The organism is Pseudomonas congelans (assembly GCF_900103225.1).
Classification (GTDB): domain Bacteria; phylum Pseudomonadota; class Gammaproteobacteria; order Pseudomonadales; family Pseudomonadaceae; genus Aquipseudomonas; species Aquipseudomonas congelans.
In genome coordinates, this window is sequence record NZ_FNJH01000003.1 from 1 (window position 1) to 57,671 (window position 57,671).

At 60.3% G+C, this 57,671-nt stretch carries 46 protein-coding genes and 1 pseudogene (1 of these 47 running past the window's edge); 20 read left to right on the forward strand and 27 right to left on the reverse strand.

Annotated elements, in window-relative coordinates; genetic code table 11:
- Nucleotides 1–129 precede the first annotated feature (129 nt).
- From BLR20_RS11210 to BLR20_RS11260, 10 genes are all read right to left on the reverse strand, one after another.
- Nucleotides 130–894 (reverse strand): ABC transporter ATP-binding protein, encoded by a 765-nt coding sequence (locus BLR20_RS11210; protein WP_010436853.1) that lies wholly within the window; start codon nucleotides 892–894, stop codon nucleotides 130–132.
- Between the two features lie 9 nt (nucleotides 895–903).
- Entirely contained in the window at nucleotides 904–2,022 is a 1,119-nt protein-coding gene (locus BLR20_RS11215) for a succinylglutamate desuccinylase/aspartoacylase family protein (protein ID WP_054993415.1), read from the reverse strand.
- 12 nt (nucleotides 2,023–2,034) lie between these two features.
- Nucleotides 2,035–2,745: an ABC transporter permease gene (locus BLR20_RS11220; RefSeq protein WP_054993414.1), complete on the reverse strand. Its 711-nt coding sequence runs from the start codon at nucleotides 2,743–2,745 to the stop codon at nucleotides 2,035–2,037.
- Complete coding sequence (locus tag BLR20_RS11225) at nucleotides 2,742–3,470, reverse strand: ABC transporter permease (RefSeq protein WP_003363567.1); 729 nt, start codon at nucleotides 3,468–3,470, stop codon at nucleotides 2,742–2,744. The genes BLR20_RS11220 and BLR20_RS11225 overlap by 4 nt, the downstream gene beginning before the upstream one ends.
- 77 nt (nucleotides 3,471–3,547) lie before the next feature.
- Nucleotides 3,548–4,330 (reverse strand): transporter substrate-binding domain-containing protein, encoded by a 783-nt coding sequence (locus tag BLR20_RS11230; RefSeq protein WP_010436860.1) that lies wholly within the window; start codon nucleotides 4,328–4,330, stop codon nucleotides 3,548–3,550.
- A 343-nt stretch (nucleotides 4,331–4,673) separates the two neighbouring features.
- A complete protein-coding gene (locus BLR20_RS11235) occupies nucleotides 4,674–6,377 on the reverse strand; it encodes an ATP-dependent DNA ligase (protein WP_054993413.1) in 1,704 nt (567 codons plus the stop codon).
- Nucleotides 6,374–7,420: a ligase-associated DNA damage response exonuclease gene (locus BLR20_RS11240; RefSeq protein WP_054993412.1), complete on the reverse strand. Its 1,047-nt coding sequence runs from the start codon at nucleotides 7,418–7,420 to the stop codon at nucleotides 6,374–6,376. The genes BLR20_RS11235 and BLR20_RS11240 overlap by 4 nt, the downstream gene beginning before the upstream one ends.
- 672 nt (nucleotides 7,421–8,092) lie before the next feature.
- The gene (locus BLR20_RS11250) at nucleotides 8,093–10,567 is read right to left on the reverse strand and encodes a penicillin acylase family protein (protein ID WP_054993411.1); all 2,475 of its coding nucleotides are present in this window, start codon (nucleotides 10,565–10,567) and stop codon (nucleotides 8,093–8,095) included.
- A 169-nt stretch (nucleotides 10,568–10,736) separates the two neighbouring features.
- Nucleotides 10,737–11,381 carry a glutathione binding-like protein gene (locus BLR20_RS11255; protein WP_032614908.1) on the reverse strand — a complete coding sequence of 215 codons (645 nt, stop codon included), beginning with the start codon at nucleotides 11,379–11,381 and terminating at the stop codon, nucleotides 10,737–10,739.
- Nucleotides 11,382–11,488: 107 nt separating this feature from the next.
- Nucleotides 11,489–11,689 (reverse strand): SEC-C metal-binding domain-containing protein, encoded by a 201-nt coding sequence (locus BLR20_RS11260; protein WP_003402305.1) that lies wholly within the window; start codon nucleotides 11,687–11,689, stop codon nucleotides 11,489–11,491.
- Nucleotides 11,690–11,847: 158 nt separating this feature from the next.
- On the opposite strand from BLR20_RS11260, the gene BLR20_RS11265 reads away from it, so the two are divergent.
- The 3 genes from BLR20_RS11265 (at nucleotide 11,848) to BLR20_RS11275 (ending at nucleotide 13,401) form a co-directional block, all read left to right on the forward strand.
- Nucleotides 11,848–12,504: a LexA family protein gene (locus BLR20_RS11265; RefSeq protein WP_032614910.1), complete on the forward strand. Its 657-nt coding sequence runs from the start codon at nucleotides 11,848–11,850 to the stop codon at nucleotides 12,502–12,504.
- 128 nt (nucleotides 12,505–12,632) lie between these two features.
- Complete coding sequence (locus BLR20_RS11270) at nucleotides 12,633–12,881, forward strand: DUF1654 domain-containing protein (protein WP_032614912.1); 249 nt, start codon at nucleotides 12,633–12,635, stop codon at nucleotides 12,879–12,881.
- A gap of 190 nt (nucleotides 12,882–13,071) precedes the next feature.
- Nucleotides 13,072–13,401 carry a hypothetical protein gene (locus BLR20_RS11275; RefSeq protein WP_010428713.1) on the forward strand — a complete coding sequence of 110 codons (330 nt, stop codon included), beginning with the start codon at nucleotides 13,072–13,074 and terminating at the stop codon, nucleotides 13,399–13,401.
- Between the two features lie 10 nt (nucleotides 13,402–13,411).
- Here BLR20_RS11275 and BLR20_RS11280 read toward each other — a convergent pair whose 3' ends face one another.
- The gene (locus BLR20_RS11280; protein WP_010428710.1) at nucleotides 13,412–13,903 is read right to left on the reverse strand and encodes an LEA/WHy family protein; all 492 of its coding nucleotides are present in this window, start codon (nucleotides 13,901–13,903) and stop codon (nucleotides 13,412–13,414) included.
- Between the two features lie 117 nt (nucleotides 13,904–14,020).
- Here BLR20_RS11280 and BLR20_RS11285 point away from each other — a divergent pair, with 117 nt between their 5' ends.
- Entirely contained in the window at nucleotides 14,021–14,572 is a 552-nt protein-coding gene (locus tag BLR20_RS11285) for a hypothetical protein (RefSeq protein WP_054993410.1), read from the forward strand.
- Between the two features lie 111 nt (nucleotides 14,573–14,683).
- Entirely contained in the window at nucleotides 14,684–17,119 is a 2,436-nt protein-coding gene (locus tag BLR20_RS11290) for a TonB-dependent receptor (RefSeq protein WP_054993409.1), read from the forward strand.
- 427 nt (nucleotides 17,120–17,546) lie between these two features.
- Here the strand turns inward: BLR20_RS11290 and BLR20_RS11300 are convergent, their stop codons facing one another.
- Together BLR20_RS11300 and BLR20_RS11305 are read right to left on the reverse strand one after the other, a co-directional pair.
- Entirely contained in the window at nucleotides 17,547–18,020 is a 474-nt protein-coding gene (locus BLR20_RS11300; protein ID WP_003314410.1) for a YchJ family protein, read from the reverse strand.
- A gap of 3 nt (nucleotides 18,021–18,023) precedes the next feature.
- Nucleotides 18,024–18,521, reverse strand: coding sequence for a DUF6231 family protein (locus BLR20_RS11305; RefSeq protein ID WP_003314411.1), 498 nt, complete (start codon nucleotides 18,519–18,521; stop codon nucleotides 18,024–18,026).
- Between the two features lie 220 nt (nucleotides 18,522–18,741).
- Between BLR20_RS11305 and BLR20_RS11310 the strand changes: the two genes are divergently transcribed.
- Nucleotides 18,742–19,017: a DUF1145 domain-containing protein gene (locus BLR20_RS11310; protein ID WP_010432432.1), complete on the forward strand. Its 276-nt coding sequence runs from the start codon at nucleotides 18,742–18,744 to the stop codon at nucleotides 19,015–19,017.
- Nucleotides 19,010–19,768 (forward strand): hypothetical protein, encoded by a 759-nt coding sequence (locus BLR20_RS11315; RefSeq protein WP_054994057.1) that lies wholly within the window; start codon nucleotides 19,010–19,012, stop codon nucleotides 19,766–19,768. The genes BLR20_RS11310 and BLR20_RS11315 overlap by 8 nt, the downstream gene beginning before the upstream one ends.
- A gap of 69 nt (nucleotides 19,769–19,837) precedes the next feature.
- Here BLR20_RS11315 and BLR20_RS11320 read toward each other — a convergent pair whose 3' ends face one another.
- The 3 genes from BLR20_RS11320 to BLR20_RS11330 all read right to left on the reverse strand — a co-directional run bounded on the left by BLR20_RS11320 (nucleotide 19,838) and on the right by BLR20_RS11330 (nucleotide 22,500).
- The gene (locus tag BLR20_RS11320; protein ID WP_032614919.1) at nucleotides 19,838–20,869 is read right to left on the reverse strand and encodes a purine-nucleoside phosphorylase; all 1,032 of its coding nucleotides are present in this window, start codon (nucleotides 20,867–20,869) and stop codon (nucleotides 19,838–19,840) included.
- Between the two features lie 26 nt (nucleotides 20,870–20,895).
- Complete coding sequence (locus tag BLR20_RS11325; RefSeq protein ID WP_025990976.1) at nucleotides 20,896–21,855, reverse strand: nucleoside-specific channel-forming protein Tsx; 960 nt, start codon at nucleotides 21,853–21,855, stop codon at nucleotides 20,896–20,898.
- 180 nt (nucleotides 21,856–22,035) lie between these two features.
- Entirely contained in the window at nucleotides 22,036–22,500 is a 465-nt protein-coding gene (locus BLR20_RS11330) for a CopD family protein (RefSeq protein WP_032614921.1), read from the reverse strand.
- 107 nt (nucleotides 22,501–22,607) lie between these two features.
- On the opposite strand from BLR20_RS11330, the gene dinG reads away from it, so the two are divergent.
- The 5 genes from dinG to BLR20_RS11355 all read left to right on the forward strand — a co-directional run bounded on the left by dinG (nucleotide 22,608) and on the right by BLR20_RS11355 (nucleotide 28,659).
- Nucleotides 22,608–24,752 carry an ATP-dependent DNA helicase DinG gene (gene dinG / locus BLR20_RS11335; RefSeq protein WP_003402334.1) on the forward strand — a complete coding sequence of 715 codons (2,145 nt, stop codon included), beginning with the start codon at nucleotides 22,608–22,610 and terminating at the stop codon, nucleotides 24,750–24,752.
- 110 nt (nucleotides 24,753–24,862) lie between these two features.
- Complete coding sequence (locus BLR20_RS11340) at nucleotides 24,863–26,011, forward strand: serine hydrolase domain-containing protein (protein ID WP_054994056.1); 1,149 nt, start codon at nucleotides 24,863–24,865, stop codon at nucleotides 26,009–26,011.
- Between the two features lie 153 nt (nucleotides 26,012–26,164).
- On the forward strand, nucleotides 26,165–27,325 hold the full coding sequence (locus BLR20_RS11345) for an OmpA family protein (RefSeq protein WP_032614925.1): 1,161 nt from the start codon (nucleotides 26,165–26,167) through the stop codon (nucleotides 27,323–27,325).
- Nucleotides 27,326–27,399: 74 nt separating this feature from the next.
- Nucleotides 27,400–28,047, forward strand: coding sequence for a pyridoxamine 5'-phosphate oxidase (pdxH, locus tag BLR20_RS11350; RefSeq protein ID WP_010432456.1), 648 nt, complete (start codon nucleotides 27,400–27,402; stop codon nucleotides 28,045–28,047).
- A gap of 147 nt (nucleotides 28,048–28,194) precedes the next feature.
- Entirely contained in the window at nucleotides 28,195–28,659 is a 465-nt protein-coding gene (locus BLR20_RS11355) for an outer membrane lipoprotein (protein WP_003314430.1), read from the forward strand.
- Nucleotides 28,660–28,871: 212 nt separating this feature from the next.
- Here BLR20_RS11355 and BLR20_RS11360 read toward each other — a convergent pair whose 3' ends face one another.
- The 8 genes and pseudogenes from BLR20_RS11360 to BLR20_RS11395 form a co-directional block, all read right to left on the reverse strand.
- Nucleotides 28,872–30,485: an NAD(P)/FAD-dependent oxidoreductase gene (locus BLR20_RS11360; RefSeq protein WP_054994055.1), complete on the reverse strand. Its 1,614-nt coding sequence runs from the start codon at nucleotides 30,483–30,485 to the stop codon at nucleotides 28,872–28,874.
- Between the two features lie 97 nt (nucleotides 30,486–30,582).
- Nucleotides 30,583–31,263 carry a COG3650 family protein gene (locus BLR20_RS11365; RefSeq protein WP_003412840.1) on the reverse strand — a complete coding sequence of 227 codons (681 nt, stop codon included), beginning with the start codon at nucleotides 31,261–31,263 and terminating at the stop codon, nucleotides 30,583–30,585.
- Nucleotides 31,264–31,475: 212 nt separating this feature from the next.
- Nucleotides 31,476–32,177, reverse strand: a complete 702-nt coding sequence (locus BLR20_RS11370; RefSeq protein WP_010432462.1) for an ABC transporter ATP-binding protein — start codon at nucleotides 32,175–32,177, stop codon at nucleotides 31,476–31,478.
- Nucleotides 32,178–32,945 (reverse strand): high-affinity branched-chain amino acid ABC transporter ATP-binding protein LivG, encoded by a 768-nt coding sequence (gene livG, locus BLR20_RS11375; RefSeq protein ID WP_003314434.1) that lies wholly within the window; start codon nucleotides 32,943–32,945, stop codon nucleotides 32,178–32,180. It lies immediately after the preceding gene.
- Complete coding sequence (locus BLR20_RS11380; RefSeq protein WP_010432465.1) at nucleotides 32,942–34,207, reverse strand: high-affinity branched-chain amino acid ABC transporter permease LivM; 1,266 nt, start codon at nucleotides 34,205–34,207, stop codon at nucleotides 32,942–32,944. Before BLR20_RS11380 ends, livG begins: the two co-directional genes overlap by 4 nt.
- Entirely contained in the window at nucleotides 34,204–35,127 is a 924-nt protein-coding gene (livH, locus tag BLR20_RS11385) for a high-affinity branched-chain amino acid ABC transporter permease LivH (protein ID WP_010432468.1), read from the reverse strand. Before livH ends, BLR20_RS11380 begins: the two co-directional genes overlap by 4 nt.
- A 227-nt stretch (nucleotides 35,128–35,354) precedes the next feature.
- Nucleotides 35,355–36,479, reverse strand: a complete 1,125-nt coding sequence (locus BLR20_RS11390) for a branched-chain amino acid ABC transporter substrate-binding protein (protein WP_003425596.1) — start codon at nucleotides 36,477–36,479, stop codon at nucleotides 35,355–35,357.
- A gap of 76 nt (nucleotides 36,480–36,555) precedes the next feature.
- Nucleotides 36,556–36,806: pseudogene (locus BLR20_RS11395) on the reverse strand (hypothetical protein); the annotation flags it as partial.
- Here BLR20_RS11395 and BLR20_RS11400 point away from each other — a divergent pair.
- Nucleotides 36,805–37,110 (forward strand): DUF2288 domain-containing protein, encoded by a 306-nt coding sequence (locus BLR20_RS11400; RefSeq protein ID WP_010432472.1) that lies wholly within the window; start codon nucleotides 36,805–36,807, stop codon nucleotides 37,108–37,110. The pseudogene BLR20_RS11395 and the gene BLR20_RS11400 sit on opposite strands and share 2 nt — an antisense overlap.
- Nucleotides 37,111–37,261: 151 nt before the next feature.
- Here the strand turns inward: BLR20_RS11400 and BLR20_RS11405 are convergent, their stop codons facing one another.
- Nucleotides 37,262–39,553, reverse strand: a complete 2,292-nt coding sequence (locus BLR20_RS11405) for a putative bifunctional diguanylate cyclase/phosphodiesterase (protein WP_054994054.1) — start codon at nucleotides 39,551–39,553, stop codon at nucleotides 37,262–37,264.
- 840 nt (nucleotides 39,554–40,393) lie between these two features.
- Nucleotides 40,394–43,240: an RNA polymerase-associated protein RapA gene (gene rapA / locus BLR20_RS11410; RefSeq protein WP_054994058.1), complete on the reverse strand. Its 2,847-nt coding sequence runs from the start codon at nucleotides 43,238–43,240 to the stop codon at nucleotides 40,394–40,396.
- Between the two features lie 233 nt (nucleotides 43,241–43,473).
- On the opposite strand from rapA, the gene BLR20_RS11415 reads away from it, so the two are divergent.
- Together BLR20_RS11415 and BLR20_RS11420 are read left to right on the forward strand one after the other, a co-directional pair.
- Nucleotides 43,474–43,821 (forward strand): hypothetical protein, encoded by a 348-nt coding sequence (locus tag BLR20_RS11415; RefSeq protein WP_010433360.1) that lies wholly within the window; start codon nucleotides 43,474–43,476, stop codon nucleotides 43,819–43,821.
- A 100-nt stretch (nucleotides 43,822–43,921) separates the two neighbouring features.
- Entirely contained in the window at nucleotides 43,922–44,077 is a 156-nt protein-coding gene (locus BLR20_RS11420) for a hypothetical protein (protein ID WP_010433362.1), read from the forward strand.
- Between the two features lie 246 nt (nucleotides 44,078–44,323).
- Here BLR20_RS11420 and BLR20_RS11425 read toward each other — a convergent pair whose 3' ends face one another.
- Entirely contained in the window at nucleotides 44,324–44,794 is a 471-nt protein-coding gene (locus BLR20_RS11425; RefSeq protein ID WP_010433364.1) for a MaoC family dehydratase, read from the reverse strand.
- A gap of 368 nt (nucleotides 44,795–45,162) precedes the next feature.
- Between BLR20_RS11425 and fadD2 the strand changes: the two genes are divergently transcribed.
- From fadD2 to BLR20_RS11455, 5 genes are all read left to right on the forward strand, one after another.
- The gene (fadD2, locus tag BLR20_RS11435) at nucleotides 45,163–46,851 is read left to right on the forward strand and encodes a long-chain-fatty-acid--CoA ligase FadD2 (protein WP_054994052.1); all 1,689 of its coding nucleotides are present in this window, start codon (nucleotides 45,163–45,165) and stop codon (nucleotides 46,849–46,851) included.
- Nucleotides 46,852–47,203: 352 nt separating this feature from the next.
- Nucleotides 47,204–48,895 (forward strand): long-chain-fatty-acid--CoA ligase FadD1, encoded by a 1,692-nt coding sequence (gene fadD1 / locus BLR20_RS11440; RefSeq protein ID WP_054994051.1) that lies wholly within the window; start codon nucleotides 47,204–47,206, stop codon nucleotides 48,893–48,895.
- Between the two features lie 406 nt (nucleotides 48,896–49,301).
- Nucleotides 49,302–53,213, forward strand: a complete 3,912-nt coding sequence (gene hrpA, locus BLR20_RS11445) for an ATP-dependent RNA helicase HrpA (RefSeq protein ID WP_054994050.1) — start codon at nucleotides 49,302–49,304, stop codon at nucleotides 53,211–53,213.
- A gap of 241 nt (nucleotides 53,214–53,454) precedes the next feature.
- Nucleotides 53,455–54,576 carry a beta-ketoacyl-ACP synthase III gene (locus BLR20_RS11450; RefSeq protein WP_054994049.1) on the forward strand — a complete coding sequence of 374 codons (1,122 nt, stop codon included), beginning with the start codon at nucleotides 53,455–53,457 and terminating at the stop codon, nucleotides 54,574–54,576.
- A gap of 120 nt (nucleotides 54,577–54,696) precedes the next feature.
- On the forward strand, nucleotides 54,697–57,671 hold the 5' portion of the coding sequence (locus BLR20_RS11455; protein WP_054994048.1) for an NEL-type E3 ubiquitin ligase domain-containing protein. The gene runs 1,921 nt beyond the window's last position; 2,975 of the gene's 4,896 nt are visible here — the first part of the coding sequence; it begins with the start codon at nucleotides 54,697–54,699; its stop codon lies beyond the right edge, outside the window.

The window sequence follows — 57,671 nt, forward strand, 5'->3', positions numbered from 1 at the left end:
GCGTCGGCATGCCGTTCTGGACGCTCTGCGTCCTCTTTATGACGCGTAGCGTCATGAAGTGCATTCCCACGCTGGAGCGTGGGAATGAGATTTGAGGGGGATCCAGACGTTTGCGTGCAGCCATCCGTGCTACTTCAGATTGCCGCTCAAGAACTGCTGCAAACGTTCGCTTTTCGGGTTGTTGAGGACTTCATCCGGGTGGCCGGATTCTTCGACCTGGCCCTGGTGCAGAAACACCACCTGGCTCGCCACCTTGCGGGCGAAGCCCATTTCGTGGGTGACCAGAATCATCGTCCGGCCTTCTTCAGCCAGGCCCTGAATGACCTTCAGCACTTCACCGACCAGCTCCGGGTCCAGCGCGGAGGTAGGCTCGTCGAAGAGCATGATCTCCGGCTCCATCGCCAGTGCGCGGGCGATGGCCACGCGCTGCTGTTGCCCACCGGAGAGAAACGCGGGGTACTGATCGGCGACACGTTCCGGCAGACCGACCTTTTCCAGGTATTTGCGCGCGCGAGCTTCGGCTTCGGCCTTGGGCACGCCCAGAACCCGGCGCGGTGCCATGGTGATGTTTTCCAGCACGGTCATGTGCGCCCACAGGTTGAAGTGCTGAAACACCATCGCCAGCCGCGTGCGGATACGCTGCAGCTCATCCGGGTCGGCAACGCGCATGCCGTCCTTGTCGCTGACCATGCGCACCTGCTTGCCATCCAGGCTCATCGCCCCGTCACTGGGCTGTTCGAGGAAGTTGATGCAGCGCAAAAAGGTGCTCTTGCCGGAGCCACTGGCGCCGATCAGGCAGATGACGTCACCGCTGCTGGCCTTGAGCGATACGCCTTTGAGCACTTTGTTGTCGCCATAGCTTTTGTGCAGGCCATCGATGGTCAGTTTGTACATGACAGGTCCTCAAGGAGAAAGTAGATAGCCGCTGCGATAGGCCTGGGTGCCGGCGATGTGCGCAATGACCATGCCGGCAGTCGCCATGCGGCGCAGCGAACGCGCATACAGCAGGCCTGCGTTGAGGGCATGGATGCAGGTCACGGTGTCGCTGATCGGGTCAATGACCTCGGCAATCAGCTGGCCGGCCTCGACGTGTTCGCCAGGCATCGCGCAGAACACCAGCAGGCCGCCGACCGGCGTAGCCACCGGTTCGACCGCTGCCAGTGGCGTAGCGGGGTAGAGCAGTTCGGGCAGCGGCTGCAGATCGCCGTCAATGATGCCGGCGTCGATCAGGTAATGAATGATCGCCTGACAGTCTCGGCTGGCCAGCGCATGGTTGACATCGCCTTGTCCGCGCAGCTCCAGGGTCACCGAAAAGCTGCCCATGGGAATCGGAAAGCGCTCGCCAAAGCGTTGCTGCAATTGCCACCAGACCAGCGTGAAGCATTCATCGAACGACTGCCCGCCCGAGTCGGTTGCCAGCAGGCTGGCTTGCGCGCCCAGGTAGCGGGATAACGGTTCGACTTTCGGCCAGGCCTCGGGCGTGGTGTACAGGTGTTCGACCGACTCGAAATCACAGTGCAGGTCCAGCACCATGTCGGCGTCGCAGGCCAGGCGCTGCAGGCTCAGGCGCAGCGACTGCAGCTGGGTGGTCGCCGGTACGGCATTCAGCGCCGCCAGCAGGCTGTGCCTTACCAACGCACGATTGTGCTCTGCGTCGGCCGTCAGTCGGGCTTCGATGTCATCACCGACCTGAGTGCCGAGGTCGCTGAACCAGCGATTGAAGTTCTGGCCGCTTTCCAGCTCGTAGCGGCCCAGCGGGGTGTCCATCAGCACCTGTTCCAGACCGATCGGGTTGGCCACGGGCACCACAACGATTTCGCCCAGCAGGCGCCCGGCGTTTTCCAGTTCGGCCAGACGCTGCTTCAGGTACCAGGCCACCAGCATGCCCGGCAGCTCGTCGGCATGCAGTGACGCCTGTATGTAGACTTTGCCGGAGCCGTTTTGCGGACCGTAATGAAAACTGTGGATCTGCCGGCCAGTGCCGGGCACTGGCGACAGCAAGTCATGGGTGTGATGGCGCATGTTCAGTCCTGATTAGTGGGCCGGGCCGAGAAAGGCCAGCCAGCGGCGTTCGGCAAGGCGGAACAGCCCGACCAGAATGAACGTCACGGTCAGGTACATGACAGCGGCGATACCGAAGGACTGGAAGGTCATGAAGGTGGCCGAGTTGGCATCCCGCGCCACTTTCAGGATGTCCGGCACTGTGGCAGTGAAGGCCACCGTGGTCGAGTGCAGCATCAGGATCACTTCGTTGCTGTAATACGGCAGAGAGCGGCGCAGCACCGACGGCATGATCACGTAGGCGTAAAGCTTCCAGCCCGTCAGGCCGTAGGCTTTGGCCGCCTCGACTTCGCCGTGAGCCATGCTGCGGATCGCCCCGGCAAAGATCTCCGTGGTGTAGGCGCAGGTGTTCAGGGTGAAGGCCAGGATCGTGCAGTTCATCGCATCGCGAAAGAACGCATCGAGCATCGGCTGTTCACGCACTGCAGCAATGCTGTAAATGCCGGTGTAGCAGATCAGCAGCTGTATATAGAGGGGCGTGCCGCGAAACAGGTAGGTGTAGAACTGTACCGGCCAGCGCACCCAGCGGTTTCTCGACACCCGCGCAATCGACAGCGGGATCGACACGCAGAAGCCGATGGCGATGGAGGCGCTGAGCAGCCACATGGTCATCGCCAGGCCGGTCACGTTGACGCCATCCGTATAAAGGAAGGGTTTCCAGTATTCCTGCAGCAATTCGATCATCGCTGTGCCTCCCGGCTGCCTGCGGCGTAATACCGCTCAGCCCAACGCAGGGCGAAGTTAGAGGCGCTGGTGATCAGCAGGTAGATCAATGCCGCCAGCACCAGAAAGTAGAACAACTGATAGGTGCTCTTGCCCGCATCCTGTGACGCCTTGACCAGATCGGCCAGGCCGATGATCGATACCAGCGCAGTCGCCTTGAGCAGCACCTGCCAGTTGTTGCCGATCCCCGGCAGCGCGTAACGCATCATCTGCGGGAACACGACGTAACGAAAACGCTGGCCGCGTTTCAGCCCATAGGCCGTCGCTGCCTCCACCTGACCGCGAGGCACGGACAGAATCGCGCCGCGAAACGTCTCGGTGAAGTACGCACCATAAATGAAGCCCAGGGTGATGACGCCTGCGCCGAACGGGTTGATCTCGATGTATTCCCATTCCATCGCATCGGTCAGCATGGTGAGCCAGGTTTGCAGGCTGTAGAAAATCAGCAGCATCAACACCAGGTCCGGAACACCACGGATCAGTGTCGTATAAATCTGCGCCGGCACGCGCAGCAGCGCGGAGCTCGACAGTTTGGCGCTGGCCCCGATCAGCCCGAGCAAAATGCTCAGAGCAAGCGACAGCACAGCCAGTTTGACGGTCATCCAGGTGCCTTCCAGCAACAGCGGGCCAAAGCCCTTCAGGCTGAATGCCGAGAGTCCCAGGTTTTGCATGAGTGCATCGAGCATGGATAGGCCTTGTTACCAACAAAAACGCCCACCGATCGGGCGACGAATGATCGCCGAAATCGATGGGCGTCGGGGTGTTATTTACCGCTGTAGAGGTTCAGGTCGCCAAAGTGTTTTTTCTGGATTTCAGCGTAGGTGCCGTCGTCGTGCATTGCCTTGATGCCTTTATCCAGCAGCGCTTTTAGTTCCTTGTTGCCCTTGGCAATACCGATGGCGGTCTTGGCAGGCAGCAGTTCGCTGTCTATAGGCTTGCTGACTTCGTAGTCAGCGCCGGCTGGCGATTTGAGGAAGCCCAGTTCGGCCTGCAGCATGTCCTGGATAGAAGCGTCCAGACGGCCCGAAGTCAGGTCAGCGTAAACCTGGTCCTGGTTGGCATAGGCCTTGGTGGATACACCGGCCTTGTCCAGTACCGCCTTGGCGTAGGCTTCCTGGATAGTGCCTTGCTCATAGCCCACAGTCTTGCCTTTCAGGCTGGCCGGGTCGGCGGTAAAGCCTGCACCTTTCTTGAACACCAGCGAGGTCGGGCCGGAGAACAGTTCGCTGGAGAAGTCGATGACTTTTTCGCGGGCAGGGGTCACGGTCATCGAGGAGATAACGCCGTCGAATTTACGTGCCTTGAGGCCGGGGATCATGCCGTCGAAGTCGCTTTCGACCCATTTGCAGGTGACTTTCAGCTCTTTGCAGATCGCGTTGCCCAGATCGATATCGAAGCCGACCAGGCTGCCATCGGCCGCTTTGGATTCGAACGGTGCGTAAGATGGATCGACGCCGAAGCGCAGTTCCTTGTATTCCTTGGCCATGGTGTTACCGGCGGCGATGCACAGAGCCAGTGCAGAAAGAGTCAGCCATGCTTTTTTCATTGTTCAGTCCTTAAAACCTTAAATGGGGCGTTGGGAATACGCGAAGCGTGCTACCGGCGAGTGCCAGACTGGCAGAAGGTAGCAATTTCCGAACCAGAGCGATGAACGTGCGTTTGAAATGTAAGGCGTTGTCGCTATTTCGTATAAACGGCTGGCAATTGGCCGCCCATGCGCGCTTACGGGACTGCTGCTCATCGCCCGGCCTTGGGCAAGGTGTTTTTTAAGGTGGGGCAGAGCGGAAGATTGGTAACGAATCGGGAAGTTTCCTACAGGTAGGCAGGATAATTCACCATTCGGTGTTTCAAAAAGGTGCACGGTGTTTTGCTTGCGCCTTTTTGGTGCCCTAGTTCAGCAGGTCCTGCAGCGTTGCCAGACTGTCGGCTTCGGCTACCGGCTTGTCCTGCCGCCAGCGCAGCATGCGCGGGAAACGCACCGCGATGCCGCTTTTGTGACGCTTCGACAGAGCGATGCCTTCAAAGCCCAACTCGAACACCAGCGTCGGGGTTACGCTGCTGACCGGCCCGAATTTCTCCACCGTCGTCTTGCGAACGATGGCGTCGACCTTGCGCATTTCTTCATCGGTCAGTCCCGAGTAGGCCTTGGCGAACGGCACCAGCGTGCGCTCACTGGCTTCAGGCGGGCCGTCCCACACCGCAAAGGTGTAATCGCTGTACAGGCTGGCGCGTCGCCCGTGGCCGCGTTGCGCGTAAATCAGCACGGCGTCTACACTGAACGGGTCGATTTTCCATTTCCACCACACCCCCATGTCCTTGGTGCGACCGACGCCATACAGCGAGTCGCGAGCCTTGAGCATCATGCCCTCGACGCCCAGGCTGCGAGAGGCTTCGCGCTGGGTGGCCAGATCGAGCCAGTCCTTGCCAGCGAGCACCGGGGAAGGCATCAGCACCTCGCTTTGGCAGGTTTCGATCAAGGCTTCCAGTTGCGAGCGGCGTTCATGTTGCGGGCGACTGCGCCAGTCATCGCCTTGCCACTCAAGCAGGTCATAGGCGAGCACCACGACCGGAACGTCGGCAAGAATCTTTTTGCCGAGCGTCTTCCGGCCTATCCGCTGTTGCAGCAGGGCGAACGGTTGAACCGAGGGCGCAGCCGCAGGAGCATCGCTGTTCAAGGCAAACTCCGCATCGGCATCCGGGTTCGCATCGGGGGCTTTCCAGACTACGATTTCGCCGTCGATCACCGTGCCGTCCGGCAGGCACTGCACCAGGCTGTGCAGTTCGGGAAAACGGTCGGTCACCAGTTCTTCGCCGCGCGACCAGATCCACAAGCGTCCGTCACGTTTGACCAGTTGCGCGCGAATGCCGTCCCACTTCCATTCCACCTGCCAGTTCTGCGCCGGACCGAGCAAGTCCTCGAACTGGTCGGCGGGCTGTTGCAGGGAGTGGGCGAGAAAAAACGGGTAGGGCTGGCCGCCACGTTGAGCGTGCTCGTCTTCGGACTCAGGCGCGATCAGCTTCAAATAGCGCTCGGCGCTGGGCCGGTGCGACAAGTCGGTGTAACCCACCAGTCGTTGTGCGACGCGTTTGCTGTCGATGTCAGCCAGCGCTGCCAGCGCACGGGTGACCAACAGCTTGGACACGCCGACCCGGAAACTGCCGGTGATAAGCTTGATGCACACCATCAGACTGCTGCGGTCCAGTTGCGACCAGAACAGCGGCAGCCGCTCGGCGAGTTCTTCAGGCGGCAGGCCGCGCAATGGCAACAGCTTGTCCTCCATCCAGGTGGCCAGGCCTTCGTCGTTACTGTGGTCGGCTTGGGGCAGCAAGAGCGACAGGGTTTCCGCCAGGTCACCGACCGCCTGATAGCTTTCTTCGAACAGCCATTCCGGCAGATTTGCCAGGGTCATTGCCTGTTCGCGCAGCACACGGGTGGGTACCAATTGCCGTGGGCGTCCGCCTGACAGAAAGTACACCGCCCAGGCGGCGTCCTCTGCTGCTGCCTTTTCGAAGTAGTCGCGCATTGCGGCGAGTTTGGCGTTGCTTGAAGTGGTAGCGTCCAGCTGCGCGTAGAGTTCAGCGAAGGCTTTCATGACTGAGCCTCGCCCGTGCTTGCCGCTTCGGGTTCGCTGGCTGCCGGGTTGCTGTCTTCTTCATCGCCGTATTCGGTGCTGAAGCCCTGTGCGTCCAGGCCCAGTTCACGCAGGTAACGCACCAGTATGCCGACCGAACCGTGGGTCACCATGACGCGCTCGGCACCGGTCTGTTCGACAGCCCAGAGCAGGCCCGGCCAGTCGGCGTGATCGGACAACACAAAACCGCGATCTACACCGCGCCGGCGTCGTGTGCCGCGCAGCATCATCCAGCCGCTGGCAAACGCATCGCTGTATTCGCCAAAGCGCTTCATCCAGCTGCTGCCACCTGCCGAAGGTGGGGCGAGGATCAACGCCTGGCGCAGCGCTGGGTCGGTTTTTTTGAAATCCCCGGCGTACTGGGTTTCCGGGATGTAGATGCCGCCTTCGCGATACACGCGGTTCAGCGGCTCGACGGCACCGTGGACCAGAATCGGTCCGATCTGCGCGTCGATACCGTGCAGGATGCGCTGGGCCTTGCCGAACGAGTAAGCGAACAACACGCTGGCCTTGCCTTGGGCCGCATTGGCACGCCACCACTGGTTGATGCCTTCGAAGATCTGCGCTTGCGGCGCCCAGCGATAGATCGGCAGGCCGAAGGTCGATTCGGTAATAAAGGTATGGCAGCGCACCGGCTCGAAAGCGGCACAGGTGCCGTCCGGCTCGACTTTGTAATCGCCGGAAGCAACCCACACCTCGCCTTGGTACTCCAGCCGCACCTGCGCCGACCCCAACACATGCCCGGCCGGATGCAGGCTCAGCTTCACCCCGTGATGGGTGATGGTTTCGCCGTATTCCAGGGTCTGCAGATTAATGTCCTGCCCAAGGCGCGAACGCAGAATGCCCTCGCCACTGGCCGCCGACAGGTAATGCTCATTGCCGGTACGGGCATGGTCGCCATGCGCATGGGTGATGACTGCCCGTTCGACCGGACGCCATGGATCGATATAGAAATCACCGGGTGGGCAATACAAACCTTCGGGGCGAGCAACGACAAGATCCATGGGGCAACCGTATGGATGGGCTTGTTAGCTATGAGCCGGGAAGGATCTGGAAGTTCGGGGAGTTTGCGTGAGCGCTGCGGAGCGTGAGGTGCGACAGCAGGTGAATTAGGGCTCGACTCAAGGTCACCTTTTCGCCTCTGACTATCGTTCCCATGCTCCGCGTGGGAATGCAGTTCGTGACGCTCCGCGTCACACAGGGGTTCTGCGATGTCAGGTGGATTGAGGTTCGGCTCACGTCACCTTTTCGCCCCTCGGCGACCTACTTTGATGGGGCCAAAGTAGGCAAACCCCCAAGCTCCGTTTCCGGCCCGACTGCGTCGGGTTCCTTCGTCCTGACACTGATCCGGGGGGCGCCGCAACGGGCCATCCATGGCCCGGTGCGGCTAGCCTGGCGTCCTGCCAGGCTACCCCCGGATCAGCGCCAGGACTCAGCCGTCACTTACGTCGCACTCTGCGTCGTCAGTGCCATCGCGACAGAAAAGCGCTTTTATGCACGATGGTGTTTTTCCCGGACATTGATGACTCAAGCCGAACCCCAATCTACCTGACAAAGAAAAACCGCCGTGTGACGCAGAGCTTCACAAACTGCATTACCACGCTGGAGCGTGGGAACGATAGGTGTCCTGAAGACACCATCGTGCCCATGCTCCCTCTGCGTCCGATTTTCGGTGCTTACTTGCCCGGCGTCAGCGTCAGGCGTTGCTTGCCGTAGCCCTTTTCGTAGTTCTGTTGTTGCACCGGAATCGACTGGTACTGGCCTTTCTGCCACGGCTCGATGCTGTTGGCGTAATACGGGCTTGCCGGGTTGTCGGATTGGCCGGTGCTGATCAGGCCGGTCATCGGTTCGACCAGGCTGAAGTCGACGATCATGCGCAGACCGGGCGCCATGCGTGCGTCGAAGCCTTTGCCCCACTCGAAGCCGGACACGTTCAGCGTCGTGTGATCACCACCCGCTGGCGTGGCGCCGCGGTTGAACTCGCCGCCACCCAACTGCTTGGCCAGCGGGCTGGTCGAGGCCCAGTTGTCACGGTGCAGCTTGCCCCATTGCCAGGCCTTGTGATCGCTGCCCAACAGGCTGTCGCCGCTGGTGATGGCGGCCGCCAGGCTGCGCGCAAGGATGGCCGGTTTGTCTTCCTTCTGCGGCGTTTTGACGTCATCCCAGTACGGGCTGTCATCGCGGCCCAGCAGGTGGTCGGCCTGTGGTGAGTAGGATGAGCTGGCATTGGCAACCAGTGCCTGCCAAGCAGGGCTGGTTTCCGGACCCAACTCATCAAGGAAAATCTGCTTGGCGCTTTCCTGCAGAAACAGCTCGTACAGCGCCGCGTCAGCTGAAGTAGCACTGAGCTTGCCGTCAAACGCCATCAGGCGCGTGAACGCTTCGCGGGCCTTGTTGCGCTCGGCTTCAGGCAGGGCATCAATGGCCTGCTTGAGCGGCTTGCTCATGCCTGGCGCCTGGAACATGGTCTTGAGCTTGGCGGCGAACGTCGTGGTCTGGTCGTATTGCATGGCGATGGTGCTACGCAGGTCCTGCTTGCCGCCGTTGGCCAGTTCGGCAATCCGCTCGGCGCGCTCCGGGTAGCCCCACGAGTTGGAAAGCTGCATGCCGTAGCCTTTCGGAATCGTGCGCTGATTGGCCGCTGCGAGCCAGCCTTGGCGCGGGTCCTGATCATAGGGATGAAGCATCGAGTCGGCGAAACCGTCCCAGTCGTATTGCCCATCCCAGCCCGGCGAAGGCAGCAGGCCCTGGCCTTCACGACGGTTCGGGAAGCGGCCGGTGACCTGCCAGCCAATGTTCGAGGCATCGGCAAAAATCATGTTCAAGGTGATCGCCCGAATCTCGCGGCTGGTATCGAAGGCTTTCTCGACGTTAGGCGCACGGGACAGATCGAAGAACGCATCCAGGCTTTTGTCGTCCTTGAAGTTCGGGACTTGCAGCGCCAGGCTCAAACCGTTGCCGGGCGGGGTAGCCGATGCATTGAGCAGCGCGCCGTGGCGCGTTTCGTACACGGTTTCGCGCAGCGGGCTGCCGCCCTTGACCAGGAAGGTTTCCTGGTGAGCGGCCGCTGGCAGCCATTTGCCGTCAGCCATATAGGAGACGCGGTTGCCTTCGCGCTTGATCTTCTCCAGAAACAGGTCCTGGTTGTCACCCTTGACGTTGCTCATGCTCCACGCCAGTTTGCCGTTGAAACCGCTGAGCACCAGCGGCATACCGGCGATGGTGACACCGGACACCTGGTATTTCGGTGCGCGGATCTGCACGAAGCTCCACGCGGAGTTGAGCCCGGCAGGCAGTTGCATGTCACTGGCCAGCAGACTCTTGCCGTTTCGGCTGCGTTGTGGCGCGATGGCCCAGTTGCTGGAGGCTGCAACGCCGAGCATGTTCAGGTCCGAGAGCTGCAGGGCGATTCTGTTCAGATCGCTCAGGCCGTTGACCTGATTGTTCAGGTTCAGGCCTTTGAGCTTGTCGGCTTCGGCAAATGGTAATTCTTCGTCAGGGTAGGTCGGCAGTAGCCAGGCGAGCTTGTCCGCGCTGACTTTCTGCGCCAGGACCAGCGCCGACAGCTCTTCCTGCAGGTTTACCGACAGGCTGAAGTTGAGCAGGCTGAAGATCAGCGCCGAGTCTTCCGGCTTCCAGTATTCCGGCTTGTAGCCTGAACTGGCGATATCCGCAGGCAGCTTGTCGCGATAGCGGAACAGGTAGGCGTTCACGCCGCGCGCATAGACATCGAAGAAGCGCTTCAAGCGCGGCGACGCAGCGTTGTACAGGTCGCTGGCGTTCTGCTTGAGGTTGACCGAGCGCATCAGACGGTCGACATCCAGCGCATCGGCGCCGGCCATTTCCGACAAACGGCCCTGCGCCAGCAAGCGCATGCCGAGCATCTGACTGATTCGGTCACCGGCATGAACGTAGCCGAGCGTGAACAGCGCATCGTGGTAGCTGCTGCTTTCTATCAGCGGCATACCCATCGTGTTGCGGCGCACGGAAACGTTCTGCGCCAGCCCTTTGAGCGGGAACGTCCCGGAAACAGGCAGCACGGTCTCGGGATCGCCGCCGCCCAACTGGCAGCCGGCAAGGCTCAGGAAGCTCGCCGCAGCGGCGGCAGCGCCGAATCGGGGTAGAAAATGACGAAGGGCTGGCGAGGCCATGGGCAAGCTCCTGGAGGGGTAACGTACAAAAGCCGCTACGTTAGAGAGCAGCCCGTCAGCGCGCAAGCGGGGAGGGCGAGTTTATTTCAGGATTTTGCAGAAGTGGCCAGACGCCTCTCGTGCCATTGCTCGGCATGGGCACGAGAGTCGACATTTCAGTCCAGGTGACTCAAGGCTTCGACGGATTGATCTTCTCGACCAGCGCATACGCACGTTGAGTCGCTTCTCGACCGGCGATGCTGTCGAACCAGCGCTTGAGGTGCGGGAAGTCGTCCAGGTTCTGTTGTTGATAGGTGTGCGGCACGATCCACGGGTAGATCGCCATGTCGGCGATGCTGTACTCGTCACCCGCTACGAACTCGCGATCGGCCAGACGCTTGTCCAGTACGCCATACAGTCGCGCGGTTTCGTTGACGTAGCGCTCGATCGCGTAGGGGATTTTTTCCTTGGCGAAACGATTGAAGTGATGATTCTGCCCCGCCATCGGACCGAGTCCGCCCATTTGCCAGAACAGCCATTGCGACACTTCCTGGCGGCCACGCAGATCCTGCGGGATGAATTGCCCGGTTTTCTCGGCCAGGTACAGCAGAATGGCGCCTGACTCGAACAGGCTCAGCGGTGCGCCGCCGTCAGCGGGCCGGTGATCGACAATCGCCGGGATGCGGTTGTTGGGGGCGATTTTCAGGAATTCAGCTTTGAATTGCTCGTTGTTGCCGATGTTCACCGGAAAGATCGTGTAGGGCAGGCCTGCCTCTTCCAGAAACAGTGTGATTTTGTGCCCGTTGGGCGTGGTCCAGTAATGCAGGTCGATCATTGAGCGCTCCATGTGGGTGACCGAAACCCCATGTTTTACCTTGCTCACCTGCCGCCTACAAATGAAAACGGCCTGCATTGCAGGCCGTTTTCAGAATGCTCCGCGCCTTACGCGCCGTGGCATTTCTTGAATTTCTTGTCGCTGCCGCACGGGCAAGGATCGTTACGACCGACATCTTTAAGGGTATTGCGCACCGGCTCCTGGTGGGCATGACCGCAGTTCGGGCCGTGTACATGGCCGTGCTGGTGGTCGTGGTGATCGTGATCATGGTTGCAATCGGGGCCATGCACATGGTCTTGCTGGTTCATCGGTTTTACTCCGCAATTAAATCTGGCGCGCATTATCCCGCAAATCATGGCCAAGCAGTATCGGCATATTACAGTTCGCACAACGTCATTTTTTAAGTATGCTTAGTTTTGTTCGAGCGTTTTTCAGCGTTCCTTATTTCCATGTGCAGAGCCGACTCATGACCCGACAGGAACGTATCGCCAGGGCCATCGCCGCCAGTGGCCTGAAGAAAGGTGAAATTGCTGCACAGTGCGGCGTTGCCAACTCTGCCGTTACCCAGTGGATCAGCGGCGAAAGCAAAAGCCTGCGGCCGGAAAACCTTTACGCACTGGCCCGTGCCACGGGCTTTCGTGCCGAATGGCTGGCGATTGGCGAGGGGCCGGAAAAAACGCCTGCCTTCGACGCCAACGTTGCGCTGATCGATCAGCCGAACATGTCCTTCCGCTATCCGGTGATCAGCTGGGTGTCGGCGGGTTCCTGGGAAGAGGCAGTCCAGCCTTATCCCGACGGCTTTTCCGATCGCTATGAAATCTCCGACTACGACTCCAAGGGGCCGGCGTTTTGGCTGGAGGTCAAAGGCGATTCGATGACCGCGCCCACCGGCGTCAGCGTGCCGGAGGGGATGATGATTCTGGTGGACACGGAGGCCGACGTGCAGCCCGGCAGGCTGGTGATCGCCAAGCTGCCCGCCAGCAACGAGGCGACATTCAAGAAGCTGGTCGAGGATGGCGGCACACGCTACCTGAAGCCCCTGAACCCGGCGTACAAAATGATCGAATGCGGTGCCGACTGTCGCATTATCGGCGTAGCCGTGAGGATGACCGGCAAGCTGTAAGCCTTGCGTAACAAGGCTTGCTGACGTTTTCGCCAAAGGTGCCCGTCAGGAAACGTCCCACGAAATGCTTGCGAGGTTCCTACAGCTGGAATACTGTATTTATATACAGTTATGCCTCGGAGGCTGTCATGGCCGGCAATGATAATGGATCGACAGGCAGGTCTTCCTACGAGCAGATCGGCAAGCGCATTCAACGGCTGGTATCTGCGCCGAATGTTCAAAAGACCCAGTGTGTCATCGTCGCCCGCCGTGATGATGAGCCCGTGGACAGCTGGAACGTGGTGCTGCAGGAAATCGAAGAGACCGAAGGCATCGAGATTGACCGCCAGCCAGACGGTTCGGTAAGGATCGGCTGGCAGCGCTACATCGATAACTGACTTCAAGCCTCTGCTGCTCGCCCGATAGCGCGGAGGGTTGATGGCATACGTTTGCTCATTATTTTAAGTATGCTTAATTTTTCGGTTTTTGCACGGTGTCGGGACCGCAGCGATCCCCGGAAGGCCCCCCCAGTGTCTGAATTTTTCTGTGTTCGTGAACGGCTGTATTTCTTGAACGGAGTCAGAAGCGATGGATATGTTGAATGGTTTGGCAGACAGAGGCGAGTGGCTGGTCGCCGGTCTGGTGGGTGCGATCATTTCTGGCTGGTGGCATAAGGCAGGTCTGCTTGACTGGCGTGCCTGGCTGGTTTTCTTGGTAACCGGGGTGGCCTGTGCAGTATTCCTCACCGGCATCGCCAGTGATTATCTGGGCGTGGCAGATCCGCGCAACACCACCGGCGTGGGCTTTCTGCTGGGGTCCTTCGGTGGCGCGCTGATCAGTGCCGTCAACCGGGCATTGTGGGCCGCGGACATCTGGAAGTTTCTTCTGGAACTGATCAAGGGCAAGCTGGGCGGATAGGCTGGAATGATCATCGGCGTTGGATCAGGTCTTCCGGCAGCACATCGCCTGACGTGCCGATGCGGACGTTGTGCCTGAACACAATGCCGGTCTTGAGCTTGCCGTCCAGTCGATAATGGATCGGCTCATCAGGCTTTTTCAGCAGTTGAGCGATGTACCGTGCGTAGCGCCAGAGGTTGGTGCGAATCGGCACCACAAAGGTTTTGCGGCTATTGCCGTCGACGACAAACCAGTCGCTGAACGTGTCATCGACAAGGACCATGTCATTGAGCGTGATCTTGTACTTCAGGCCACGCACCAGCAAGCTGTCTTCGTTGGGGTTGTCGACTTCGAAGTACAGCTTGAAATCCTGCTGTGTCAGCCTCGCCTTGACCACCTGGACCTTCAGCAAATGCACTTCCGGCTCCTGAGCGCGGTCAAAACTCAGGAGCGAGCATCCGCCGAGCCCGAACAGGATCAACGCAAGGCTTATGATTCTTGTAATGTGCGCCTGAAAAAACATGGATGTGCTCCCTTTGACGCCCGAGTCTACCAACTCGACGTTCAAGGGCAACGCGCTTGTTGCGCTGTCTGACGCTTCGCCATACTTTTACTGACGTGCATATCGGTGTCTTCTTTCATGAATCTCTACGAAATTGTCTTCAGCGCCGAACTGGTTGCCGGAGCACAACCCGAGAAGGTAAGGGCCAACCTTGGCAAGCTGTTCAATGCGGATGCCGAACGTCTGGACCTCCTGTTCTCGGGACGCCGGCTGGTTCTGAAAAACAATCTCGACGCAGTAACCGCAGAGAAATATCGCGCCACCCTCGAGCGCGCAGGCGCACTGGTGCGTGTGCTGGAAATGAATACGCCACCGCCCATGGAAGAGGTCGAACTGGCGCCGCCGCCCGACGCACCGACCTGGTTGCGCAAGACCTCGGTCAGTCCGGGGCGTCTGCAGATCAAACCGCGCGACGCTTACATGGCGGCTTTTGTGGACGTCGATGCGCCGGATTACTCGGTTGCAGAGGCAGGCGTCGAGTTGCTGCCCGACAGGCCTCAGCCTGCTGCGCCGCTGCTGGATCTCTCGCGTCTGAGCCTGGCCCCGGCGGGCAGCGACATGGGGCAGGTCGAAAAGCCCGAGCCGCAGGAGGCTCCCGATACGTCGCACCTGCGGATCGTCCCGGAGTGACGCTGCGAGCCCGCTGAATCCTGAAACGGAATTATTTTCAATCAGCCCTGTTACTTTCGAGCGTTCGTGCGGCTAACAGGCATTGAGAAGTATTCCATCAGGAGTTGCCCGATGTCCCGTTCGTTAGACACCCTTCTGCGTCCCAGTCTGTTGGCCGTGGCGATTGCCCTTTGCACGCCTCTGACCAGCCCGCTGTCGATGGCGGCGCAGCAGGCCAGCGTGGTTGCCTATGATCTGCCCGCAGGTCCGATGGCGACTACGCTGAATCAGATCTCCAGCCAGGGCGGTCTGGCACTGAGTCTTGACCCGGCACTGGTCGCCGGCAAAACCAGCTCTGCAGTGAAAGGCAATTTCGACGCGGCGACGGCCTTGCGCGAGGCGCTGCGTGGCAGCGGCCTGCAACTGGTGCAGAGCAGCGCCGGGACCTACACGCTGATGTTCATGGAACAGAACGCCTTGAACCTGTCGGACGTGAACATCAACGCCAACAGCACGCCCCTCGAAGGTTCGGAAGCGGCAGGTTATCGCAGCGAGAACGTCAGCAACGTCGGTGCGCTGGGTGGCATGAGGCTGCAGGACACGCCTTACTCCATCAGCGTCACGCCTCAGGCGTTGCTGAAAAACATCCAGGCGACCTCGCTGGACGATGTCATCAAGCACAACCCGTTTACCCAGATGTACTCGCCGACCAGCGCCGGTTATGCCAGTGCCGTCAACATCCGTGGTTTCAGCAGCGCCGGCAGCCTGAACATCGCCAATGATGGCCTGCGGTTCACCAACGGTGCCGACGGCAGCAACTACATGGAAGAGATGGAGCAGTTGGAAGTCATCACCGGTCTGACCGGCTTCCTGTATGGTCCAGCCTCGCCGGGCGGGCTGGTCAACTACGTGCTCAAGCGCCCGACCTATCAACGCTACAACAGCGTCACGCTGGGCAATGCCGGGGGTGAGAATTACTACCTGCACGGTGACTTCGGCGGGCCGATCGACAGTGAAGGCAAGTTTGCCTATCGCCTCAATGTGCTGACCCAGGATGGTGATACGGCCGTCGATCTGAACAAGCGTCGTCGCGAGATGATTTCCCTGGCGCTGGACTGGAACGTGTCCGACGACCTGCTGGTGCAGTTCGACGCCTCGCACAAGAAGACCGAAATTCGCGGCCTGACCAGTTACTGGTATTTCGGTGACCAGTCCCTGCGCCCCAGTGCGGCCTCGCTGGACAACGACAAGCTCTACAGCCAGAAGTGGTCGTTTTCCGATTATGAGTCCGACAAGGCCGGCGTGCGCGCCAAGTGGCGCTTGAACGACACCTTCACCTTGCGCGCGGCCTTCGCTGCCCAGCAGTACACCTCGGAGAACACCTACACCGGGCCGACGGTCTACAGCGCGGGCCTTTACTCGCAGCCGCTGTATGCCTTCGCTCCGATTGAAACCGAAGAAAAGACCGGCTCGTTGTTCCTCGATGCGGCGTTCGACACCGGTTTTCTCGGTCACAAGGTTACCGTTGGCTATCAGGGTAATACCTCGCGCCAGAAACAGTACGAGGATCACATTCCCTACACACCCGATCAGCCCGGCCCGCAATACGCCTCGCCAGTGGGCACGATACCGCTGGACCAGACACCTCAGGTTGGCAAGCCTGCGTACTCGATCGGGCATGGCGACCAGCGCCTGGCCAACAGTTCGGAAAGCAATAACATCCTGATCGGTGACGTCATCACCTTCAACGAACAATGGTCAACGATTCTGGGTGTGACCAACACGCAGATCAAAACCTACGCCAACGAGTTCGTTTATGCCAAGGCGTTCGGTTCCGCCGAAACCGAGACCACCTACAACGAGAGCAAGACCTCGCCGAACATCTCGCTGGTCTATAAGCCGCTGCCGTGGCTGACCACCTACGCCACCTATATAGAAGGCCTCCAATCAGGCGGCGTTGCGCCTAGCGGTACGCTCAATGCCGGCCAGGCGTTTGCGCCTGAAATCAGCGAGCAATACGAAATCGGCGCCAAGGCGACGCTGGGTGAAACACTGTTGACCCTGGCGCTGTTCAACATCGAAAAGCCTAATGGCTACACCACGGGTGGCAATATTTACGTGGTTGACGGACGTCAGGAAAACAACGGCCTGGAGTTCAGTGTGACAGGCAAGGTCATCCCTGAGCTGACACTGGTTGGCGGCTTTACCTTGCTCGACCCGAAGATCAAGAAAACCGGCGTCGCGGCGGATGAAGGCAACGTACCGACCAACGTCGCCAAGCAACTGGCCAAGGTCTACGCCGAATACGACATCAACCAGGTACCAGGCCTGGCCATGACCGGCGGGGCGTTCTACACCGGCAAGCAATACACCGACCAAAGCAACGAAAACGACCTGCCGTCCTTCACCACCTTCGACGCCGGAGCCCGCTACCGCCTGCGCCTTTCGGAAAACGACCTGACCCTGCGCGTCAACGTCAGCAACCTGACCAACAAGGAATACTGGCTCAACAGCAGCTACCTGGGCGACCCACGCACCGTCGCGTTCTCGGCGCAACTGGAGTTTTGAGGCGAGCCAGACCGCTGTGTGACGCAGAGCGTCACGAACTGCATGCCCACGCGGAGCATGGGAACGATAGTCAAAACCGCAGCCACTGCTGCAAAAGCGCTTTTCTACCACGATGGCACAGACGACGCAGAGTGCGACGTAAGTGACGGCTGAGTCCTGGCGCTGATCCGGGGGTAGCCTGGCAGGACGCCAGGCTAGCCGCACCGGGCCATGGATGGCCCGTTGCGGCGACCCCCGGATCAGTGACAGGGCGAAGGAACCCGACGAAGTCGGGCCGGAAACGGAGCCAGGGGGTTTGGTTACTTTGGCCCCATCAAAGTAACTCGCCGAGGGGCGAAAAGGTGACCTGAGCCGAACCCAATCTACCTAACAAAGAAAAACCGCCGTGTGACGCATGCACGATCCCGCTCAGGCAAAGAGGCGCGGCTCAGTCCACATAAGCCGAGCAGCACTTCTTGAACTTCTGCTCACTGCCACACGGACACGCATCATTACGCCCGGCCTTCAACGGCACGGTGGAGTCGATGAAGTACCAGCGTCCCTGATTCTGCACGAACGACGAACGCTCCTTGTGACTGTGCTCACCGTTGCCATCGTGCCAGCGAGCGGTAAAGGTCACGAACGCATGCTCAGGCTTGCCGCCGAACACCTCCGAGCTTTCTACCTCCAGCCCCAGCCAGGTGCTCTGCGCACTCCACTGGGCAATGGCCTCACGGTCCAGCCCGCCTTGCTGCACCGGCAGCGTGGTTTGCACCAGGTAGTCGGTCAGCCCCAGCACATAGGCGCTGTAGCGCGAGCGCATCAGTTTTTCCGCACCGGGTGCAGGCTGCCCCGCGTGATAGCGACCGCAGCAGGCCAGCAACAGATCGCCGCTGCCACATGGGCAAATGGCACTACTCATAGGTCACCACCAATACTTTCCAAAATTCTCCGGGTTGGCCCAGTACTTCGCGTTCAGCCAGTCGGGCACCTGTTTGTACTCACGCAGGTCGTACGTAAACAGGTTCAGCACCTGCTCGTCGCGGGCGAAGCGTTCGCTGGACTGCAGCGCCAGCGAGAAAAAATCGGTCTCCTGCCAACCGCAGGCCTGCAAGTCGGCGAGCACCGCGATGCGACTGGCGTTGAGGTTGCGGATACCACCCAGCAGCTCCAGGCCGGTACGCTTGGGGATGTGCTCAAGGCAATCGACCACCAGCGCCAGGTCGAAACGTTGTGCTGCGAGATGGGCAGGCAGCGCACCGGGCTCGGCCAGCGCAACCTCGGTCTGCGGGTGGGCCTCCTGAAAGGCTTGCAACGCCGGGAACGCCTGAGCGCCGATCAACAGCAGGCGTTGCGGCGCATAGCGATCGAGCAGGGCAGCCAGCGCTTGTTGGGGCGTACGGTTCGAGTAGCCGACGGTCATCGAAAGTCCTCTGGTTGACGAACAAGACTAGCCTGCCGGACCGGCTCTGAACAGCCGTCAGTCTCAGGCGGGCATCCACAGATACATGACAACGATCTATGCTTGATCTTTTTCAACACACCGCTGGCATATTCGGCGTACAGCACGTCTACTGTGCGGCGACGAAAAGCATGCGAAGACTGCAATTTCGTAACGGATCATGACAAGGGGTGGGCAGGCAATGAAGGTGTTTTGGGGGCTGGGAAAGATATTGATGCTGGGCTTCTGGCTGGTGGTGCTGGTCAACGCGGCGATCGAGGCGCCCAGCCCGTTTGGCGTGATGATCGACATGGCCGGCGCGGTGCTGCTGTTGACTCATTTGCTGGAGCTGATTCTGTTCAACGGCAGCCTGCGCGGTCGCCGGCATCCGTGGCGCGACCGGGGCAAAATCATCCTGTTCGGCATCTTTCACGTTCAATCCATCGGCCGTTCGGTCAGGGGGCACTCTCATGCGTAAGCTCGTTCTGCTGGCGGCATTGTTCAGCCCACTGGCCATGGCCCAGGCAATTATCGTTGCACCGCACTCGCTGATGCGTCTGCCTGGCAACAGCAGCGTTCTGCAGGTCGAGCGCCTTGAAGTGTCCGACTACGGCACTCTGCTGATCCCGGCCGGTATCGATGATGTGAAGATTGGCGAGCTGGTCCTGGGCCACGAAGCGCGAATTGCCATCGTCCCTGGCGTGCAGGCGTTCAACATGGTCGTGCTGCACGGTGAGTTCGGCACCGGCAGCCAGATCACCGCACGGGGCGCACCGGGTACTTTCGAAAAACCTGCACGGCCAGGGCGCAACCTGACCCTGCGCCTGCAGAGCCTGGATTCTGAAGAACTGTCGATTGACGCTCGCGGTGGCGCCGGCAGCCCAGGCTATGCCGGGCTGGATGGCGGCACAGGTGAAGAGCCGGGCTGTACCTGGGGCCAGGCCGGGCGTGGGTATAACGGCGACAGCGGCGGCAATGGGCATGACGGCGCTGCGGGCGCGCAGGTTCGTCTTGAACTGCCACAGAGCTATCCGGCCGAGCGCATCAAGGTGAATGTTGCGGGTGGCGCGGCGGGCAAGGGTGGCGAAGGCGGCAAGGCAGGGAAGGGCGGTGCGTCCAAAGGCTGCATCGTCTACCGCGCTGAAGGCGGCAAGGCCGGCAGAGCGGGAGAGCCCGGTCTGCCAGGTACTGCGGGACCGGCAGGGGCGTTGATCCTGCAACGTCTGTAATCTTCGAGAGCCTGTCCGGGTCAGGTGCAAGGCCATGATCCGGACAGCCGCGACGCTCTTCACATCACATTATTGCGGTACGCCTTTCTCCCAACTCTTCCAGTCGCCGACAATGGCCTGCACCAGCGGGTTGCCGGTGCGGTAGAGGTTTTCCAGCGCCGGCACGAAGGCACCCTGATCGGCGTACTTGAGCAGGTTGTCCACCTCGCTGTAACCCGGATACGGACGATCGAAGTCGGAGCCCGCGCGGACGACGGCCAGGCGATTGACATCGACCTTGCCTGCTTTGCTCGCGCGCAACAGAGCCTCGTAGGTAGAGTTGTCCTCCTGCTGGGTGGTGCAGTACACGCCCTTGCCGTCGGTCAGCAGCTTGGTCCAGACTTCCGCACGCTCGCTCAGACGCGTCCCGGAAAACCAGGTATTGCCTGCCACGGTGTCGCATTGCGTTACCTGCGGCGGCTGGTTGGCAGGTGCATAAGGGTATTTGACGCGCCAGGCTGCGGACTCCTTGCTCTCGCTGAGCGACACCTTGTGCGACAGGGCAAACGCCTTGGCCTGCAGCTTGGGGTTGAGCTCGAAGACTTCGGTCTTGTAGTCCAGCGGCGGCTTCTCGTTCGGGCCTTTGGTGTTGATGCCCAGATAACCGGTCGGCCAGTCCTTGGGCACATCGCGGGAGTCGATTTCCCACTGCGTGCCGAACTCCACCAGATAATGCGCCCAGGCAGTGGTGCCGAGCGTGCCGTGGTGCGGGTTGATGCCAGCAATGCCGGCGACGATGAAGTAAGTCTTGCGCAGGTCGAATTGCGGCGACAGGGCCAGCGCCAGGGTCGATGCAGCAGCGTTGGTCTGGCCCATGCCGGTGACCAGCAGGCAGACATCCTGATCATTGCAGCGAATGGCCGGGTACTCGGCGGCAAGACCGGGCACCTGGATCTCCTTGGTCAGGTGCAGCCGGTCAATCCAGTTTTGTGCTTCGGGCGCAAACATGGCGACCAGCATGACCTTGGGGGTGACCGGTGCAACTGGCGCGGTAGCCGCCCAGACAGCAGGGCTGAGCACTGCCAGCGTGGCGCAGAGGGTGTTGCGAGTCGTGTGTTTCATGAAAACTCCTGTCGTCATAATAAGGTTCAGAACTGGTAACCCACGCCTGCGTAATAGCCCCAACCGTCGGAGCGCGCGCGGAAGTTGCCATCGCCGAAGTTCAGCTCGCTGCCGTCCTGCCAGTTGCCGCCGTTGTGGAAGTAGCGGCCAACCAAGGTGAAGCGCAGGTGCGTGAAGGCGTAAAGAAGCACATTGGTGGCAACCGTGGAGTTGCCGGTGCGTGCCGGATCGTTTTTCAGGTCCGACCCGAAATCGAAGTTGGTAAAGCCTATGTAGGTCAACGAGGCGCCGTTGTCGAAGGTGCTGATCGGTACGATGTATTTGAGCTGGGCGCGATAGCCATCCCACGAATACTCGTTGCTGGCACCGTAGTTCTCCCACTGATAGCGGCCATAGAAGTTGGCCGACAGATTGACCCGCGAGTGGGTGTCGATGTCGGTGCCCAGACCGCTGTACAGGGTGTTGGCCCTGTTCGCCGTATTGCTGCCGTGGTCATAGATCCAGTCGAAAGCAACGTACCATTCCTTGAACGGCCCGATGGCCAGACTGCGCCCGGCGAGGTAGTCGATCGAGACACGTGGCTCGTGTTCCATGAACAGCGGCGAGCCATGGTCCCAGACGCCCTTGTCATTATCATTGCCGATGCCGAGGATCTTCGGTACGTCGACATAGCCATACAGCTCGAACGGTCCTTTGCGGCCGAAGTATTCGTACTCCAGGTAGATGTCATCGTTGGGTTTGGGGCCGAAGCTGATGTCCTTGCTGCCGATCAGCGTCAGGTCCTGATTGAACCAGTCTGAAAAATACGCGCCTTGACCTTCCTTGGGCGAGGCGGGCGGGCTGAGTGCTTCGCCTTGCGCCGAGTCTTCGGCAGCGGCGGGCTGTGCCAGGACGCTGGTACATGGCAACGCCGCAGCGGCGGCGAACAGCAGAGGCATGAGGAATCTTGAGGGCGTTACGGGTCGAGTGAATGGCGGCTGTGGCATTGAAGCTCCTTTTCGTGGGCGCGTACTGCTGATCGCAAACGTTTGCACAGCTCATGCCAAAGTGCTTCAAGGTGTTGAATGCCTTGGATATCAGGTACAGAAGATGACCGATCGGGCAGGAAACTGCCCGCAAGCCGTGCGCGGTGTCACTGCCAGTGCCCCGCGATGTTCCGTTTTACCTCAAAGGCCCGGACGCGCCGCCGCGAGCATGACCACGGCCAGGCCGATAATCAGGTTGATGCCGACCAGACGGCGGATATGGCCCAATGTTGCCGCGCCCTCGGCCCACTGTTCGGCTTCCACGGCACGACGCAGCTCCGGCAGTTGCAATGACTGGATACGCAAAAACAGCGCAACCATGACGACGTACAGGCCCATCATGATCTGCACATAACGCGGCGCGGTTTCAAAGCCGGTGAAGTTGAGCTGAATCATGCCGATGCCGGTTATCGGCAGCAGCACCACCGCAGCCCAGACCCAAACGAAGAAGCGCGGAAACACCTGGACCCACACTTTCAGGCGAGAAGGGCCTTCAAGTGCTGCAATGACTGCCGGGCGCAACACCATCCAGGCGAAAAACATGCCGCCAACCCACACCAGGGCAGCCAGCAGATGCAATGTATAGACAGTAGAAAAAGCGGTCATCGGACACTCCGTTCTGCGCGGATGGATTTAGCGCGCTATGATAGCGCCCACTCAGAACTACTGAAAATTTATCCAGCCTTTTTAGCCGTGCCCCCGAACCGAAGCCAATGATCAGTACCGAACTCAAAACCCAGATCCAGGGCGCTTACTCGCGTTTCCTCGAAGCCAAGAGCCTCAAGCCACGCTATGGCCAGCGATTGATGATCGCTGAAGTCGCCAAGGTGCTGGGGGACATTGACACCGATGAAGAGGGTCGTCGTTCGGGCGATCCTGCGGTAGTGGCGGTCGAGGCCGGAACGGGTACCGGCAAGACCGTGGCTTACGCCATCGCCTCGATTCCCACCGCCAAGGCGGCAGGCAAGCGGCTGGTGATCGCCACCGCGACCGTCGCCCTGCAGGAGCAGATCGTCTACAAGGATCTGCCGGACCTGATGCGCAACAGCGGTCTGAATTTTACCTTCGCCCTGGCCAAGGGGCGCGGGCGTTACATGTGCCTGTCCAAGCTCGACGCATTGCTGCAGGAAAGTGACGCGACCAACGCGACCGCGCAGCTATTCGAGGAAGAAGGCTTCAAGATCGAAGTCGATGAGGCCAGTCAGAAGCTTTTCACCAGCATGTTGCAGAAGCTGGCGGGCAACAAGTGGGACGGCGATCGCGACAGCTGGCCGCAGGAACTCGCCGATCAGGACTGGGCGCGTCTGACCACCGATCACAGCCAGTGCACCAACCGGCACTGCCCCAACTTTCAGCAGTGCGCTTTCTATAAGGCGCGTGAAGGCATGGGCAAGGTCGATGTGATCGTCACCAACCACGACATGGTGCTGGCCGACCTGGCACTGGGCGGCGGTGCGGTGCTGCCGGACCCGCGTGACACCTTGTATGTCTTCGACGAGGGTCACCACCTGCCGGACAAGGCCATCGGCCACTTTGCCCACTACACCCGATTGAAATCTACCGCCGACTGGCTGGAACAGACCGCCAAGAACCTCGCCAAGCTGCTCGCCCAGCATCCGCTGCCCGGCGATCTGGGCAAGCTGATCGAGCAGGTGCCGGAGCTGGCCCGCGAGATCAAGGGCCACCAGCAGTTCATGTTCGGTGCCTGCGAGCAACTGGCGGATTTCCGCGCCGGTGAGGACATGCAGGGCCGCGAGCGCCCACGCCACCGCTTTGTCGGCGGCGTGATTCCCGAGCACATCCGCGAGATGGGTATCGAGCTCAAGAAAGGCTTTGCGCGCCTGGACGATCTGTTCACCCGCCTGACCGAGCTGCTCAAGGAAGGCATGGACGGTGAGGTCAACATCGGCATCGCCAGCCATCAGGCCGAAGAGTGGTATCCGCTGTTCGGCAGCCTGCTGGCCCGCGCGCATGGCAACTGGGAATTGTGGACTGCGTTCACCGCCGAAGACCCGGAAGACAGCCCGCCAATGGCGCGCTGGCTGACCCTGGCCGACAGCGGTGCAATGTTCGATATCGAGGTCAACGCCAGCCCGATCCTGGCGGCGGAAATGCTGCGTCGCAATCTGTGGAACATCGCCTACGGGGCGCTGGTCACCTCGGCGACCCTGACCGCGCTGGGCAAGTTCGACCGCTATCGCATGCGTGCCGGGCTGCCTAAAGGGGCGGTGACCGCCGTGGTGCCAAGCCCGTTTCATCACGCCGATGCCGGTGTGCTGCGCGTACCGGACCTCAAGGCCGACCCGCGTGACTCGGTGGCCCATACCGCAGCGATCATTCGCGATCTGCCCGGTCTGGTGGAGGGATCGCGAGGCACGCTGGTGCTGTATTCGTCGCGCAAGCAGATGCAGGATGTCTTCGACGGCCTGGACCGTGACTGGCGCAAGCAGGTGTTCATTCAGGGCAACCTGTCCAAACAGGAAACCCTCAACAAGCACAAGGCACGCGTCGACAGCGGCGAGTCCAGCGTATTGTTCGGGCTGGCCAGCTTCGCCGAGGGTGTGGACTTGCCCGGCGCCTACTGCGAACACGTGGTCATCGCCAAGATCCCGTTCGCGGTGCCGGATGACCCGGTCGAGGCTGCGCTGGCCGAGTGGATCGAAGCGCGTGGCGGTAACCCGTTCATGGAGATCGCCGTGCCCGATGCCTCGTTGCGTCTGGTGCAGGCCTGTGGCCGCTTGCTGCGCACCGAAGAGGACCGCGGCACCATCACGCTGCTGGACCGGCGCGTGGTCACCCAGCGCTATGGCAAGGCGATTCTCAATGCGCTGCCACCGTTCCGTCGGGAAATAACCTGAGCCAAAGATGAAGAGCGTTTCACATCTGTTCCCAAAGCGCTCGATCGCTGAAACAATACGGGCCGTTTAGCCTGTGCTCAGGCTCAGTATCGCCAGTCAGGAGTCAGCCGTTGCAGATCCAGGGTCATTACGAACTTCAATTCGAAGCAGTACTTGAAGCCTTTGCGGCGCTCTTTGACGACCCTCAGGAGCGCGGTGCCGCCTTGTGCATTCAGGTTGGCGGCCAGACCGTCATCGATCTGTGGGCGGGCACTGCCGACAAGGACGGTGCCGAGGCGTGGCACACCGATACTATTCTCAACCTGTTCTCCTGCACCAAGACCTTCACCAGCGTGGCGGTTCTGCAACTGGTCGAAGAGGGCAAGTTGACGCTGGACGAACCCGTGGCCAGGCTCTGGCCCGAATTCGCCGCAGCGGGCAAGGCCTCCATCACACTGCGCCAATTGCTCTGCCATCAGGCGGGCCTGCCTGCGTTGCGTGAGCCGTTGCCTGCCGAAGCGCTTTACCAGTGGGACACCATGACCGCCGCCCTGGCAGCCGAAGAACCCTGGTGGACGCCGGGTCAGGGGCATGGTTATGCGGCGATCACCTATGGCTGGCTGGTGGGCGAGATGCTGCGCCGCGCCGATGGTCGAGGCCCCGGGGAATCCATCGCTGCGCGTATCGCCCGCCCGCTGGGGCTGGATTTTCATGTCGGCCTTGCCGATGACCAGTTTCATCGCGTTGCCCACATCGCGCGTGGCAAAGGCAATGCCGGTGACGACGCTGCCCAGCGCGTGCTGCAGGCGACGATGCGCGAGCCGGCTTCGATCACTGCCAAGGCGTTCACCAACCCGCCGTCGATCATGACCAGCACCAACAAGCCGGAGTGGCGCCGCATGCAGCAACCGGCGGCCAACGGCCACGGCAATGCACGCAGTCTCGCCGGTTTCTATAACGGTCTGCTCGATGGCAGCCTGCTTGAAGCCGACATGCTCAATGAGCTGACCCGCGAACACAGCCTCGGTCAGGACAAGACATTACTGACCCCGACTCGACTGGGGCTGGGCTGCATGCTCGATCAGCCGGGCGTTGCCAACGCGACCTACGGCCTGGGGCCCAAAGCCTTTGGCCATCCGGGGGCGGGCGGCTCGGTAGGGTTCGCCGATCCTGATGACGAGGTTGCCTTTGGCTTCGTTACCAACACCTTGGGGCCCTACATTCTGATGGACCCACGTGCGCAGAAACTGGTCGGGGTCCTGCGTGAGTGTTTGCAGTAAGTATCGGCTATAAGTGCTTGTTTCATACCGACTGTCAGTTAAATGGCTGTAACAGGAACCGTACGACGGTTTCTTTTTCCAACTGCATCTTTATGCATGTTATACCGGCGTAGTTACGTCCTTCTGTCTGATCAAAACCGTTGCGGGTTACCCATGTCGTCTAATAAAAGCCTCGTTCTCGCCCTGTGCATCGCCGTGACCGGCTGTGCCCAAACTCCACAATCCGACTCTGCTGCAACCGGAGGCCATTGGTGGCAGTTCGGTTCCGGCAGCGACTCCGCTGACGCAGGCACCGCTGCCAAGGCCCCGGCATCGAGCCCGGCGCCCGCTCCGGTTGCCAAGGCTGCTGCCACGCCGGCACCTGTGGCAGGTGCTGAAAACAGCGCGCCATGGTACTGGCCGTTCGGTTCGAACGATAACGCGCAGGCCAAACCTGATGCCGTGGCCGACAAGCCGGCAGCCAAGCCTGCCGCGCCGGCGATGGTTGCCAAGTCGGAGACCGACAGCAAGTGGTGGTGGCCGTTTGGCAACGACTCCGCCAAGGACGAGCCTAAAGCGCTGCCGATGCCTGATCCGAAAGTGACCCAGGCTTGGCTGGACGAGTACGAGCCACGCCTGCGCGCTGCAATCAAGGACAGCCCGTTCCAGCTGGAGCGTCGCGAAGACCTGCTGGCGATCACCGCGCCGGTCGACAGCTCGTTCAACCCTGACCGTCCGGCCATGCTGCTGCCCAACACATTGGGTCCGATCACCCGTCTGGCCAAGGTGGTCGAAGGCGATCAGAAAACTGCCGTGCTGATTCTCGGTCATGCCGACACTTCGGGTCCTACCGAAGCCAACCAGAAGATCAGCCAGGAACGTGCGCAGTCGGTCGCCGCGATTTTCCGTCTCAGCGGTCTGGAGCGTAACCGCCTGAGCCAGCGTGGCATGGGTGCGGTGATGCCGCGCGCTGCCAACGACAGCCTGCAGGGTCGTGCGCTCAACCGCCGGGTCGAGATCCTCATGACGCCGCAGGACACCATGCGCGCGCTGATGAGCCGCTACGCACTGCCGCCAGTGGCACCGACCATGGTCGCCACCCAGGACGTCAAGCCGGTTGCCCCGGCACCTGCCGCAGCACCTGCCAAGAAAGCCGCTGCGAAGAAAGACACCGCCAAGAAAGCTGCACCGGCCAAAGCCAGCACCGCCAAGAAGGCCGCGTCAGCCAAGACCACCGCAGCTGCTAAAAAGCCGGCAGCGACCAAAGCCGCTGCCAAGGCTCCGGCCAAAACCACAACGCCCGCCAAGAAGGACGACAGCCAGGCCAGTAACTAAGCCTGTCAGCACCCACGCGGATCGTCACTGACGCTTCGCGTGGGGTCGATCCGTGACCTCGCAGGAACCAAGCCATGACCCAGACCCTGGCCGATATGCGCCGTGACTACACGCGCGACGGGTTGACCGAAGCGCAATCGCCGGACGAGCCCTTTGCACTCTTCCATGCATGGTTCGCCGATGCGGTGAACACCGAGCAGCCGCCTGTCGAGGCCAACGCCATGACATTGGCGACGGTTGATGAGCAAGGACGTCCACATTGCCGTGTCTTGCTGCTCAAGGGCCTGGACACTCAGGGTTTTACGTTTTTCACCAACTACGAAAGCGCCAAGGGCCAGCAGATCGCTGCACGTCCCTTTGCCGCGATGACCTTCTTCTGGCCGACACTGGAGCGCCAGGTGCGTATCGAGGGCCGGGTGGAGAAAGTCTCTGCGCAAGAATCCGACGCTTATTACCAAGTTCGTCCTCTGGGCAGCCGCCTGGGTGCATGGGCCTCGCCACAGAGTCGCGTGATCGCGGATCGCGACGAACTGGAAGGCCTGATCAGACAGACGGAACAACGTTTCTCAGACACCCAGCCACACTGCCCCGAGCATTGGGGTGGCTATCGTCTTTTGCCCGAGCGGATCGAGTTCTGGCAGGGTCGCTCCAGTCGACTTCACGACCGTTTGAACTATCGTTTGATAGACGACAGATGGATACGTGAGCGCCTTGCACCCTGATTGAATTATTCGTTTGGCCAGTCGTCTGAGCGTTATGCGGGCTGTGGCTGTATGAGGCCTGAATCAATTTAATTTGCAGGCTCGGGGCCGTGACAGCACCTTTGTCGGGTAGTCTAATGGCCACTGATTCCTCTGGAGATTCCTTTTATGCGCAAGTCTGCTCTTCTGGTTGCTTCGTTCACTGCCATGGCGCTTACGCTGGGCGGCTGTACCTCGAATCTGACCGGTGATTCCTATTCCCGTGACGAGGCCAGGACCGTACAGACAGTTCGCATGGGGACGATCGAATCCTTGCGTCCGGTCAAGATCGAGGGCACCAAGACCCCGATCGGCGGCGCGGCGGGTGCAGTCGTCGGCGGCGTGGGCGGCAGCGCTATCGGTGGTGGTCGCGGCAGTATCGTGGCAGCGGTGATCGGCGCAGTGGCCGGTGGTCTGCTGGGTTCAGCGACTGAAGAAGGCCTGACCCGTACGCAAGGTGTGGAAATCACCGTGCGTGAGGACGACGGCAGCATGCGTGCCTACGTGCAGCAGGTTCAGGAAAACGAGATTTTCCGGGTCGGCGAGCGCGTGCGCATCATGAGCGTCAACGGCACCAGCCGCGTTACTCACTGATCAGTAGCACCGCACAGCAAAACCCCGAGCCGAAATGCTCGGGGTTTTTTATTGCCAGGCGTGAATATATATCGTGTCAATGCCCAGCGTTGTCATTTAGCTCCGGACGCTCCGCGTCCGATCCTTAAAGTGAGCCGCAGCTTTTATGTGTGACGCGCAGCGTCACGAAATACGTTCCCACGCGAAGCGCGGGAACGATGGTCATCGTCAGGTCAGCCCTCAATCCCCAGCATGTCGCGCACCAGCGCTTCAGCCACCCGAATGCCGTCCACGCCAGCCGAGAGAATCCCGCCCGCATAGCCAGCGCCTTCACCGGCCGGGTAAAGGCCTTTGGTGTTCAGGCTCTGCAGGGTCGGTCCGCGGGTAATACGCAGCGGAGCCGAGGTGCGGGTTTCGATGCCGGTCAGCACAGCGTCGTGCAGCGAGAAACCTTTGATCTGCTTGTCGAACGCAGGCAAGGCTTCACGAATCGCTTCGATGGCAAAGGCGGGCAGGGCCTCGGCAAGGTCCACCAGCTTCACACCGGGCTTGTAGGAGGGTTCAACGCTGCCCAGCGCGGTCGAGGCCTTGCCGGCAATGAAGTCGCCGACCAGCTGCGCAGGAGCCTCATAACTGCTGCCGCCGAGCAGATAGGCGTGGGATTCCAGACGCTCCTGCAACTCGATACCGGCCAGCGGGCTGCCAGGGTAGTCCTGTTCCGGCGAGATACCGACGACGATGCCCGAGTTGGCATTGCGCTCGTTGCGTGAGTATTGGCTCATGCCGTTGGTGACCACTCGGCCAGGCTCTGACGTGGCTGCCACGACCGTGCCGCCAGGGCACATGCAGAAGCTGTAGACCGAGCGACCGTTGCTGGCGTGGTGCACCAGTTTGTAATCGGCTGCGCCCAGCTTGGGGTGACCGGCATACTTGCCCAGTCGTGCGCGGTCGATCAACGATTGCGGGTGTTCGATGCGAAAGCCCACCGAGAACGGCTTGGCTTCCATGAACACGCCACGGCCGTGCAGCATGCGGAAGGTGTCGCGCGCACTGTGGCCCAGCGCGAGGATGACATGTCGCGACTCGAGCTGTTCGCCGCTGTCGAGCTGGACGCCCATCAATTGGCCGTCCTCGATCATCAGGTCGGACACGCGCTGCTGAAAGCGCACTTCGCCGCCCATCGCTTCAATCTGATGGCGCATGTTCTCGACCACGCCCGTCAGGCGGAACGTGCCGATATGCGGCTTGCTGACATAGAGGATTTCTTCCGGCGCGCCGGCTTTGACGAACTCGTGCAGCACCTTGCGGCCGATGAATTTCGGGTCCTTGATCTGGCTGTAAAGCTTGCCGTCGGAAAAGGTCCCGGCACCGCCCTCGCCAAACTGCACGTTGGACTCGGGATTGAGCACGTTTTTGCGCCACAGCGCCCAGGTGTCCTTGGTGCGCTGGCGAACTTCGGTGCCGCGCTCGAGGATGATCGGCTTGAAGCCCATCTGCGCGAGCAGCAGCCCGGCAAAGATACCGCATGGTCCGAAACCCACGACGATCGGGCGCTCTGTCAGCCCCTCGGGAGCGTGACCGACCACTTTATAGCTGACATCGGGTGCCGGGCCGACGTGGCGGTCATTGGCCAGCTTGCGCAACAGTGCCTCTTCATCCTTGACCTGGAAGTCGATGGTGTAGATGAAGCACAGCTCGGAAGACTTTTTGCGCGCGTCGTAACTGCGCTTGAAGAGGGTAAAGTCCAGCAGCTCGCCGCTGTCGATACCCAGGTGCTTCAAGAGCGCAACGCGCAGGTCTTCTTCCGGATGATCGATCGGCAGCTTGAGTTCGGTGATTCGTAACATTAAGGGGTCCAGTTTTCGGGCCGCAGGTTCAGCCCGACAGCACTACAAGAACCGGCGATTATAAGCGCTGAACCCCTTTGGCGGCGAGCCTGGGCGATCAGTCGTCGCGTGAACCGCCGTAATAACCGCAGCCACGCTGGGCCTGGCCGTTGATACGCAGCTCTGCGGTGAGGTGTTGCACCGAGCCGTCGACGCTGTCGACGCAGCGCTGTGGCGCGACCCAGATCTCGATGCGCTGGTTGTTGGCTTCGCTGCTGACGCTGAAACTGCCGTCCGGCAGCTTCTCTTCCACGTAGGGCAACGCCAGTGGCGCGACGCCCTCGCGCTCCAGGACCATGCCCTTGCCGCTGACATTGACGTTCCAGGCGGGCTTGTTGCCATTGACGTGCAATGTCAGGCGTTTGAAATTGAGGTCTTCACAGGCCTGGCCGGGACGCTCTACGCGGTACAGCTGATGCAGGTCCAGCTGACCGTCACTGTTGGCCGCCTTGCTCGCGGCAAAGCTGCCGCGCAGGTCGGCAAACACCGTGCCCTTGCTGTCTGCCAGCGAGGCCGCTTCCTGCAGAATGCCGGTATTGCCGCGATCCTTGACCACGTAGCGACGCTGCTCGTTACACGGTTTGAACAGCAACTGGCCGTTCTCCCCGGTCAGGTCGCCCTGCATACGGAGCATGCCCGCTGTGGAAACCTTCGGCTCCTCGGCCTGTTTACCGAGCAACTGACACCCTGCAAACAGCGGTAGAAGAGCAAATACGAGGACGGAACGGGCAGCAAACATGATGTGGTCTCCAGACAGGTGCCGCCACGTTACTCAGACTGGAGGTGCATCACAAGAGGGGACGGCCAGGGCTGCGCCGCACGTGTCGCTGTATACACGTCTTGAGGTGACTACCGCAGAATCGCAATGTGACGCGGAGCGTCACGAAAAGGCGTTACCACGCGGAGCGTGGTAACGATCATCAAGAAGCCATCTCGGGAGGTGGCATGCGCTTAGCCGCCCAGATACGCGTCCCGCACTTTCGGATCGACCAGCAGCTCTTCACCTGTGCCTTGCATGACCACGCGGCCGTTTTCCAGTACGTAGGCGCGGTCGGCGACTTTCAGGGCCTGGTTGGCGTTCTGTTCGACCAGAAACACCGTCACGCCATCGCGACGCAGCTGTTCGACGATCTCGAAAATCTGCTGGATGATGATCGGCGCCAGGCCCAGTGAAGGCTCGTCCAGCAACAGCAGCTTGGGCTTGCTCATCAGCGCACGACCGATGGCCAGCATCTGCTGCTCGCCACCGGACATGGTGCCGCCACGCTGATTGAAGCGTTCCTTGAGGCGCGGAAAGAGATGCAGGACCTTGTCCATCTGCTCCTGATAATCATCCTTTTCCGTGAAGAAACCGCCCATCGCCAGATTTTCTTCAACGGTCAGACGCGCAAACACCCGACGGCCTTCCGGCACCACGGCAATGCTCTTGCGCATGATGATCGACGACTCCAGCCCGACCAGTTCCTCGCCCATGTAGCGAATACTGCCGCTGTGAGCGCGCGGCGAGCCGCACAGGGTCATCAGCAGGGTGGACTTGCCCGCGCCGTTGGCGCCGATCAGGGTGACAATTTCACCCTGGCGCACTTCCACGTTGACGCTGTGCAGCGCCTGGATCTTGCCGTAGAAGGTGGAAACGTTTTCGAACTGCAGCATTTACGCTTCCCCCAGGTAGGCTTTGATCACATCAGGATTGTCACGAATCTGTTCTGGCGTGCCATCGGCCAGCGGCGTGCCCTGATTGATCACCACGATGTGGTCGGAAATGCTCATTACCAGTTTCATGTCGTGCTCGATCAACAGGACCGTCGCGTTGTGCTCGCTGCGCAACACGCCGATCAGTGCTTTCAGGTCATCGGTTTCCCTAGGGTTGAGACCCGCCGCCGGTTCGTCGAGCATCAGAATGCGCGGACGCGTCATCATGCAGCGGGCGATTTCCAGGCGGCGTTGCTGACCGTAGGCCAGCGTCCCGGCAGGGCGATTGGCGAATTCCCTGAGGTTGACCGCCTCAAGCCAGTGCTCGGCATAGTCCATGGCTTCACGTTCGCTGCGGCGAAACGCGGGCGTCTTGAACAGGCCGGACAGGAAGTTGGTGTTCAAATGCCGGTGCTGGGCAACCAGCAGGTTCTCGACGGCAGTCATTTCCTTGAACAGGCGCACGTTCTGGAACGTACGCACCACGCCCTTGCGCGCGATCTGGTGGCCAGCCAGGCCCTGGATCGGTTCACCGTCCAGCAGAATCGTACCCGCGCTCGGCCGGTAGAAGCCGGTCAGGCAGTTGAAGACCGTGGTCTTGCCGGCGCCGTTAGGGCCGATCATCGATACGACCTGCCCCTGATTGACGGTCAGGGCAACGCCATTGACCGCCAGCAGGCCGCCAAAACGCATGCTCAAGCCAGTGGCTTGCAGTAATGGGCGGCTCATTTCGGCAGCTCCGCTTTCAATTTCATTTCGGGGCGCTGCATCGGCAGGAAGCCTTGTGGACGCCAGATCATCATCAGCACCATCAGCGCGCCGAACATCAGCATGCGGTAGTCACTGAACTCACGCATCAGCTCAGGCAACAGGATCATCACGATCGCCGCCAGGATCACACCCAGTTGCGAGCCCATGCCACCCAGTACCACGATGGCCAGAATGATTGCCGACTCGATGAAGGTGAACGATTCCGGGGTGATCAGACCCTGACGTGCAGCAAAGAAGCTGCCTGCGAAACCCGCGAATGCAGCGCCGAGTGTGAAGGCCGAGAGTTTGATCACGGTCGGGTTCAGGCCCAGTGCGCGACAGGCGATTTCGTCTTCGCGCAGTGCTTCCCAGGCCCGGCCGATCGGCATGCGCAACAGGCGGTTGATGACGAACAACGCCGCCAGTGCCAGCAGCAGGGCGATCAGGTAGAGGAAGATGACCTTATTGATCGAGTTGTACGGCAGACCGAAGAACTCGTGGAAGGTCTGCATGCCCTCAGCTGCCTTGCGCTCGAAAGTCAGACCGAAGAAGGTCGGCTTTTCGATGTTGCTGATGCCGTTCGGACCGCCGGTGATATCGGTCAGGTTACGCAGGAAGATGCGGATGATCTCGCCGAACCCCAACGTCACGATGGCCAGATAGTCGCCGCGCAAACGCAATACCGGAAAGCCCAGCAGGAACCCGAACAGCGCTGCCATCAACCCCGCGATCGGCAGGCAGATCCAGAAGCCGAGCCCGTAATAGTGCGACAGCAGGGCATAGCTGTAGGCCCCGACCGCATAGAAACCGACATAGCCCAGGTCAAGCAGACCTGCCAGCCCGACCACAATGTTCAGGCCGAGGCCGAGCATCACGTAGATCAGGATCAGCGTGGCAATGTCCACCGCGCCGCGCGACCCGAAGAACGGCCAGATGAAGGCCAGCACGATGAGCGCCGCAAGGCCCCAGCGCTGGGTTTTCGGCTGGGTCAGGAAGTCGCTGGTCTTTTGCGGGATCAGCGGTTTTTCGGAGCCGCGACGCATGCCGCTGATCTGCTCGGCGAACAGTACGCGCAGAAACAGCAGGACCGAACACACGGCAATGATGGTCAGGGTCAGCGGGCTGGCGTTCTGCACTTGCAGGGTGACGCCGGAAAAGGCCAGTTTCAGGCCGAACACCGGGTAGGCCACGGCCCAGACCAGCGCGGCGCTGAACAGCGCCTGTTTGAAAGACTTGCTCATACTTTCTCAACCTCCGGACGACCCAGAATGCCGGTCGGTCGGAACAGCAGCACCAGGACCAGCAGGCCGAAAGCCACGACGTCCTTGTACTGATCACCAAAAATGTCGGCACCGAAGGCTTCGGCGACGCCCAGCACCAGGCCACCGAGCACGGCACCCGGGATCGAACCGATACCGCCCAGTACCGCAGCCGTGAAGGCTTTCAGGCCGACGAGGAAACCGGCGTTGGGGTTGATCACGCCGTATTGCATGCTCAGCAGCATGGCGGCGACGGCGGCCAGTGCAGCACCGACCACGAAGGTCAGGGCGATGATGTTGTTGGTGTTGATCCCCAGCAGATTGGCCATCTTCATGTCCTCGGCGCAGGCGCGGCAGGCGCGGCCCATTCGCGAGCGCGAGATGAACAGGGTCAGGCCGGTCATGGCCAGCAGGGTGACGACGAACACCACTATCTGCATGTAGGAAATCAGAACTTCCTGCGCACCACCGGGCCCGAACGACAGGCTGCCGGGCAGCAGGTTGGGGATGGCAAAGTTGCCGGAGCCCTGGGAAAGCTGGACCGAGTTCTGCAGAAAGATCGACATGCCGATTGCAGAAATCAGTGGAATCAGACGGTTGCTGTTGCGCAACGGACGATAGGCCACACGCTCGATGCTGTATCCGTAGGCACTGGTCACGATGATTGCAGCGGCAAAACCGGCAATCATCAGCAACGGCAGGCTGTGAATCCCCAGCATCGCCAGACCGGCGAGTGCCATGAAAGCTACATAGGAACCGATCATGTACACCTCGCCATGGGCGAAGTTGATCATTCCGATGATGCCGTACACCATCGTGTAACCGATGGCGATCAATGCATACGTACTGCCAATGGTCAGGCCATTGACCAGCTGCTGCATGTAGTGGAATAACTCGGGCATTTACCGCGCTCCTAAAAACCTGATCTGCATTTCTCTGACGTGCGCCGGGGTGGCATTCTGTCGATGCGTAGCCTGTTGCGCTGTCAAGGAACCGCTATTGACGGTTTTAAGATTTTCAGGGGGCCTCGTGCATGCCGTTCGGGTTGCCGAAACGTGCGTACGGGCCTGGATTCGTAAAACAAAGCCCACTGCGCTGGCAGTGGGCTTTGAGGGTTGACGCAAGCAGCTTATTTGGCGGCTTCGGTCTTGGGTTTGCCGAAGTGCCACTCGTAGACCACGAACTGGAAGTTCTTCAGGTCACCTTTCTCGTCGTAGCTCAGCTCGCCCATTGGCGTCTTGAAGGTACCAGCATGGATGGCAGCAGCCACCTTGGTGGTGTCTTCGGACTTGGCGGCAGCGATGCCGTCAGCAATGACCTGTACGGCGGAGTAGGACGGGTACACGAACGGGCCGCTCGGGTCCTGACTCTTGGCCTTGAAGGCTTCGGTCAGTGCCTGGTTGGCCGGGTCCTGGTCGAAGGATTTTGGCAGGGTGACCAGCAGGCCTTCCGAAGCATCACCCGCGATTTGCGAGATGGACTCGTTGCCGACGCCTTCAGGGCCCATGAATTTGGCATTCAGGCCTTTTTCCTTGGACTGACGCAGGATCTGGCCCAGCTCAGGGTGGTAGCCGCCGTAGTAGACGAAGTCGACGTTGGCCTGCTTGAGCTTGGCGATCAGCGACGAGAAGTCCTTGTCGCCAGCGTTGATGCCTTCGAACAGTGCAACCTTGACGCCTTTTTTCTCCAGCGTTTGCTTGACGGCTGTCGCGATACCTTCGCCGTACTGCTGCTTGTCGTGGATGACTGCAACGATTTTCGGCTTGGCAACGTCGGCAATGTAGTTGCCTGCGGCCGGACCCTGGGCACTGTCGAGACCGATGGTGCGGAACACCAGCTTGTAACCGCGCGCGGTGATTTCCGGGCTGGTGGCGGCCGGGGTCACCATGATGATGCCTTCGTCTTCGTAAACGTCGGAGGCGGGCTGGGCAGAGCTGGAGCAGAGGTGACCGACCACGTATTTCACGCCGTCATTGACCACTTTGTTGGCCACCGCAACGGCCTGTTTCGGATCGCAGGCGTCATCATATTCGACGGCTTCAAGCTTTTTGCCATCTACGCCGCCTTTGGCATTGATCTGCTCGATGGCCATCTTGGCACCATTGAACTGCATGGTGCCGTATTCGGCGACAGGGCCGGTCTTGGGGCCGGCGATGCCGATCTTGATGGTGTCGGCTGCGAACGAATGGCTGGCAACCCCCGCCATAACCAGTGCGGCAAACAGCCTTGAAAGCTTATTGGTACCCTTAGTCATGATGCTCCACTCTTGCGTTGTAGTTTTTATAATCCTGAGGGCCAAGGGCTCCAGGACCGATTCGATCACCGGTTGTGCCACGCCACCAACTGTACCGGAACAGTTTAGAGCGCCGTTCGCTGGCTTGAAAAGCCGGGCGTCCGGGGACAAACCTGTGCGTGTCGCTTAATCGAAAGAAAGTTACAGAATCAAACGCTTGAGTGCCTGAAATTACTTCAGATCCATAAGGTTATCTGCACTTCCCTGCGATAAATCACCTGCTTCTGGGCTTGCCGGTGGGAAAGTCGGCGCTATCATTGCGCCGATTTTCTTTCTGGTGAAACCCATGACGCAAGAACCTAGCACCCTCTATGCCAAACTGCTTGGCGAAACCGCCTCAATCACCTGGTCTGAATTGCAACCATTCTTTGCCAAGGGTGCCCTGTTGTGGGTCGAGCTGCCTCTGGATTTGATCGAAGTCGCCGAGGCGGTGGCCGAAAATGATGCAGCCAGGGTGTCTGCATGGTTGGCTGAGGGGCGGGTTGGCAAGGTGTCTGAAACCAAGGCGCTTGAGCTGGTGGAGACAGATCCGCTGCTCTGGGCTGTGGTAGTGGCACCTTGGGTTCTGATTCAAAACAGGGCGCAGGCTTGATTTGCGCACCAGTCAGGTGCCGCGCGGTTTTCCTGAGTGAGTTGGAAGGTAACTCTTCGGCAGCCCGCGTAGCGTAAAACCCCACCTTGGAGGTGGCGGTTTCCGCGGGCTGCACTGTTTCTTTTCGACGATGGAGCCGTGCGCCGCCCCCTCAGGTACGCACAGGTCTGGGACTGGCAAAATCGTCATTGTCACGCAGTTCGGCAAACACATCCGGAGTGTCTGGTGTTTCGCTGTCCGACTCCTCGCTATGCTGTTTTGGCAGGGCAGACCAGCGTGTAGTGGGCTCGTGCTGGTTCATCTGTCTGGCAAGGGGCAAGATGCGCTCCAGCGGCTGGGGCCTGCTGAACAGATAACCTTGTACGTAATCACTGCCAAACTGCCTGAGAAACTCCAGTTGATCCTGGGTTTCGACGCCTTCCGTCACCACTTTCAAGCGCAACGTATGCGCCATGACGAGGATTGCCTGAACGATTTCCATGTCCTGCGGGGACTGCGGAATGTCGATAATGAACGAACGGTCGATCTTCAGCGTGTCCAGTGGCAGTCGCTTGAGATAGGCGAGCGACGAGTATCCCGTGCCGAAGTCGTCAATCGACAGTGAAACACCCAGGCTGCGAATGTGCTTGAGCATCTGGATGGTGTTGCTGATGTTGCCCATCAAGGCATTTTCGGTTACCTCCAGTTCAAGCTGTCCAGGTGCTGCGTCAGCATCGGCCAGCGCCCGCTCAACCTCTTCGACCAGTTCGTTGCGGCCCAGCGTCAGCGCTGAGCAGTTGACGGAGATGATCAGCTGTTCCAGCCCTTCCTGACGCAAAGTGCGCAGGTCGTGACAGGCGCGGCGCAGCACCCAGTTATCCAGCTCGGCAATCAGACCGTTAGTCTCGGCAATGCTGATGAAGCGCGCGGGTACCAGCAGGCCGTGGTGCGGGTGATTCCAGCGCACCAGCGCCTCGAGCTTGGCAACGTGGCCAGTGCGCATGTCGACGATAGGCTGGTAATACACCTGCAGTCCCTTGCCCTCGCGCAAGGCATTGCGCAGTTCTTCTTCCAGTTGCAGCTCCAGACTGGCCTTGGTCTTGAGCGCCGGGTTGAAGAAGTTGACACCGTTGCGCCCTTTTTCCTTTGACTGATAGAGCGCGAGGTCCGCGTGCTTGAGCAGCTCATCGCAGGTCGAACCGTCACGCGGGAACACTGCAATACCGATACTGGTGGTCATGACCATGCGTCTTCCTGCCAGCGCGATGGTCTCCTTCATTTTTTGCATGACCCGATGGGCCAGGTGGCGTGCCTCTTCGTAGTCAGGAATGCTCAGCAGGATGCAGAATTCGTCGCCGCCGAAACGCGCTACCACGTCCTGAGCGCGAGTAGCATTGCGGATTCGCTCGGCGATCACCTTGAGCAGATCGTCACCTGCATCATGGCCCAGGCTGTCGTTGATGCGCTTGAAGTGGTCGATGTCCAGAAACATCACTGCAAGCATGTCGTTATTGTAGGTGTGCTCCTGCAGCTTCTCGGCGAAGATCTGATTGAAACCGCGGCGGTTGATCAGGTTGGTCAGCGGGTCGTAATGCGCAACCTGCTGAAGCGAGACGCGTGCCTGATCCAGTTGGGTAAGCAGTGCATTGACCCGCTGCAGATCATGCTCCTTGCCTTGCAGTTTCTTGTCAGCCATTGCCGCGCTGATGCTGCCGGCGATGATCAGCAGGGCGATGGCCGCGATGGTAAGCCCCAGCTGTTGGCTGTTTTCGGTGGTGGGGCCGCTCAGCTCTATGCCTTCGGGGATCACCAACCGCAGCGCCTTCATGCCCATCAGGTGCATGGTCAGCAGGCCTGCACCCAGCAGAAGGCTGACCGCGTAACGGAACATCTGGTGAAACATGCCGTTGTACTGGCGCAAATGCCGGGACAGGGTCAGAAGCGCAATGCTGGAAAGAACCGCGACCAGGATCGACAGGGCAAACATCCGCGGCTCGTAGTACTGCTCAGCGGCGGAGCGCATGGCCGACATGCCCAGGTAGTGCATGACACTGATGCCGATCCCCATGACCACCGCACTGATCAGGCAGCGTCTCAGGGTAAGCTCCGGAATGGTCAGCGCCCGCATGGCCACGAACGCAGTGATCAACACGATCAACAGGGATATCAGCGTGATGGAAAGGTCGTAAGCGATTTTGAGTGGCGCCTGGAATGCCAGCATGCTGATGAAGTGCATCGCCCACACGCCACCGGCCAGGCATAGCGCGCCTAGCGCTTTCCAGAGGCGACGGCTTCGGAGGGCGTCGACCTGAATGACGCGGTCGGCAATGTCCAGCGTGGCAAAGCACGCAGCACAGGCCACGCCGTACGCCAGCGCGACCAGAAACAGGTTATGACTACAGTCGATCAACAATTGCACGTCCGCTGGTGGGCCAGCGAATACGTTCAAACCCAGCCAATCCATAGCTTGCCCTATTCTCACTGCAAGGGCGCCAGGGCTGAAAGCCTGGCGTTGTAAGCTGAGTATAGAAGCTGTTTACAACCTGCCAATACACGAGGTGCCAATTTGGCATCAAAGTGATGGCTGGCGCGTCTGGGCTCTATGATTGGGAGGACGCAGAGCGTCCGGAAGGGCATGCCTACGCGGAGCATGGGCACGATAGGGGGGGCGGATATCTCGGAGCAGGGATGCGGTTACGGTACACATCGTTCCTCACGCTCCAGCGTGGGAATGCCTTTCATGACGCTCTGCGTCATAGCCTGAGCAAGGGAGGACGCAGAGCGTCCGGAAGGGCATGCCCACGCGGAGCATGGGCACGATAGGGGGGGCGGATATCGCGGAGCAGGGCGCGGTTACGGTACACATCGTTCCACACGCTCCAGCGTGGGAATGCCTTTCATGACGCTCTGCGTCATAGCGTGAGCAAGGGAGGACGCAGAGCGTCCGGAAAGGCATGCCCACGCGGAGCATGGGCACGATAAGGGGTGTTGCGGATATCGGGAGCAGGGGCGCGGTTACGGTACACATCGTTCCTCACGCTCCAGCGTGGGAATGCCTTTCATGACGCTCTGCGTCATAGCGTGAGCAAGGGAGGACGCAGAGCGTCCGGAAAGGCATGCCCACGCGGAGCATGGGCACGATAGGGGGGGCGGATATCGCGCAGCAGGGGTTGCGGTTACGGTACACATCGTTCCTCACGCTCCAGCGTGGGAATGCCTTTCATGACGCTCTGCGTCATAGCCTGAGCAAGAGCGCCAAGCCCATGCGGCGCATGGGCATGGCAGGTGGGTGTGTAACCGGTCTTCAGCCTGCGACCAGTACCCGAATCGCTTCCAGGCGCAGGGCCGCTTTCTCAAGCATGGCCAGACCCTGTTCCCGTTGAGTGCGCAGAGCTACCAGCTCACTGTCGCGCACGGTCGGGTTGACCGCTTGCAATGCCGTCAGGCGCGCCAGTTCTTCTTCGGTATCGGCTGCCAGGCGGCGCTGGGCTTCAGCAACGCGCTCTGCGTGCTTCGGCGTGATTTTCTCTTCGCCCGCGTTGATTCTCGGGGTCAGTTGATCACGTTGTGCCTGGATGAACTTGTTGGCGCTGGCACGGGGCACACTTTCGAGCTGATCATTGAGCGTGTTGAACGAGACACGGCCGGCCAGATCGTTGCCATTCGGGTCGAGCAGGCAGCGCAGCGCGGCAGGCGGCAGATAACGTCCCAGCTGCAGCGAGCGAGGCGCAACCACTTCGCTGACGTAGATCAGTTCCAGCAGAACGGTGCCCGGCTTGAGCGCCTTGTTCTTGATCAGTGCCACGGCAGTGTTGCCCATCGAACCGGACAGCACCAGATCCATGCCGCCTTGCACCATCGGGTGCTCCCAGGTGATGAACTGCATGTCCTCGCGGGACAGCGCCTGATTGCGGTCGTAGGTGATGGTCACGCCTTCGTCGTCGCCCAGCGGGAAGCTGGCGTCGAGCATCTTTTCACTCGGCTTGAGGATCAGGGCGTTTTCCGAATGGTCCTCGCTGTCGATGCCAAACGCGTCGAACAGGGTTTCCATGTAGATCGGCAGGCTGAACTGATCGTCCTGGTCGAGGATCGCTTCGACCAGCGCTTCGCCTTCGCCAGCACCGCCGGAATTGAGTTCCAGCAGGCGGTCGCGACCGGTATGCAGTTCGCTTTCCAGACGTTCGCGTTCGCTGCGTGCCTCATCGATCAGGGTTTGCCACTCGTCGTCGTCACCGCTTTCCAGCAGCGGCAGCAAGCGCGGTCCGAACTGATGTTGCAGGGCGTTGCCGGTCGGGCAGGTATTGAGGAACGCATTGAGCGCTTCGTGATACCACTGGAACAGGCGTGCCTGCGGACTGGTTTCCAGGAAAGGTACATGCAGCTCGATGGTGTGCTTCTGGCCGATCCGGTCCAGACGCCCGATACGCTGCTCCAGCAAGTCCGGGTGCGACGGCAGATCGAACAGGACCAGATGGTGGGAGAACTGGAAGTTGCGGCCTTCGCTGCCGATTTCCGAACAGATCAGCACTTGGGCGCCAAACTCTTCGTCGGCAAAGTAGGCCGCCGCACGGTCGCGCTCGAGGATGTTCATGCCTTCGTGGAAAACCGTGGCAGGAATACCGGAACGCACACGCAGCGCATCTTCCAGGTCCATGGCGGTTTCGGCGTGGGCACAGATGACCAGCACCTTGACGCGCTTGAGCATTTTCAGGGTATCGATCAGCCAGTCGACGCGTGGGTCGAAGCGCCACCAGCGCTCTTCTTCGCTGACGTCCGACTGCGACTGGAAGCTGACTTCCGGGTAAAGATCGGCGTGCTCGCCGACCGGCAATTCGAGGTATTCGACGGGGCAGGGCAGCGGATATTGATGCAGCTTGCGCTCCGGGAAACCCTGCACGGCGGCACGGGTGTTGCGGAACAGCACGCGGCCGGTGCCATGACGGTCCAGCAGTTCGCGAATCAGACGCGATTTGGCTTCTTCGTCGCCGGTATTCACCGAGGCCAGCAGCGAATCGCCTTCGGCACCCAGGAAACCGTGAATGGTTTCTTGTGCTGCAGCGGACAGCTTGCCCTTGTCGAGCAGCTCCTGAACGGCCTGGGCCACCGGGCGATAGTTCTCGCTCTCGGCGCGGAAGGCCTTGAGGTCGTGGAAACGGTTCGGGTCCAGCAGGCGCAGACGGGCAAAGTGGCTGTCCTGGCCCAGCTGTTCCGGTGTGGCGGTCAGCAGCAGTACGCCGGCAATGACTTCGGCCAGCTGTTCGACCAGGGAGTATTCGCGGCTGGCCTTGTCTTCGTGCCAGACCAGGTGGTGCGCTTCGTCAACCACCATCAGGTCCCAGCCTGCCGCAAACAGGGCATCCTGGGCTTTTTCGTCTTCGACCAGCCATTCCAGGGCAACCAGCGCGAGCTGGGTGTCTTCGAACGGGTTGCCGGCATCACTTTCCATGAAGCGCTCGGCGTCGAACAGCGCGACCTGCAGATTGAAGCGCCGACGCATTTCCACCAGCCACTGGTGCTGCAGGTTTTCCGGGACCAGGATCAGTACGCGGTTGGCGCGGCCCGACAGCAGCTGGCGGTGGATCACCAGACCGGCTTCGATGGTTTTGCCCAGGCCCACTTCGTCGGCCAGCAGAACGCGTGGCGCGATGCGGTCTGCAACTTCACGAGCGATGTGCAACTGGTGGGCGATAGGCTGTGCCCGCACGCCACCCAGACCCCAGAGCGAGGACTGCAACTGGCGGCTGGTGTGCTCGAGCGTGTTGTAGCGCAGCGAAAACCATGACAACTGGTCGATCTGGCCGGCGAACAGACGGTCGGTAGCCAGGCGGAACTGGATGAAGTTCGACAGCTGGGTTTCCGGCAGCGTGACCACTTCGTTCTGCGCGTTCAGGCCGTGGTAGACCAGCAGACCATCGACATCGTCGACTTCGCGAACGGTCATTTTCCAGTTTTCGAAGTGCGTGATCACGTCGCCAGGGGAGAAGCGCACGCGGGTCAGCGGCGCATTACGCAGTGCGTACTGACGTGTTTCGCCAGTGGCCGGATAGAGCACGGTCAACAAGCGGCCGTCCTGTGCCAGAACGGTGCCCAAACCCAGCTCGGCTTCGCTGTCACTAATCCAGCGTTGCCCCGGTTGATACTGCTGCGCCATGCTGCCTGTCTCCCGCTTGAAAAAGCTGAGTATGTTAACGGAACGCGCCCCGAAGGCCAAAGGCAGCGTGAAAAAACTCATGGTCAGCGCCGGAACCTATCGAATTTTTGGTTCCATGACACTTATTTCACTGAGAGCAGTCAAAAAAGATCTTATAAACCATCACTGGCTATTTCAGCCCGGTTCAAGTTGCCTCGTGCACGGCCGAAACCCCGGTAAGAGGAGATAAAACCATGCTGCAACCTATGCTTCCGTTAAGTGTGGTGCCTGTGACATCACAGCTGGATCCGGCCAAGCGCATGCCGGACATTCCGCCTGTCGCGCCAGTGCAGGAGAGCTCCAGCGAGACCTCTATTGACCTGCGCAATGAAGATACTGAGCGCAGCGCGTTGCTGTTGCGTGAAGAGCAACAGCGCCAGCAGCAACAGCAGCAGGCTCAAGGTCATGGCGGGGGCGAGGCTGAGGAATACCAGGGGCTTGTTGTTCCGGGTGATTCGCTGAATGCCGACAACACCGTACCGGTCGTACCGCTCATCGACGACGAGCCGCGCCAGGGGCTTTGGGTGGATATTCAGATCTGATCGCCGCATCGTCCGTGTCTGTAATGGTCACGGCACTGGTCAGGGCTGCTGCGATTGAGCATTATTGGCCCTGATTTCCCGTGTTCGAGAACCGCAAGCCATGAGTGACGATGCACAACTGATCGACCTGGGTGCCGAGCGCGCCAAGCGTATTCACGATCTGAATGACAAGCGTCTCAACGAGGTACGCAACGCCTTCGAACAGGCGATGCCGTTGAGCGGCAAAAAACCGAAGAAAAAGCCCAAAAAACGCTGACACCCCACCTGTATGTCGACCTCCGTCAGTGATCCCGCGTGCCCGCCCGACAGGCACCCGGCTAACTGATCTGGATCAACCCGTCTGCGTGCAATCTTGATTAAGCTGAGCCCATCGAGTACCGGACTCACCGCCTGAAAGGTCAGGCCGGCAGGGATCTCGGCCACTCACACATGAGCACGCAAGGCACTTGGGGCGACTTCGGTCGCCCTTTTTTTGTGCCTATATCATTTGGCGTGCCGGTTTTCAGCCGAAGGTGATGGTTGGCAATACGGTCAGATCAACGGTCTGCTGCTTGCGCGGAGCGAGGATTTCAGCTTCGCCATCAACGACCAGTTCATCGTTCTGGTTGAAGACGCGGGTGGCGATGCGCACGCGGAATTTAGGCAGTTTTTCCAGGATTTCCAGGCGCACAGTCAGGGTGTCGCCCAGTTTGACCGGCTTCTGGAAGGTCATCTGCTGACCGATATAAATGGTGCCCGGGCCAGGCAACTCACACGCAACCGCCGCACTGATCAGCGCGCCGCTGAACATGCCGTGAGCAATACGCTCCTTGAACATGGTCTTGGAGGCGTATTCAGCGTCCAGATGGACCGGGTTGTGGTCACCGGACATGGCGGCGAACAGTTGAATGTCACGCTCTTCCACTGTCTTGCTGTAGCTGGCGGTCTGACCGACTTCAAGGGCTTCGTAAGGCGTGTTGGTGACTTGAGTCATGTGGCTGTCCTGACAATAAAAATGAATTGAAGCGCGCCGGTTCGTGCAATCCGACCTGGCCTTGATTTGTAACACTTGATGACCTGTCGCCGCCAATGCGCGGACAAGATCATTCAGACGCTTGCTGGCGCTCCCCGGATCACATTCAAGGCAAATAATAAGCAAACGTCGTGTGAATAAGGCTGTTGCGCTATAGGGCAAGTGTCTTTGCCAGCCCGATTGCCGTGCGCAGTGTATCGCCGGCGACAGATTTCAGTCTGAACAGAGACAAGATTCATGCTGCTGATGAGGCCCGGACGATTATTTGCCTGCGGCGCTTTAACTGCTAACGTCCGCCCAGACCTATGCAGGGAAAAAGGATAAAAATAATGCAAGCTGATTTCTGGGATGACAAGCGGCCGGCGGGTGTCGACGCCGAGGTGGATCTGCAGACCTACCAATCGGTCGTCGAGGTGTTCGAGCGCTGCTGCAGGAAGTTCGCCGACCGACCTGCGTTCAGCAACATGGGCGTGACGCTGACCTACGCGGAACTCGAGCGTCACTCCGCCGCCTTTGCCGCCTATTTGCAGCAGCACACGCAACTGGTACCGGGTGACCGCATTGCCGTACAGATGCCCAATATCCTGCAATACCCCATCGCAGTATTCGGTGCGATGCGTGCCGGTCTGACAGTGGTCAACACCAACCCGCTGTACACCGCGCGCGAGATGCGCCATCAATTCAAGGACTCTGGTGCCAGGGCGCTGGTCTACCTCAACCTGTTCGGCAAGCTGGTGCAGGAAGTGCTGCCGGACACGGCCATCGAATACCTGATCGAAGTGAAAATGGGCGACATGCAGTCGGCGGCCAAGGGCTGGCTGGTCAATACCATTGTCGACAAGGTCAAGAAGATGGTCCCTGAATTCCATCTGCCTCAGGCCGTCGGCTTCAAGCGGACGCTGCGCCTGGGGCGCGACAGCCGCATGCAGGTCGTACCGCGGGGGCTGCAGGATGTTGCCGTTCTGCAGTACACCGGTGGCACCACGGGGCTGGCCAAGGGCGCGATGCTCACTCACGGCAACCTGGTCGCCAACATGCAGCAAGTCTATGCCTGCATGCGCCAGCACGGTCCGCAAGGCGAATCGCTGTTTGAAGAAGGCAAAGAGGTGATGATCGCGCCGCTGCCGCTCTATCACATCTACGCGTTCACAGCGAACTGCATGTGCATGATGATCAGCGGCAATCACAACATCCTGATTACCAATCCTCGCGATATCGGCGGCTTCATCAAGGAACTGGGCAAGTGGAAGTTCACTGCCATGATCGGCCTCAACACGCTGTTCGTGGCGCTCATCAACCATCCGGAATTCAAGAACCTGGATTTCTCGACGCTGAAAAGCACCAACTCCGGCGGCACTGCGCTGGTCAAGGCCACGGCCGAGCGCTGGGCGCAGATCACCGGCTGCACGATCGTCGAAGGTTACGGCCTGACCGAGACGTCGCCTGTCGCCAGTGCCAATCCCTACGGCGCTCTGGCGCGCCTTGGAACCGTGGGTATTCCCGTACCTGGCACCGCGATGAAAGTCATCGATGACAATGGCCTCGAATTGCCTTTCGGTGAGCGTGGCGAGCTGTGCATCAAGGGGCCGCAGGTCATGAAAGGCTACTGGAACCAGCCTGAGGCCACTGCCGAGTGCCTGGATGCCGAAGGCTGGTTCAAGACCGGTGACATTGCAGTGATTGGCGCTGACGGTTTCGTCAGCATCGTCGACCGCAAGAAAGACCTGATCATCGTGTCCGGCTTCAATGTCTACCCCAACGAAATCGAAGACGTGGTCATGGCCCATCCGAAAGTCGCCAACTGCGCCTGTATCGGCGTGCCGGACGAGCGCTCGGGGGAGGCGGTGAAGCTGTTCGTGGTGGCGCGAGACCCGGGGCTGAGCATCGAAGAGCTCAAGGCCTTTTGCAAAGAGAATTTCACCGGCTACAAGGTGCCCCGGCAGATTGTTCTGCGTGATTCGTTGCCGATGACACCGGTGGGCAAGATTTTGCGACGGGAGCTTCGGGACATCACCTGACCCTTTAATCGTCTCCATGTGTGTACCTGACCCCGTTTGCAGGCTGCTGCAAACGGGGTCGGTTTTTTCATAAATCGACGATTATGCCGATTGAACGCTCTGGTCCGGTACTTTCACGGCGATGATGAAAATTTATTAAATGTATTTAAAGTGACCGTTTGTTATTCGCTGGTCGCATTAGTGACTGTGCGGCCTGCTTCTGCCTCTAGTCGGCCTTTGGCAAAGCTGCTACTCTCGGCGCGCTTTTTGATCAGTCATAAAGCGAAAAAGCGTCTACTGCATAATTCCAAGCACAAGAAAATCATCGCTTCAGGCGATGTGAAGAATTCGCTATCGCTACGGAGCCGACTGAATGATTGATAACTTCTGGAAGGACAAGTACCCGTCCGGTATCCCTGCCGATATCAACCCCGACGAGTACCCTAACGTCCAGGCGGTCCTGAAGCAGTCCTGCCAGCGCTTCGCCGACCAACCGGCGTTCAGCAACCTGGGCAAGACCATCACCTACGGCGAACTGTACGAGCTGTCCGGCGCGTTTGCCGCCTGGATCCAGCAACATACCGACCTGCAGCCGGGTGACCGTATCGCCGTGCAGCTACCCAACGTATTGCAGTACCCGATTGCCGTCTTTGGTGCGATTCGCGCCGGGCTGATCGTGGTCAACACCAACCCGCTGTACACCGCGCGGGAAATGGAACACCAGTTCAACGACTCCGGTGCCAAGGCGCTGGTGTGTCTGGCAAACATGGCCCATCTGGCCGAGAAGGTCGTACCCAAGACGCAGATCAGGCAGGTGATTGTCACCGAAGTGGCCGACATGCTGTCGCCGTTCAAGCGCTTGCTGATCAACAGCGTCATCAAGTACGTAAAGAAGATGGTCCCGGCCTATCACTTGCCCAAAGCCATCAAATTCAACGATGTGCTTGGCAAGGGCCGTGGTCAGCCAGTCACCGACGTGTCGCCTGGGAGCGCTGATGTTGCCGTGCTGCAGTACACCGGCGGCACCACCGGCGTGGCCAAGGGTGCAATGCTGACGCACCGCAACCTGATCGCCAACATGCTGCAATGCCGGGCGCTGATGGCGTCAAATCTGGGCGAAGGCTGTGAAATCATCATCACGCCGCTGCCGCTCTATCACATCTATGCCTTCACCTTTCATTGCATGGCGATGATGCTGCTCGGCAATCACAACATCCTGATCAGCAACCCGCGTGACCTGCCGGCCATGGTAAAGGAGCTTTCGAAATGGAAGTTCAGCGGCTTTGTCGGCCTTAACACGCTGTTCGTGGCCCTGTGCAATAGCGAAGGCTTCCGCAACCTCGATTTCTCGGCGTTGAAAGTCACCTTGTCCGGCGGCATGGCCTTGCAGCAGGCCGCCGCCGAGCGCTGGAAGCAGGTGACCGGCTGCCAGGTCTGCGAAGGCTATGGCATGACCGAAACCAGCCCGGTGGCCACGGTCAATCCCGCTCAGGAAGTGCAGATGGGCAGCATCGGCATTCCCGTACCCTCGACCCTGTGCAAGGTCATCGACGATGCGGGCAACGAGCTGGCGTTCGGTGAAACCGGCGAGCTGTGCATCAAGGGGCCGCAGGTCATGAAAGGCTACTGGCAGCGCCAGGAAGCGACCGATGAAATGATCGACAGCGAAGGCTGGCTGAAGACCGGCGACATCGCGATCATCCAGCCTGATGGCTACATCCGGATCGTCGATCGCAAGAAAGACATGATCCTGATCTCCGGTTTCAACGTGTACCCCAACGAACTGGAAGACGTGCTGGCGACACTGCCCGGCGTGCTTCAGTGCGCCGCGATCGGCGTACCGGACGAGAAGTCGGGCGAGACCATCAAGGTCTTCGTGGTGGCCAAACCGGGCGTTACCCTGACCAAGGATCAGGTCATGGAGCACATGCGCGCCAACCTGACCGGCTATAAAGTGCCGCGCAGCGTCGAATTCCGCGACGTGCTGCCGACCACCAACGTCGGCAAGATCCTGCGTCGCGAGCTGCGTGATGAAGAATTGAAGAAACTGGGTGTGAAGAAGTAAGGCAGGCCAGACCCCGGATTGACGTTCATTTCCACGCCAGGCACATCGTCACGAGAAGTGTTCTCCCGAACACCTCTCGTTCCTCACGCTCCGCGTGGGAATGCCTTTCGTGACGCTCTGCGTCACACGCTAAAGCGCTGTACCAGATGCCGGCACCACTAAAGCCTGAGTTTCGTTTAGGCGCGCGGTCTCGCCAGACTGAAGATTTGTGACGCAGAGCGTCACGAACTGCATGCCAACGCGGAGCATTGGCACGATAGGCAGTCAGATTTGTGCATGGATCTGAGCGCCAGGGGGAGTCCAGTGGATGATACTGCGTACTGCCCGAACCTCAGACCATCGTCACGACCCACCGCAATCTGCGACAATCCGCATCTGCCATTTGAAAAAAGACCCTGCGCGCCTGATGACCGAAGAATCGCCCTCTATCGACCAACTTCTGAAAAACCTCGACCAAGCGATGATCAGCGAACGTCATCGTCTGCGCCGTCAGTTGCACGATCTGCGCAAAAAGCCCGACGAGGCGAAGCTGGCGCAGTGGGTTGCGCGCGTTCAGGCGTCCTGCGCGCAGGTCACGGCGCGGCGTGAAAGTGTGCCGGCGATCCGTTATGACGATAACCTGCCCATCGCTGCCAAGCGTGACGAGATCAAGGAAGCGCTGCTCAAGCACCAGGTGCTGATCATTGCGGGCGAGACCGGCTCCGGCAAGACCACCCAGTTGCCGAAAATCTGTCTGGAAATCGGTCGCGGTCAGCACGGTCTGATCGGTCATACCCAGCCGCGCCGGATCGCCGCTCGCAGCGTGGCCAGCCGGGTTGCCGAGGAAATCGGCACACCGCTGGGTGCGCTGGTCGGCTATCAGGTGCGTTTCGAGGACCAGAGCGACAGCAATACCCTGATCAAACTGATGACCGACGGCATTCTGCTGGCTGAAACCCAGCATGACCGTTTTCTTGAACGCTACGACACGATCATCGTCGACGAAGCCCACGAACGCAGCCTGAACATCGACTTCCTGCTGGGTTACCTGAAAACCCTGTTGCCGCGTCGTCCGGACCTGAAGGTCATCATCACTTCCGCGACCATCGACCTGCAGCGCTTTTCCGAGCACTTCAACGATGCACCGGTGATTGAAGTGTCCGGGCGTACCTTCCCCGTGGACGTCTGGTATCGGCCGCTGACCAGCGAGCAGGACGAAGATGGCAACAGCGTCGAAGAGGACCTGACCGTCGATCAGGCGATTCTGGCCACGCTGGACGAGCTGGCGGCTTTCGAGCGCAGCGAGCGCAAGAGCCCGGGCGACGTGCTGGTGTTCCTGCCCGGCGAGCGCGAGATCCGCGATGCCGCCGAGGTGCTGCGCAAGGCGCAGCTCAGGCATACCGAGATTCTGCCGCTCTACGCGCGCCTCTCGCCGGCCGAGCAGCAGCGTATCTTTCAGTCGCACCCCGGTCGGCGTGTGGTGCTGGCGACCAACGTTGCTGAAACCTCGCTGACCGTGCCGGGCATCCGCTACGTGATCGACACCGGCACCGCGCGCATCAGCCGCTACAGCTACCGCGCCAAGGTCCAGCGCCTGCCGATCGAGGCGGTGTCGCAGGCCAGCGCCAACCAGCGCAAAGGCCGTTGCGGACGGGTCGAGCCCGGCCTGTGCGTGCGTCTGTACAGCGAAGAAGATTTCAACGGTCGGCCGGAATTCACCGACCCCGAGATACTGCGCACCAACCTGGCTGCGGTCATCCTGCAGATGCTGCACCTGCGTCTGGGCGAGATCACCGACTTCCCGTTTATCGAGCCGCCGGACGGCAAGGCGATCAGCGACGGTTTCAACCTGTTGCAGGAGCTATCGGCGGTCAACCGCGAGAATCAGCTGACCCTGCTGGGCCGTCAACTGGCGCGTCTGCCGGTGGACCCGCGCATGGGCCGCATGCTGCTGGAAGCCGCAAAGCAGGGCAGTCTGCAGGAAGTGCTGATCGTTGCCAGCGCCATGTCGGTACAGGACGTGCGCGAGCGTCCGCCAGAGCGTCAGCAGGCAGCGGATCAGGCCCACGCGCAATGGAAGGATGCCGACTCGGACTTCGCCGGGATGGTCAATCTATGGCGCGGCTTCGAAGAGCAGCGCCAGACCCTGACCGCCAGCCCGTTGCGTAACTGGTGCCGGCGCAATTTTCTGAATTACCTGCGCCTGCGGGAATGGCGCGATTCCCATCGGCAATTGAGCCTGATCTGTCGCGACCTGCAACTGACGGTCAACAAGGACCCTGCCGATTACCCGAAATTTCACAAGGCCATTCTCTCCGGTCTGCTGAGTCAGATCGGGCAAAAGACCGACGAGGGCGATTACCTCGGCGCCCGGCAGCGGCGCTTCTGGATTCACCCGTCCTCCGGGTTGGGCAAGAAGCGTCCACAGTGGCTGATGACCGCCGAACTGGTGGAAACCACCAAGCTGTACGCGCGCATGGTCGCCAAGATCGATTCGGACTGGATCGAGCCGCTGGCCGGCCACCTGATCAAGAAAAATCACTTCGAGCCGCACTGGGAGAAGAAGCGCGGGCAGGTCGTGGCGTTCGAACAGATCACCCTGTTCGGCCTGATCGTGGTCGGCCGTCGTCCGGTGCATTTCGGGCCCATCGACCCGGTGATCTCGCGCGAGCTGTTCATCCGTGAAGGCCTGGTGCGTGGCGATATCCTGTCGCGGGCCAAGTGCCTGAGCGCCAATACCCGTTTGCTGGAACAGCTCGACGAACTGGAAGCCAAGGCTCGACGTCGCGATATTCTGGCTGACGAAGACACCCTGTACAGCTTCTATGAAGCGCGCATTCCGGCCGAGATTCATCAGACGGCCACGTTCGACAGCTGGTACAAAACCGAAAGCCAGAAGAATCCGCAGCTGCTGATCATGCGCGAAGAGGACGTGCTGGCTCGCGAGGCCAGCGAAGTCACCGCCGCGCAGTATCCGGACACCTTGCGACTGGGCGACCTGAGCCTGTCGCTGAGCTACCACTTCGAACCCAATCACCCGCGTGACGGCGTGACCTTGCGCGTTCCCGCGCCGTTGTTGCTGTCGCTGCCGGCCGAGCGCCTTGAGTGGCTGGTGCCGGGGTTGCTCGAGACCAAATGCATCGCGCTGGTTCGCAACCTGCCCAAGGCGGTGCGCAAGAACTTCGTGCCGGTCCCGGACTTCATCAAGGCGGCGTTGCAGCGCATGACCTTTGGCGAGGGCTCGCTGCCTCAGGCGCTGGGCCGTGAACTGCTGCGCATGACCGGCGTACGAGTCAGCGACGAAGCCTGGGTCGAGGCGGCACAGCAGCTTGAAGGCCACCTGAAGATGAACCTGGAAATCGTCGATGGCAGCGGCAAGTTTCTCGGCGAAGGACGTGATCTGGCCGAGCTGACGGCGCGCTTTGCCGAGGCGAGCCAGGCCGCGCTGGCCGTGCCACAAACCGCGAAAAGCCAGCAGCCGGTGCAGGCCAAGGCTTTCGCTGCGGTGGCGCAGAAAACCCAGCAGAACATCGCCGGGCTGTCGATGACGGTTTATCCGGCGCTGGTCGAAGAGGGCGGCGCGGTCAAGGAAGGCCGGTTCTCGACCCAGGCCGAGGCCGAGTATCAGCATCGCCGTGCCTTGCAGCGTTTGCTGTTGCAGCAGTTGGCCGAGCCCGCCAAGTTTCTGCGCAACAAATTGCCGGGGCAGACCGAGCTGGCCTTGCTGCATCGCGAACTGGGGCGCATCGATGCGTTGATCGAAGACATCCTGCTGGCCAGCCTCGACAGCTGCGTGCTGGAAGGTGAAGCCGAGCTGCCGCGCGACGGTGCCGGTCTGCTGTCGCTGGCTGAGCGCAAGCGCGCCGACTGGACCGAGCATGCCGAGCGGCTTGCAAAGCTGACGCTGGAAATTCTCAAGCTTTGGCACGGTCTGCAAAAGCGCTTCAAAGGCAAGATTGATCTGTCCCAGGCCGTGGCGCTCAACGACATCAAGGCGCAACTGAGCAAGCTGGTGTACCCCGGATTCGTCCGTGAGACCCCGGCGGTATGGCTCAAGGAACTGCCGCGTTACCTGAAAGCCATCGAGATGCGCCTGGAAAAACTGCCGGCTCAGGTGCAGAAGGACCGGGTGTGGAGCATCGAACTGGCAGGTCTGTGGGCGCAATATCAGGCACGCGCCGACAAGCACGCTCAAGAGGGCAAGCGCGACCCGGAACTGGCGCTGTACCGCTGGTGGATGGAGGAATACCGCGTCTCGCTGTTCGCCCAGCAACTGGGCACGAAAATGCCGGTGTCGGACAAACGGTTGAGCAAGCAGTGGAGTCAGGTGGAGAGCTGATCCGCTGCTTCACGCCGCGAAGTAAATCGTCGCTATCGGGCCTATATTCATTGGCCCGATAGCGCCAAAACCGGGCTCTGTGGCACACTCCGCGCCTGTCTTCACCGTGTCATGAAATGCTGCTCCCGATTGCGGGCAGCTTTTACAGTCGCACTGGTACGGGGGTCCCAGAAAGCAGTGGGCCTCCAGCTGCCGTGCCTGAGCAGGTCATTACCTGCAACCCAATAAGAGAGGAACGACCGTGCACAACGTCGTCATCAGCGGCACAGGCCTGTTTACCCCGGCCAACAGCATCTCCAACGAAGAGCTGGTGCAGTCTTTCAATGCCTATGTTGCACAGTTCAACAGCGATAACGCCGCCGCCATCGAACGTGGTGAAGTGCAGGCGCTGAGTGAATCCAGCGCCGCTTTCATCGAAAAGGCTTCGGGTATCAAAAGCCGCTTCGTCATGGACAAGCAGGGCATTCTCGATCCGCAGCGCATGAAGCCCAACCTGCCGGAGCGCAGCAATGACGAATGGTCGATCCTCTGTGAGATGGGTGTAGCTGCCGCCAGGCAGGCGCTGCAACGCGCGGGCAAAACCGCTGCCGACATCGACGGTGTCATCGTTGCCTGCTCCAACCTGCAGCGGGCCTACCCGGCGATCTCCATCGAGATTCAGCAGGCGCTGGGTGTCGCCGGTTACGGGTTTGACATGAACGTAGCCTGCTCGTCGGCCACCTTCGGCATTCAGGCGGCCTGCAACAGCGTACAACTGGGTCAGGCCCGCGCCTTGCTGGTGATCAGCCCGGAAATCTGCACCGCACACCTTAATTTCCGTGACCGTGACAGCCACTTCATCTTTGGTGACGGCGCCACTGCGGTGGTGGTCGAGCGTGCCGACCTTGCCACGTCGCCGCACCAGTTCGATATCGTCAGCACCCGGCTGCTGACCCAGTTCTCCAACAACATCCGCAACAATTTCGGCTTCCTCAACCGTACCGCGGAGGAGGGCCAGAACGCGCCGGACAAGCTCTTCGTGCAGGAAGGCCGCAAGGTCTTCCGCGAGGTCTGCCCGATGGTCGCCGAGCTGGTCGCTGCGCATTTGCAGGACAACGGCATCAACATCACCGACGTCAAACGCTTCTGGCTGCATCAGGCCAACCTGAGCATGAACCATCTGATCGTCAAGAAGCTGCTGGGCCGCGACGCGACGGTCGAAGAAGCGCCGGTGATTCTCGACACCTACGGCAATACCAGCTCGGCGGGTTCGGTGATTGCGTTTCACACCTATCAGGATGACTTGCCGCAAGGCGCGCTGGCGGTACTCAGTTCGTTTGGCGCCGGTTATTCGATCGGCAGCGTGATCCTGCGCAAGCGCTGATCGCGTGCGACGGGCAGCGCTCTTGAGACGAGCGCTACCTGTCATATCCCGTTATGTCATGTGCAGGCCATTGGGTCTTTATCGTGTTGGCTATCCACAAAGCCATTAGCGGTATCGACCATGTACACCCTCCGTTACAACCCCTTTGAAACAATAGAATCGTCTGTTGTACCCGCCTCAGTAACGCCCCGACCGCAGGACTCGGCCCCGTTCGAGGCGGAGCATGCCAACACCGAATTCATCAGGCTCAACTTGCCGGACTGGTATGTGGGTGCGCCCACGGCACTGCGCCAGGCGCTGCATGCCAGTCAGCAAGGCGCACGCCTTTACGCGCAAGCGCTGGAGCCGGTGCGCAACCGACTGTTATCGGCGCAGCAGTTTGCAGCGCCTTTGCTGTCGAAAGCGTTTGTCGAACGTTTCAAGCTCGACCTGGACGTTGAAGCCTTTCAACTGATGACCTGGCGCTACGACAAAACCTGGAACCCGGCCCCGCTCGAGCAGACCTTGCTTCAGGCGGCCTTGCAGAACTTCGCTCCCAGCAACAGAAGCCGCTTCGATCCCTACTCGGCAATCCTGCGTACAGGTGGCCTGCGCTACTGGCTGATCGACAGCGCCCAGCGCCGCTACAAGGTGGAATACCTTGACCGCCAGGCGATCGATCTCGAGCAGTTCGCTGATTTTTGCCATGAACTGGACTTGGGTCGTCAGTATCAGACCCATCTGGACAGTGTGTTCAAGCCACCAGGCCCAGCTGCGCAAGCGGTTGCCAGCGCGTTCATGGACAGCGAGCGGGCTGCCGTAGAGGTGCTTGCGCATATCGCCGTGATGAAAGGTGATATCACCGAAGCGGCGTACCAGACCCTGCTGGACATGGTGAAGTCCATTGACCAGCTGCGATGGGATGGCAAGGGCGTGCGTTATTGCCAGCTGCACATGCTCGACACCTACACGTTCCCCGGCTCGCTGTTACAGGGTGCCTTGCTGATACAGCAGGATGGCGCCAAGCCCGATGACGGTCCTTGTCTGGTCTACCTGCCTTCCGAGCCTTCGCATCCGATCAAACAGTTTGCGTCGCTGCGGGCCTTCAACGCCTGGCTGGTGACGGCGTTGGGCAACGAACACTATCGACGCTATTTCAGCCGTTTCGTCAGCCTCGGCCAGGCGCCGGCGTTTTTTACCAAACTGGACGCGCGGCTGTATCCCGCAGGGGATCGCACGCTGGACCCCGACGCCGACCTGGTCGTGCAGGCACAGCCCTTCTCGAAACCGCCATTCGAGCGGCTGTACGAGCATTTGCTGGCCAAAACCTATGACGACTCAAAGGCTATCGCGGTGCCTTCCGCGCAGGTGGACCAGCAGGCTCACGATGCACTGATCGAAAGCCTTGAAAACAATGGCATGAACCTGCTCAACGTGGCCGGGTTCTTTGTGCCGGTGCTGGGTGAAATCATGTCCGTGGTCGCCCTCTATCAGCTTGCCAGCGAAGCGTTCGTTGCTTACGAAGACTGGAAGCACGATGAAGTCGAAGACGCCATGCAACATGTCTACGACATCGGCGAAAACGTTGCACAGATGCTGACGGTAGGCGGCGTCGTGGGCGCGGTGAGCGGACTGCAACCCTCGATGTTCATCGAAAGCCTGGTGCAACGGCGTGTCGATGGGGCGGTGCGCCTTGGCAAGCCGAGCATCGATGCCTATGCCCATGCGGTCTCTTTGCCCGAGAACCTGAGCAGCAACGCCCTTGGGCTTTATGAGCACGATGGCAAGACCTGGCTGCCACTGGACGGCAAGCTTTATCGCATCGAGTCTGATGCGTCCGGCCTCAACTGGCGCGTCAGGCACCCGCTGAATGAGCGTTCGTACGCGCCGAGGCTCAAGCACAACGGTGCCGGTGCGTGGCGCCATGAGTGGGAAAACCCCATGGGTTGGGACGAGGTAACGGCATTCAAACGCCTGAACCCGACGTGTCATGCGCTCCCGGAAGAGGACATTCAGAAAGTCCTGCGCATTACCGGCACCCACGAGGCCTTGCTACGCCAGATACACGTCGAGGGCCTCCAGCCTCCGGCCTTGCTGAATGACGCCATTCAGCGTGTTGAAACAGAACGGCAATTGCACGTCTGTATCGAAGCTCTTCAGGCTGACGATGTGTCGCAGGTTCATGTGTCTCATATCGAGCCGTGGCTGAAACTGCTGGTGTCATCACCGCGCTGGCATGAGACCCGTGGCCTGTTACTGATCGACGCACAAGGGGCGCTGCTGGAATCCTGGAACGCGGGGTCGCAGATGACGCTGTCGTCCCATGTCACAGGGCCGACCGGGCACCTCAGTCAAGTGCTCGGCCAGTTGCTGGAAAGTCTGCCCGCCGATGAAGTCACTCGTCTGACCGGGAGCGACAGTGCAGACAAGACCGTTCAACTGCGCGGTTTCAAACGCTACCTGGCCGATTGCGCCCGGATGCACGTGGGTCGCCTGCTGGATGACGTGCAGGTGCTCAAAGGTCGCAGCAACGACCCGCATGTCCAGTTGATACAGCGCGACTTCGACAGTCTGCCGAGCAGCGTGGCGCTCGAACTCATCGGCATGGCCAGCGATGCAGACAAAGCGCGAATGACCACGGAAAAACGCATCCCTCTGGCGCTTGCCGAGCATGCTCGCGAGTATCAGCAGCAACTGCGGATCAACCGCGCCAACGAAGGTTTCTATCGAGCGGTGAGCGACAATCCGGACACACAGGCAGCGGGGCTGGGCATGCTGCAGTACGTGCCAGGCTGGCGGGGTGATGTTTCGATCGATCTGCTGAAGGATTCGCTGGAGGGCGACGAAATCGCCAGTCTCGACAGCGATCAGGCCGCAGTGCACCGACTGCTGGTCAGCACCGAAGGGGGCGTTCAGTGCTTCGAACCTTCAGGTGAATCGCTCGGTGAAGTCGATCAGCAATTCTTCCGGGCGTTGCTGCTGGCGCTTCCCGAACAGGTGCAGCTCGACATTCAGCTATCTGCTGGCGCGGATGAGCAGCAATTGCGCAGCCTGTTGCGCAATACGGCGGTCGAACGACGTGAGCGCATGGCTGCCGTTCTGCAATTGCAGCCGAT

What these genes read in the sequence shown, in the direction of transcription:
- BLR20_RS11370 (WP_010432462.1), bottom strand. Translation starts at nt 32,177, where the DNA reads ATGCTGCAGTTCGAAAACGTTTCCACCTTCTACGGCAAGATCCAGGCG.
- BLR20_RS11355 (WP_003314430.1), top strand. Translation starts at nt 28,195, where the DNA reads ATGCGCAAGTCTGCTCTTCTGGTTGCTTCGTTCACTGCCATGGCGCTT.
- livH (WP_010432468.1), bottom strand. Translation starts at nt 35,127, where the DNA reads ATGCCCGAGTTATTCCACTACATGCAGCAGCTGGTCAATGGCCTGACC.
- BLR20_RS11360 (WP_054994055.1), bottom strand. Translation starts at nt 30,485, where the DNA reads ATGTTACGAATCACCGAACTCAAGCTGCCGATCGATCATCCGGAAGAA.
- BLR20_RS11275 (WP_010428713.1), top strand. Translation starts at nt 13,072, where the DNA reads ATGGATATGTTGAATGGTTTGGCAGACAGAGGCGAGTGGCTGGTCGCC.
- BLR20_RS11235 (WP_054993413.1), bottom strand. Translation starts at nt 6,377, where the DNA reads ATGAAAGCCTTCGCTGAACTCTACGCGCAGCTGGACGCTACCACTTCA.
- BLR20_RS11415 (WP_010433360.1), top strand. Translation starts at nt 43,474, where the DNA reads ATGCTGCAACCTATGCTTCCGTTAAGTGTGGTGCCTGTGACATCACAG.
- BLR20_RS11290 (WP_054993409.1), top strand. Translation starts at nt 14,684, where the DNA reads ATGTCCCGTTCGTTAGACACCCTTCTGCGTCCCAGTCTGTTGGCCGTG.
- BLR20_RS11250 (WP_054993411.1), bottom strand. Translation starts at nt 10,567, where the DNA reads ATGGCCTCGCCAGCCCTTCGTCATTTTCTACCCCGATTCGGCGCTGCC.
- BLR20_RS11230 (WP_010436860.1), bottom strand. Translation starts at nt 4,330, where the DNA reads ATGAAAAAAGCATGGCTGACTCTTTCTGCACTGGCTCTGTGCATCGCC.
- fadD1 (WP_054994051.1), top strand. Translation starts at nt 47,204, where the DNA reads ATGATTGATAACTTCTGGAAGGACAAGTACCCGTCCGGTATCCCTGCC.
- BLR20_RS11320 (WP_032614919.1), bottom strand. Translation starts at nt 20,869, where the DNA reads ATGAAACACACGACTCGCAACACCCTCTGCGCCACGCTGGCAGTGCTC.
- BLR20_RS11345 (WP_032614925.1), top strand. Translation starts at nt 26,165, where the DNA reads ATGTCGTCTAATAAAAGCCTCGTTCTCGCCCTGTGCATCGCCGTGACC.
- hrpA (WP_054994050.1), top strand. Translation starts at nt 49,302, where the DNA reads ATGACCGAAGAATCGCCCTCTATCGACCAACTTCTGAAAAACCTCGAC.
- BLR20_RS11365 (WP_003412840.1), bottom strand. Translation starts at nt 31,263, where the DNA reads ATGTTTGCTGCCCGTTCCGTCCTCGTATTTGCTCTTCTACCGCTGTTT.
- BLR20_RS11425 (WP_010433364.1), bottom strand. Translation starts at nt 44,794, where the DNA reads ATGACTCAAGTCACCAACACGCCTTACGAAGCCCTTGAAGTCGGTCAG.
- dinG (WP_003402334.1), top strand. Translation starts at nt 22,608, where the DNA reads ATGATCAGTACCGAACTCAAAACCCAGATCCAGGGCGCTTACTCGCGT.
- BLR20_RS11380 (WP_010432465.1), bottom strand. Translation starts at nt 34,207, where the DNA reads ATGAGCAAGTCTTTCAAACAGGCGCTGTTCAGCGCCGCGCTGGTCTGG.
- BLR20_RS11325 (WP_025990976.1), bottom strand. Translation starts at nt 21,855, where the DNA reads ATGCCACAGCCGCCATTCACTCGACCCGTAACGCCCTCAAGATTCCTC.
- BLR20_RS11240 (WP_054993412.1), bottom strand. Translation starts at nt 7,420, where the DNA reads ATGGATCTTGTCGTTGCTCGCCCCGAAGGTTTGTATTGCCCACCCGGT.
- BLR20_RS11300 (WP_003314410.1), bottom strand. Translation starts at nt 18,020, where the DNA reads ATGAGTAGTGCCATTTGCCCATGTGGCAGCGGCGATCTGTTGCTGGCC.
- fadD2 (WP_054994052.1), top strand. Translation starts at nt 45,163, where the DNA reads ATGCAAGCTGATTTCTGGGATGACAAGCGGCCGGCGGGTGTCGACGCC.
- BLR20_RS11215 (WP_054993415.1), bottom strand. Translation starts at nt 2,022, where the DNA reads ATGCGCCATCACACCCATGACTTGCTGTCGCCAGTGCCCGGCACTGGC.
- BLR20_RS11305 (WP_003314411.1), bottom strand. Translation starts at nt 18,521, where the DNA reads ATGACCGTCGGCTACTCGAACCGTACGCCCCAACAAGCGCTGGCTGCC.
- BLR20_RS11220 (WP_054993414.1), bottom strand. Translation starts at nt 2,745, where the DNA reads ATGATCGAATTGCTGCAGGAATACTGGAAACCCTTCCTTTATACGGAT.
- BLR20_RS11330 (WP_032614921.1), bottom strand. Translation starts at nt 22,500, where the DNA reads ATGACCGCTTTTTCTACTGTCTATACATTGCATCTGCTGGCTGCCCTG.
- BLR20_RS11270 (WP_032614912.1), top strand. Translation starts at nt 12,633, where the DNA reads ATGGCCGGCAATGATAATGGATCGACAGGCAGGTCTTCCTACGAGCAG.
- BLR20_RS11280 (WP_010428710.1), bottom strand. Translation starts at nt 13,903, where the DNA reads ATGTTTTTTCAGGCGCACATTACAAGAATCATAAGCCTTGCGTTGATC.
- BLR20_RS11390 (WP_003425596.1), bottom strand. Translation starts at nt 36,479, where the DNA reads ATGACTAAGGGTACCAATAAGCTTTCAAGGCTGTTTGCCGCACTGGTT.
- BLR20_RS11405 (WP_054994054.1), bottom strand. Translation starts at nt 39,553, where the DNA reads ATGGATTGGCTGGGTTTGAACGTATTCGCTGGCCCACCAGCGGACGTG.
- BLR20_RS11285 (WP_054993410.1), top strand. Translation starts at nt 14,021, where the DNA reads ATGAATCTCTACGAAATTGTCTTCAGCGCCGAACTGGTTGCCGGAGCA.
- BLR20_RS11210 (WP_010436853.1), bottom strand. Translation starts at nt 894, where the DNA reads ATGTACAAACTGACCATCGATGGCCTGCACAAAAGCTATGGCGACAAC.
- livG (WP_003314434.1), bottom strand. Translation starts at nt 32,945, where the DNA reads ATGAGCCGCCCATTACTGCAAGCCACTGGCTTGAGCATGCGTTTTGGC.
- BLR20_RS11255 (WP_032614908.1), bottom strand. Translation starts at nt 11,381, where the DNA reads ATGATCGACCTGCATTACTGGACCACGCCCAACGGGCACAAAATCACA.
- BLR20_RS11225 (WP_003363567.1), bottom strand. Translation starts at nt 3,470, where the DNA reads ATGCTCGATGCACTCATGCAAAACCTGGGACTCTCGGCATTCAGCCTG.
- BLR20_RS11265 (WP_032614910.1), top strand. Translation starts at nt 11,848, where the DNA reads ATGACCCGACAGGAACGTATCGCCAGGGCCATCGCCGCCAGTGGCCTG.
- BLR20_RS11400 (WP_010432472.1), top strand. Translation starts at nt 36,805, where the DNA reads ATGACGCAAGAACCTAGCACCCTCTATGCCAAACTGCTTGGCGAAACC.
- pdxH (WP_010432456.1), top strand. Translation starts at nt 27,400, where the DNA reads ATGACCCAGACCCTGGCCGATATGCGCCGTGACTACACGCGCGACGGG.
- BLR20_RS11315 (WP_054994057.1), top strand. Translation starts at nt 19,010, where the DNA reads ATGCGTAAGCTCGTTCTGCTGGCGGCATTGTTCAGCCCACTGGCCATG.
- BLR20_RS11260 (WP_003402305.1), bottom strand. Translation starts at nt 11,689, where the DNA reads ATGAACCAGCAAGACCATGTGCATGGCCCCGATTGCAACCATGATCAC.
- rapA (WP_054994058.1), bottom strand. Translation starts at nt 43,240, where the DNA reads ATGGCGCAGCAGTATCAACCGGGGCAACGCTGGATTAGTGACAGCGAA.
- BLR20_RS11310 (WP_010432432.1), top strand. Translation starts at nt 18,742, where the DNA reads ATGAAGGTGTTTTGGGGGCTGGGAAAGATATTGATGCTGGGCTTCTGG.
- BLR20_RS11420 (WP_010433362.1), top strand. Translation starts at nt 43,922, where the DNA reads ATGAGTGACGATGCACAACTGATCGACCTGGGTGCCGAGCGCGCCAAG.